General features: G+C 71.5%; 42 protein-coding genes (1 of these 42 cut by a window edge). 26 read left to right on the top strand and 16 right to left on the bottom strand.

Annotation, left to right across the window (positions count from 1 at the left end; genetic code table 11):
• Together ABZ272_RS11915 and nrfD are read left to right on the top strand one after the other, a co-directional pair.
• Positions 1-449, top strand: a 449-nt coding sequence (locus tag ABZ272_RS11915) for a 4Fe-4S dicluster domain-containing protein (protein WP_355049899.1), incomplete at its 5' end; no start/stop codon positions are given.
• Positions 446-1,423 carry an NrfD/PsrC family molybdoenzyme membrane anchor subunit gene (gene nrfD / locus ABZ272_RS11910; RefSeq protein ID WP_355049898.1) on the top strand — a complete coding sequence of 326 codons (978 nt, stop codon included), beginning with the start codon at positions 446-448 and terminating at the stop codon, positions 1,421-1,423. The genes ABZ272_RS11915 and nrfD, both read left to right, overlap by 4 nt.
• 12 nt (positions 1,424-1,435) lie before the next feature.
• On the opposite strand, the gene ABZ272_RS11905 is transcribed toward nrfD, so the two are convergent.
• Together ABZ272_RS11905 and ABZ272_RS11900 are read right to left on the bottom strand one after the other, a co-directional pair.
• Entirely contained in the window at positions 1,436-2,992 is a 1,557-nt protein-coding gene (locus ABZ272_RS11905; protein WP_355049897.1) for an OFA family MFS transporter, read from the bottom strand.
• Between the two features lie 177 nt (positions 2,993-3,169).
• A complete protein-coding gene (locus tag ABZ272_RS11900; RefSeq protein WP_355049896.1) occupies positions 3,170-3,748 on the bottom strand; it encodes a winged helix-turn-helix domain-containing protein in 579 nt (192 codons plus the stop codon).
• Between the two features lie 307 nt (positions 3,749-4,055).
• Here ABZ272_RS11900 and ABZ272_RS11895 point away from each other — a divergent pair, with 307 nt between their 5' ends.
• A complete protein-coding gene (locus ABZ272_RS11895) occupies positions 4,056-8,420 on the top strand; it encodes a S8 family serine peptidase (protein ID WP_355049895.1) in 4,365 nt (1,454 codons plus the stop codon).
• Between the two features lie 272 nt (positions 8,421-8,692).
• On the opposite strand, the gene ABZ272_RS11890 is transcribed toward ABZ272_RS11895, so the two are convergent.
• Complete coding sequence (locus ABZ272_RS11890) at positions 8,693-9,196, bottom strand: winged helix-turn-helix domain-containing protein (protein ID WP_355049894.1); 504 nt, start codon at positions 9,194-9,196, stop codon at positions 8,693-8,695.
• Between the two features lie 276 nt (positions 9,197-9,472).
• Between ABZ272_RS11890 and ABZ272_RS11885 the strand changes: the two genes are divergently transcribed.
• Genes ABZ272_RS11885 through ABZ272_RS11870 form a run of 4 tightly spaced genes read left to right on the top strand, consistent with a single transcriptional unit; the run spans position 9,473 to position 13,143 of the window.
• Positions 9,473-10,453 (top strand): phosphatase PAP2 family protein, encoded by a 981-nt coding sequence (locus tag ABZ272_RS11885; RefSeq protein WP_355049893.1) that lies wholly within the window; start codon positions 9,473-9,475, stop codon positions 10,451-10,453.
• Between the two features lie 16 nt (positions 10,454-10,469).
• Positions 10,470-11,165, top strand: a complete 696-nt coding sequence (locus tag ABZ272_RS11880; protein WP_355049892.1) for a response regulator transcription factor — start codon at positions 10,470-10,472, stop codon at positions 11,163-11,165.
• Positions 11,162-12,655: a HAMP domain-containing sensor histidine kinase gene (locus ABZ272_RS11875; RefSeq protein ID WP_355049891.1), complete on the top strand. Its 1,494-nt coding sequence runs from the start codon at positions 11,162-11,164 to the stop codon at positions 12,653-12,655. Before ABZ272_RS11880 ends, ABZ272_RS11875 begins: the two co-directional genes overlap by 4 nt.
• On the top strand, positions 12,652-13,143 hold the full coding sequence (locus ABZ272_RS11870) for a hypothetical protein (protein WP_355049890.1): 492 nt from the start codon (positions 12,652-12,654) through the stop codon (positions 13,141-13,143). Before ABZ272_RS11875 ends, ABZ272_RS11870 begins: the two co-directional genes overlap by 4 nt.
• Before the next feature lie 15 nt (positions 13,144-13,158).
• Here the strand turns inward: ABZ272_RS11870 and ABZ272_RS11865 are convergent, their stop codons facing one another.
• From ABZ272_RS11865 to ABZ272_RS11855, 3 genes are read right to left on the bottom strand one after another with little or no spacing between them, the layout of a single operon-like run.
• Positions 13,159-14,178: a D-alanine--D-alanine ligase family protein gene (locus ABZ272_RS11865; protein WP_355049889.1), complete on the bottom strand. Its 1,020-nt coding sequence runs from the start codon at positions 14,176-14,178 to the stop codon at positions 13,159-13,161.
• Positions 14,172-15,314, bottom strand: a complete 1,143-nt coding sequence (gene alr / locus ABZ272_RS11860) for an alanine racemase (RefSeq protein ID WP_355049888.1) — start codon at positions 15,312-15,314, stop codon at positions 14,172-14,174. The genes ABZ272_RS11865 and alr overlap by 7 nt, the downstream gene beginning before the upstream one ends.
• Complete coding sequence (locus tag ABZ272_RS11855) at positions 15,311-16,444, bottom strand: acyltransferase (protein ID WP_355049887.1); 1,134 nt, start codon at positions 16,442-16,444, stop codon at positions 15,311-15,313. Before ABZ272_RS11855 ends, alr begins: the two co-directional genes overlap by 4 nt.
• Before the next feature lie 160 nt (positions 16,445-16,604).
• Between ABZ272_RS11855 and ABZ272_RS11850 the strand changes: the two genes are divergently transcribed.
• Complete coding sequence (locus ABZ272_RS11850; protein WP_355049886.1) at positions 16,605-17,474, top strand: LLM class F420-dependent oxidoreductase; 870 nt, start codon at positions 16,605-16,607, stop codon at positions 17,472-17,474.
• A gap of 96 nt (positions 17,475-17,570) precedes the next feature.
• On the opposite strand, the gene ABZ272_RS11845 is transcribed toward ABZ272_RS11850, so the two are convergent.
• Positions 17,571-19,832, bottom strand: a complete 2,262-nt coding sequence (locus ABZ272_RS11845; protein WP_355049885.1) for a catalase — start codon at positions 19,830-19,832, stop codon at positions 17,571-17,573.
• 171 nt (positions 19,833-20,003) lie between these two features.
• Between ABZ272_RS11845 and ABZ272_RS11840 the strand changes: the two genes are divergently transcribed.
• The 9 genes from ABZ272_RS11840 (at position 20,004) to ABZ272_RS11800 (ending at position 30,236) form a co-directional block, all read left to right on the top strand.
• Positions 20,004-20,903 (top strand): alpha/beta hydrolase, encoded by a 900-nt coding sequence (locus ABZ272_RS11840; protein ID WP_355049884.1) that lies wholly within the window; start codon positions 20,004-20,006, stop codon positions 20,901-20,903.
• A 134-nt stretch (positions 20,904-21,037) separates the two neighbouring features.
• Complete coding sequence (locus ABZ272_RS11835; protein ID WP_355049883.1) at positions 21,038-21,823, top strand: ATP-binding cassette domain-containing protein; 786 nt, start codon at positions 21,038-21,040, stop codon at positions 21,821-21,823.
• A 71-nt stretch (positions 21,824-21,894) separates the two neighbouring features.
• Positions 21,895-22,602, top strand: coding sequence for an ABC transporter ATP-binding protein (locus tag ABZ272_RS11830; RefSeq protein WP_355049918.1), 708 nt, complete (start codon positions 21,895-21,897; stop codon positions 22,600-22,602).
• 31 nt (positions 22,603-22,633) lie between these two features.
• Positions 22,634-23,512 (top strand): branched-chain amino acid ABC transporter permease, encoded by an 879-nt coding sequence (locus ABZ272_RS11825; RefSeq protein WP_355049917.1) that lies wholly within the window; start codon positions 22,634-22,636, stop codon positions 23,510-23,512.
• Positions 23,509-24,621, top strand: coding sequence for a branched-chain amino acid ABC transporter permease (locus ABZ272_RS11820; RefSeq protein ID WP_355049882.1), 1,113 nt, complete (start codon positions 23,509-23,511; stop codon positions 24,619-24,621). The genes ABZ272_RS11825 and ABZ272_RS11820 overlap by 4 nt, the downstream gene beginning before the upstream one ends.
• A gap of 85 nt (positions 24,622-24,706) precedes the next feature.
• Complete coding sequence (locus ABZ272_RS11815) at positions 24,707-25,990, top strand: ABC transporter substrate-binding protein (protein ID WP_355049881.1); 1,284 nt, start codon at positions 24,707-24,709, stop codon at positions 25,988-25,990.
• Between the two features lie 250 nt (positions 25,991-26,240).
• Positions 26,241-26,852 carry a TetR/AcrR family transcriptional regulator gene (locus ABZ272_RS11810; RefSeq protein ID WP_355049880.1) on the top strand — a complete coding sequence of 204 codons (612 nt, stop codon included), beginning with the start codon at positions 26,241-26,243 and terminating at the stop codon, positions 26,850-26,852.
• 81 nt (positions 26,853-26,933) lie between these two features.
• Positions 26,934-29,690 carry an AAA family ATPase gene (locus tag ABZ272_RS11805; protein WP_355049879.1) on the top strand — a complete coding sequence of 919 codons (2,757 nt, stop codon included), beginning with the start codon at positions 26,934-26,936 and terminating at the stop codon, positions 29,688-29,690.
• Positions 29,691-29,771: 81 nt separating this feature from the next.
• Complete coding sequence (locus tag ABZ272_RS11800; protein ID WP_355049878.1) at positions 29,772-30,236, top strand: MaoC family dehydratase; 465 nt, start codon at positions 29,772-29,774, stop codon at positions 30,234-30,236.
• 383 nt (positions 30,237-30,619) lie between these two features.
• Here the strand turns inward: ABZ272_RS11800 and ABZ272_RS11795 are convergent, their stop codons facing one another.
• The 4 genes from ABZ272_RS11795 to ABZ272_RS11780 form a co-directional block, all read right to left on the bottom strand.
• The gene (locus tag ABZ272_RS11795) at positions 30,620-32,686 is read right to left on the bottom strand and encodes a hypothetical protein (RefSeq protein WP_355049877.1); all 2,067 of its coding nucleotides are present in this window, start codon (positions 32,684-32,686) and stop codon (positions 30,620-30,622) included.
• Positions 32,687-33,011: 325 nt separating this feature from the next.
• Positions 33,012-34,094 carry a cellulose binding domain-containing protein gene (locus tag ABZ272_RS11790; protein WP_355049916.1) on the bottom strand — a complete coding sequence of 361 codons (1,083 nt, stop codon included), beginning with the start codon at positions 34,092-34,094 and terminating at the stop codon, positions 33,012-33,014.
• Positions 34,095-34,339: 245 nt separating this feature from the next.
• Positions 34,340-35,329, bottom strand: a complete 990-nt coding sequence (locus ABZ272_RS11785; protein WP_355049876.1) for an acetylxylan esterase — start codon at positions 35,327-35,329, stop codon at positions 34,340-34,342.
• A 14-nt stretch (positions 35,330-35,343) separates the two neighbouring features.
• Positions 35,344-36,384 (bottom strand): LacI family DNA-binding transcriptional regulator, encoded by a 1,041-nt coding sequence (locus ABZ272_RS11780; protein ID WP_355049875.1) that lies wholly within the window; start codon positions 36,382-36,384, stop codon positions 35,344-35,346.
• Between the two features lie 248 nt (positions 36,385-36,632).
• On the opposite strand from ABZ272_RS11780, the gene ABZ272_RS11775 reads away from it, so the two are divergent.
• The 6 genes from ABZ272_RS11775 (at position 36,633) to ABZ272_RS11750 (ending at position 45,581) form a co-directional block, all read left to right on the top strand.
• Positions 36,633-39,014 (top strand): glycoside hydrolase family 3 N-terminal domain-containing protein, encoded by a 2,382-nt coding sequence (locus ABZ272_RS11775; protein WP_355049874.1) that lies wholly within the window; start codon positions 36,633-36,635, stop codon positions 39,012-39,014.
• A 9-nt stretch (positions 39,015-39,023) separates the two neighbouring features.
• Positions 39,024-40,016 (top strand): ABC transporter permease subunit, encoded by a 993-nt coding sequence (locus tag ABZ272_RS11770; protein ID WP_355049873.1) that lies wholly within the window; start codon positions 39,024-39,026, stop codon positions 40,014-40,016.
• On the top strand, positions 40,013-40,948 hold the full coding sequence (locus ABZ272_RS11765; RefSeq protein WP_355049872.1) for a carbohydrate ABC transporter permease: 936 nt from the start codon (positions 40,013-40,015) through the stop codon (positions 40,946-40,948). Before ABZ272_RS11770 ends, ABZ272_RS11765 begins: the two co-directional genes overlap by 4 nt.
• A 44-nt stretch (positions 40,949-40,992) precedes the next feature.
• Positions 40,993-42,630, top strand: a complete 1,638-nt coding sequence (locus ABZ272_RS11760) for an extracellular solute-binding protein (protein WP_355049871.1) — start codon at positions 40,993-40,995, stop codon at positions 42,628-42,630.
• 97 nt (positions 42,631-42,727) lie between these two features.
• Positions 42,728-43,417, top strand: coding sequence for a hypothetical protein (locus ABZ272_RS11755; RefSeq protein ID WP_355049870.1), 690 nt, complete (start codon positions 42,728-42,730; stop codon positions 43,415-43,417).
• A 43-nt stretch (positions 43,418-43,460) separates the two neighbouring features.
• Positions 43,461-45,581: an alpha-glucuronidase gene (locus ABZ272_RS11750; protein WP_355049869.1), complete on the top strand. Its 2,121-nt coding sequence runs from the start codon at positions 43,461-43,463 to the stop codon at positions 45,579-45,581.
• 46 nt (positions 45,582-45,627) lie between these two features.
• Here ABZ272_RS11750 and manD read toward each other — a convergent pair whose 3' ends face one another.
• Positions 45,628-46,836, bottom strand: coding sequence for a D-mannonate dehydratase ManD (gene manD, locus ABZ272_RS11745; RefSeq protein ID WP_355049868.1), 1,209 nt, complete (start codon positions 46,834-46,836; stop codon positions 45,628-45,630).
• 309 nt (positions 46,837-47,145) lie between these two features.
• On the opposite strand from manD, the gene ABZ272_RS11740 reads away from it, so the two are divergent.
• Both ABZ272_RS11740 and ABZ272_RS11735 read left to right on the top strand, forming a co-directional pair.
• A complete protein-coding gene (locus ABZ272_RS11740; RefSeq protein ID WP_355049867.1) occupies positions 47,146-48,519 on the top strand; it encodes a PHB depolymerase family esterase in 1,374 nt (457 codons plus the stop codon).
• Positions 48,520-48,547: 28 nt separating this feature from the next.
• Positions 48,548-49,957, top strand: a complete 1,410-nt coding sequence (locus tag ABZ272_RS11735; RefSeq protein WP_355049866.1) for an endo-1,4-beta-xylanase — start codon at positions 48,548-48,550, stop codon at positions 49,955-49,957.
• A 153-nt stretch (positions 49,958-50,110) separates the two neighbouring features.
• Here the strand turns inward: ABZ272_RS11735 and sthA are convergent, their stop codons facing one another.
• The 4 genes from sthA to ABZ272_RS11715 form a co-directional block, all read right to left on the bottom strand.
• A complete protein-coding gene (gene sthA / locus ABZ272_RS11730) occupies positions 50,111-51,514 on the bottom strand; it encodes a Si-specific NAD(P)(+) transhydrogenase (RefSeq protein WP_355049865.1) in 1,404 nt (467 codons plus the stop codon).
• Positions 51,515-51,567: 53 nt separating this feature from the next.
• Positions 51,568-52,452: a cellulose binding domain-containing protein gene (locus ABZ272_RS11725; RefSeq protein WP_355049915.1), complete on the bottom strand. Its 885-nt coding sequence runs from the start codon at positions 52,450-52,452 to the stop codon at positions 51,568-51,570.
• A 115-nt stretch (positions 52,453-52,567) separates the two neighbouring features.
• Positions 52,568-53,206: a response regulator transcription factor gene (locus ABZ272_RS11720; RefSeq protein WP_355049864.1), complete on the bottom strand. Its 639-nt coding sequence runs from the start codon at positions 53,204-53,206 to the stop codon at positions 52,568-52,570.
• Entirely contained in the window at positions 53,203-54,405 is a 1,203-nt protein-coding gene (locus ABZ272_RS11715; protein WP_355049863.1) for a histidine kinase, read from the bottom strand. The genes ABZ272_RS11720 and ABZ272_RS11715 overlap by 4 nt, the downstream gene beginning before the upstream one ends.
• A gap of 148 nt (positions 54,406-54,553) precedes the next feature.
• On the opposite strand from ABZ272_RS11715, the gene ABZ272_RS11710 reads away from it, so the two are divergent.
• Positions 54,554-54,735 carry the 5' end (the start) of an ABC transporter ATP-binding protein gene (locus tag ABZ272_RS11710; RefSeq protein WP_355049862.1) on the top strand. It continues 577 nt past the right edge of the window, so only the first 182 of its 759 coding nucleotides appear in the window; the start codon lies at positions 54,554-54,556; its stop codon lies off the right edge, out of view.

Raw genomic sequence — 54,735 nt, 5'->3', positions numbered from 1 at the left:
AGGACATCTGTAATGGGTGTGGGTACTGCATTTCGGCGTGTCCGTACGGGGTGATCGATCAGCGTAGGGGTGATGGTCGGGCGTGGAAGTGCACGTTGTGTTACGACCGTCTCGGGGCGGGGATGACGCCGGCGTGTGCGCAGGCGTGTCCGACGGAGTCGATTCAGTACGGGCCGCTGGAGGAGTTGCGGGAGCGGGCCGCCGCGCGGGTGGCCACGTTGCACGGGCGGGGGGTTCCCGAGGCCCGCCTGTACGGGCACGATCCGGACGATGGGGTGGGTGGTGACGGCGCGTTCTTCCTGCTGCTCGACGAGCCGGAGGTGTACGGGTTGCCACCGGACCCGGTGGTGACCACCCGAGACCTACCGACCATGTGGAAACACGCGGGCATCGCCGCCCTGACGATGGCCGCCGTCACGGTGGGCGCGTTCCTCGGCAGGCGGCCATGACCCGCGAGCAGCTGACCGTGCCACCGGCCGACTTCAGCTCCTACTACGGCCGGCCGATCCTCAAGGCGCCGGTGTGGAAGCGCGACATCGCCGGATACCTGTTCACCGGGGGCCTCGCCGCCGGCGGCGCCCTGATCGGCGCGGGCGCCCAACTGACCGGCCGTCCCGAGCTGCGCCAGGTGGGCCGCTGGACGGCCTTCGGTGGCATCCTCGCCAGCGCCTACCTGTTGGTGCACGACCTCGGTCGGCCGGCACGGTTCCACCACATGCTGCGGGTCGCCAAACCGACCTCGCCCATGTCGATGGGCACCTGGATCCTCACCGCGTTCGGCCCGGCCGCCGGGGTGGCCGCGGTCGCCGAACTCGCGCCCCGGCTGCCGCGGCACGGTGTGCTGGGCCTCGCCCGTCGGCTGGCGCCCGCCGTCGGCGACATCGCCGGTCTCGCCGCGGCGGCCACCGCGCCGGCGCTGGCCACGTACACCGGGGTCCTGCTCGCCGACACCGCCGTACCGGCCTGGCACGACGCGTACCCCGATCTGCCGTTCGTCTTCGGCGGCAGCGCGCTCGTCGCGGCCGCCGGGGTCGGCCTCATCGTGGCGCCCCCCGCCGAGACCGCACCGCTGCGACGGCTCGCCGTCGCCGGCGCGGCCCTCAAGCTGGTCGGCGGTCACCGGATGGAACGGCTGCCGGTCACGGGCGAGCCCTACCGCAGCGGTCACAGTGGCGGCCTGGTCCGGGCGGGCAACGTGTTGATCAGCGTCGGCGCGGTCGCCGCGCTGCTCTCCCGACGCAGCCGGCTCCTGTCGGTGCTCTCCGGGGCGGCCCTGGTGGCCTCGTCGGTGGCCACCCGGTTCGGGATCTTCGAGGCCGGCTCGGTGTCCGCGCGCGATCCGAGGTACACGGTCGTACCCCAGCGGAACCGCCTCGCCGACGGCGGCCCGGCGCCGGCCGGCGCTGACCGCCCCGCGCGGTGAACGCCGGTCGCCTCAGCCCGTGAACAGCTTCGCGGCCGTCCTGACGGTCTCGACGATGCCGTAGCCGAGCAGCACCGCGACGAGCAGCCAGGACAGCCAGAGCCGCCCGGTCTGAGCGCCGACGTGTTCGGGCACCGGCGGGGTGCTCCGCGGCCCGAGGGCGACCGGCTCGGTGACGCTGGCGCGCGCCACCGGCGAGGTCGACCCCCGGTCCGGCTCGTGGAACCGGTCGGGCACCGGGCGGACCAGCAGGTTGGCGACGAAGCCGATGGCGAGCACGCCGACCATGGTGAACAGCGCGGGCCGGTACGCCGAGGCGGTGAGCGTTCCGGGCTTGCCCTGGGCGTCGAGGATCCGGTTGACGATCAGCGGACCGGCGACGCCCGCCGCCGACCAGGCGGTGAGCAGTCGTCCGTGGATGGCGCCGACCTGGAAGGTGCCGAAGAGGTCCCGCAGGTAGGCGGGCATGGTGGCGAACCCGCCGCCGTAGAAGGAGATGATCAGGGCGGCGATCAGCACGACGAGCGCCGTCGCGGCGTGACCGGCCACGGCGAGCAGGGCGTAGAGCACCATGCCGACGCCGAGGTAGATCAGGTAGATCGGTTTGCGGCCGATCAGGTCCGACGTCGTCGACCAGACGAATCGGCCGGCCATGTTGAACAGCGACAGCACACCCACGAAGCCGGCCGCCGCCGACACCGACACCGAGGTGGACCCGTTGTCCCGGAAGAAGTCCTGGATCAACGGACTGGCCTGTTCCAGGATACCGATGCCCGCCGTGACGTTGCAGAACAGCACGATCCACAGCAGCCAGAACGAGCGGGTGCGTACGGCGTTGGACGCGGAGACGCTCGCCCTCGTCACCAGCGGTCGGGCCGCGACCCGATCGGGGTCGAACCCGGCGGGCCGCCAGTCGGGCGGCGGCACCCGCACGTTGAACGGAGCGAACATCATGATCACGAAGTAGCCGATGCCGAACGTGACGAACAGTCCCACGAGGGCGGACCCGGACGCCACCGCCGCCGGGTTGGCCGGGTTGTAGTCGGCGTCGTAGAGCGACAGCAGTTGGCGCGCGAGCGGTCCGGCGACCAGAGCGCCACCGCCGAACCCCATGATCGCCAGGCCGGTGGCGAGCCCCGGCCGGTCCGGGAACCACTTGATCAGCGTGGAGACGGGCGAGATGTAGCCGATGCCCAGTCCGATGCCGCCGATGACGCCGTAGCCGAGGTAGAGCAGCCAGAGTTGCTGGGTCGCGATGCCGAGCGCGCCGACCAGGAAGCCGGTTGCCCAGAAGCAGGCGGAGACGAACATCGCCCGGCGCGGGCCGTTGCGCTCCACCCACCGGCCGCCCACCGCCGCCGACGATCCCAGCATGACGATGGCGATGCTGAAGATCGCCCCGATCGCCGTCTGGCTCGCGTCGAAGTGCGCGATGAGCGAGTTCTTGTAGACGCTCGTCGCGTAGACCTGACCGATGCACACGTGCACGGCCAGCGCCGCGGTCGGGATGAGCCAACGGCTGTATCCCGGGGGAGCGACGGTGTGCCGGGGATCGAATACCGACAGCATGGGCTCTCACCTCCTGCGGCTGAGCGGGCAGGCGGCGGGCGCGTCCGGCGTTCGCCGTTGATCGGCTGTAGCTCACGTTACGTGCCCGTACGGCGCTCCTTGCGGATATGGGAAAACGCGCTGACCCGGGCCGTGGCGGTCGGCCCGTGCTGACGAACTGCCTGAATCAGGCAGCAGTCAGGCACGCCCGATCCGCGGATCCTGCCGGTCCGTGAGCCGCAGCCCGACGCCACGCACCACTTCGATCGTGGCGCCGGTGCCGAGGACCACCAGCTTGCGTCGCAGCCGCTTCACCAGCGACTGGACGTCCGCCCGGTGCGCGCGCGCCTCGTCGTGCCACACCGACCGGTGCAGCTCGGCGTAGCTCCACACCCGGACCGGCTCGGTGGTGAGGCAGATCAGCAGATCGTGTTCCAACCGGGTCAGGCCGACCTCGCGCGCTCCGTACCGGGCGGTGGAGCGGGCCGAGTCGACGACCAGGGCGGGGTGGGGCTCGGCCGTGGGCGTACGACCCGGCGACGGCTCGTCCGGCGGCCCGGGCCGCCGCTGCGGCGCCCCGATCAGCCGGCGCAGCTCGTCGAGGTCGGCCACCAGCAGCAGCGGCGCGACCCCGTCGAGCCGCTCCGCGAGTCGGATGCGCTCGCGGGGTGACGGCGTCACCGCGATCAGCAGCGGAAACTCCTCGTCGGCCGGGTCGCCCCCGTCCAACGCCGCGTCGTCGGTCTCCGCCACCGCACCGCCTGAATCGATGGGCATCCCTGCCCACCCATCGTCATGGTCCTGACAAAGTTTGGCAAGCGCGTCACCAGCAGGGCAACCGGTAGCGACAAGATGCTCACAGCAAGTTCTTGATCGTCCTTTCCTCTCGATCATAGTGTCCACTCGGGCAACCGGCGTGACCCGCGCGGTGCATGGGGGAGGCATGAAGGGGTCCGTTCGCTCGGTTCCGTCGAGTGGATCTCGTGCACTTCCCACCATGGCCCACGTACACCCCTGGGTCGTTCTGAGGAAGGCGGCACCGATGTTCAGACGTCCACCATGGAGACGAACGGCCAGATCGGCGGTGAGCGCCGGCGTGGCGCTGGTCCTCGCCGCCACCTGCCTGGCCAGCTTCAGCTCCGGGGCGCAGGCCGCGCCCGGCTCGACGGGCACCGCCGTCGGGGACAAGATCCGGCCGGAACTCGCCAAGCAGTTCGAGGCCAAGAGCGCAGGGGACTTCTGGATTCGGTTCAAGGACCGCGCGGACCTGAGCAAGGCCAGCGCCATCAAGGACTGGACCAAGCGGGGCGCGGCCGTGGCCCAGGCGCTGCGGGACAGCGCCGCCGGGAGCCAGAGCAAGGTCCGCGCCGAACTCGACAGCTCGGGTACGAAGTACCAGAGCTTCTGGGCCACCAACGCCATCAAGGTGAACAGCGGCTCCCTGGCGATGGCCCAGCAGTTCGCCGCCCGCAGTGAGGTCGAGGGCCTCTACGCCCCGGTCGCCTACGAGCTGCCGAAACTGACCAAGGGGACCGACGAGAAGACCGTCAACGCCGTCGAGTGGGGCGTCGCCAACATCAACGCCGACGACGTCTGGTCCCAGTACGGCGTGACCGGCGAGGGCGTCACCATCGCGAGCATCGACAGCGGTGTGCAGTACGACCACCCGGCCCTGGTGAACTCCTACCGTGGCAACAACGGCGACGGCACGTTCGACCACGACTACAACTGGTTCGACGCCGCCGGGACGTGCGACGGCGCGCCCTGCGACGACGACGGCCACGGTACGCACACCATGGGCACCATGGCCGGCTCCGCCGGCGCGAACCAGATCGGTGTCGCGCCCGGCGTCAAGTGGATCGCGGCGAACGGCTGCTGCCCCACCGACGAGGCGCTGATCGAATCCGGTCAGTGGATGCTCGAGCCGACCGACTCGAACGGCCAGAACCCGGACGCGAGCAAGCGCCCCAACATTATCAACAACTCGTGGGGCACCCGACTGCCGTCCAACGAGCCGTTCATGGAGGACGTGACCCTGGCCTGGGCCGCCTCGGGCATCTTCGGGGTGTTCTCCAACGGCAACAGCGGACCGGCGTGCCAGACCAGCGGTTCGCCGGGAAGCCTGGCCAGCAACTACTCGGCGGGCGCGTACGACGTCAACAACAACATCGCCAGCTTCTCGGCGCGCGGCGTCGGGCAGAACGGCGAGATCAAGCCCAACATCTCCGCGCCCGGCGTGAACGTGCGGTCGAGCGTTCCCGGCAACGGGTACGGCACCGCCAGCGGCACGTCGATGGCCGCACCGCACCTGGTGGGCGCGATCGCCCTGCTGTACTCGGCGGCACCCACGCTGGTCGGTGACGTCGACGCGACGCGCGCGCTGCTCAACGGCACCGCGATCGACAAGGCCGACGACCAGTGCGGTGGCACCGCCGCGGACAACAACGTCTGGGGTGAGGGCCGGCTGGACGCCCTCGCGCTGCTCAACGCCGCCCCCACCGGCGACGTCGGCACCCTGGCCGGCACGGTCACCGACGCGGCCACCGGCGCCCCGATCGCCGGCGCGACCCTGACGCTCACCGGCCCGACCGCGCGCGAGATCACCACGGGCGCCGACGGCACGTACTCGACCCTCCTCCCGACCGGTGACTACCAGGTCGTCGTGTCCGCGTTCGGATACGGCAGCGCCACGAAGACGGCGACGGTCACCAACCGCACGACCACGACGCTCGACGTCGCCCTGACGGCGGTGCCGCGCGTCAACGTCACCGGCTCGGTCACCGACGGCTCCGGCCACGGCTGGCCGCTGTACGCCAAGGTGACGGTGAGCGGCCCGGCCGGCGTGTACGACTACACCACCCCGTCGAACGGCCGCTACAGCATCACGTTGCCGGCCGGGCAGACGTACACCCTGACGTACGAGGTGCAGTACCCGGGCTACCAGAAGGTCACCAAGGAGGTCGTGGTCGGCACCCGCAACGTGACGGCCAACGTCGCGGTGCCGGTGGACACCACCAGGTGCACGACGGCCCCCGGCTACACGTTCGGCTCCGACGGCGAGTACGAGACCTTCGACGCGACGACCACCCCGGCCGGTTGGACGGTGGTGGACAACGTCGGCGGCGGGCAGGTGTGGAAGTTCACCGACGACGGTGGCCGGGGCAACCTGACCGGTGGCACCGGCAACTTCGCGATGATCGACAGTGACGACTACGGCGCGGGCAAGACCCAGGACAGCTCCCTGGTCAGCCCGGTCGTCGACCTGACCGCCGTCAGCGCCCCGGTCATCCGGTTCAACCAGGACTTCAACCAGCTCAACGACGACACCGCCGATGTCGACCTGAGCATCGACGGGGGAGCCACCTGGACGAACGTCCTGCGGCAGGAGACCGACGTCCGGGGACCGAAGCTCACCGAGATCCCGATCCCGCAGGCGGCCGGCAAGTCGCAGGTCCAGGTGCGGTTCCACTACTACGACGCCAAGTACGACTGGTGGTGGGAGGTCGACAACGTCCTGATCGGCAGCCAGGTCACCTGCGTGCCGGTCGACGGCGGTCTGGTCGTGGGCAACGTCCGCGACAAGAACGACGACAGCTACCTCAACGGCGCCACCGTCACCAGCAACGACCGGCCCGCCGAGAAGGCGGTGACCGTGGCGACCCCGGACGACCCGGGGCTGCCGGACGGTTTCTACTGGATCTACTCGACGCTCACCGGTACCCACAAGTTCACCGCGACGGCCGGCAGCTACGTCAGCCAGACCAAGCAGGTCGACGTCGAGCCGGACTGGGCGACGACCGCGAACTTCGTCCTCGCGGCCGGCCGCCTGTCGGTGACACCCGCCGCGCTGAGCGCGACGCTCCAGATGCCCAGCGGCAAGGCGACCAGGACGTTCACCGTGACCAACACCGGCGGCGCCCCCGTCGAGGTCGCCTTCGGTGAGCGGGACGACGGCTTCGAGCTGCTGCGGGCCGACGGCTCGCGGGTGACCCGGCAGCAGGCGCTCGGTGCGGCCGGCGCGGCCGAGCAACGGCTGACGGCACCGACGTCGGTCGCGGCCAGGTCGTCCGGCAAGGCGGCGACGGCGACGGCCGCGGCGGCCGGTCCGCAGGCCGCGCCGTGGACCGACATCGCCGACTACCCGGGCAACATCATGGACAATCGGGTGGTCACCCTGGACGGCAAGGTGTACTCGATCGGTGGTGGTGACGGAACCGCCTCCACCGCGAAGACCTACGCCTACGACCCGGTCGCGCAGGCCTGGACGGCTGCCGCCGATCTTCCCGGCGCCCGCAACGCGCTGACCGTCGGCGTGGTCGCCGGAAAGATCATCGCAACGGGCGGCTGGGGCGACTCCGGTCCGGACGCCGCCACCTGGTCGTACGACCCGGCGGCCAACACCTGGACCGAGCTGGCCGACAACCCCGCGCCACGGGCCGCGGCCGGGCAGGCGGTCGTCGACGGCAAGCTCTACGCGGTGGGCGGCTGCACGACCGCGGCCTGCGTGCCGATGTCGAACACCGTGGTCCGCTACACCCCCGGCACCGACACCTGGGAGACGGTGGCCAACTACCCGAAGTCGGTGGCCTTCGCCTCCTGCGGCGGGATCGACGGCGTCCTCTACTGCACCGGTGGCAACGACGGCACCGCGGCGCAGAAGGCCAGCTACGCCTACGACCCGGGCGCCAACACCTGGACCGCGATCGCGGACGCGCCGACCGACAACTGGGCCAGCTCGTACGCGGTGGCCAGCGGCAAGCTGCTGGTCGTGGGCGGTTCGCAGGGCGGCGCCATCACCAACGCCGGTTTCGCCTTCGACCCGGCCACCAGTTCGTGGTCGAACCTGCCGAACGCCAACACCGCCCGGTACCGGGGTGGCGCGGCGTGTGGCTTCTACAAGATCGGTGGCTCGTCCGGCAGCTTCAACGCGGCACCGGACAGCGAGGCGCTGCCGGGCTTCGAGGGGTGCGCCGAGGCGGCGGCCGACGTCAGCTGGATGACGATCGACAAGACCACAGCCACCCTCGCGCCGGGGGAGAAGGTCACGGTCACCGTCGGGTTGACCGCGAACGTGGACCAGCCGGGCACCTACTCGGCTGCGGTCACGATCCGGGAGAACACGCCGTACTCGGTGCCGCCGGTGGCGGTGACCATGATCGTGACGCCCCCGAAGACCTGGGGCAAGCTGATGGGTACGGTGACCGGGACGAGCTGCGCGGGCGCGACCGCGCCGATCGCCGGTGCGGTGGTCCAGGTCGACTCGTGGGCGATGTCGTTCACCTTCGCGACCGACGCCGCCGGTAACTACGCCTACTGGATGGACCGCCGGAACAACCCGCTCACGTTGATCGTCGCCAAGGACGGCTGGAAGCCCCAGACCCGTCAGACGAAGATCAGCACCACCACTCCCACGGTGGAGAACTTCGGGTTGGCACCGATCCGGTGCTGACAGCAGAGCGCTGACGCAGTGATCCGGCCCGCCTGGTCCTCGACCAGGCGGGCCGGCCCGTTCTCAGGAAGCAGGCCTCAGGCCGTGTCTTCAAAGGCTCCTGACACCACCCTGATGAGCGTGATGCCGGTGAGTCATCTAGATGACTCACCGGCATCACGCTCATCAGCATCACCGCCGCCGCTCAGCACCTGGTCCTCGACCGCGCTGGTCGCGGCCACCATCACCATCGGCGCGCTACCCCAATGGTGGTGAACCTTTGAGGACACTGCCTAGATCGGTACGAGCCGGAAGCCGACCCCACGAACCGCGTGGATCGTCGCGGCGGCGTCGAGCCGGGCGAGCTTGCGGCGTACCCGACGCACGACCGAGTGCATGTCGGACCCGCGGCCCAGGTGCCGGTTGCCCCAGACCTCGAGGTGCAGCCGCTCGTACGTCCAGACCTGCCCGGGAGCGTCGACGAGGCAGAGCAGCACGTCGTGTTCCAGGCGGGTCAGGTCGATCTCCTGGTCGCGCCAGCGCAGCACCCGGCGGTCGGAGTCGACGCTCAGGTCGGGCGGCGGCTGCGGGCGCCGCGCCACCTCCGCCCGTGCGGGCGGGGTCGGGGGAGGTACGACGGGGGGCAGGTCGCCCACCCCGAGGAACTCCCGAGCCTGCTCGACGTTGGAGACGATCAGGAAGGCGTCGCTGCCGCCGAGCAGGCGTGCCAACTGCCGGCGCTCGGCCGGTGACGACGCGATGCCGATGACGAGTGGAGCGACCGAAACCCCGTGCATTGCCCAACCCCTTCCGGTTCCCCACGAACACTCCGGATGGTTTTCGCACCGCCGAGAATCATCGATCGGCGTCTTGATCTTAGTGACGGCTCGTCTCGGCCAGGTAAAACATAGTTGCATGTAAGCATGTGAATGAAGGTTCACGTCTGGGCGGCGCGGGCGGCAGGACGTTCGCGGGGGAGGATCGCCCGGTTTTCTCCGGTACGAGCGTTGGTTGTGACAGAACCAAGACAATTCACGGACAGCCCCCGGATCTGGCGGGCCGAGCATGGTCGCATGTCCCACGGATCGTCGTACCCCATCGGTCGCTCGTCGGTGCCGCCACCGGCGCGGTCGCCCGGCCCGGCGCGCGCGCTGGCCCCCGGCCGGCCCGCCGCGCCACCGGCTCTCCGGCTGCTCGCGGCGGGCGTCTGCTGCCTGCTCGCGCTGTGTCTGGTCGGCGTGGTCTTCGTGTGGACCCAGCCCGGTCAGTGGGTCGACGGGCTGCTCCTGCCGCGCGCCGAGCGGGGTGGGGGTTACGAGCAGGCCGGCGGCCTGCTCGGTCCGGCCACGGTCGTGCTGCGGCACTTCGGTCAGCCCGCGCCGCTGGCCGTCCTGCTCACCGCCGTGCTGGTGGTGGGCCTGCTCGGCCGTCGGCTGCTGCCCGGCGTCGTGGGCGTCGGCATGGTGCTCACCGCCGTGCTGACGGCCGGCGTGGCGAAGTCGGCGCTGCCCCGCCCGGACCTCGCGGTTCCCAATTCGACCACCCACAACAGCTTTCCCAGTGGCCACGTCGCGGTGGCGACGGCCCTGGCGCTGGCGTTCCTGCTGGCGGCGCCGGGCCCGGCCAGACGGTGGCTGGTGGTACCCGGCGCGGCGGGTGTCTCGGTGATCGGCGCGGCCACCATGATCGCGGGATGGCACCGGTTCAGTGACGTGCTCGGGGGCGTCCTGCTGAGCATGGCGCTGTTCTGCCTGGCGGCGGCCGCGTTGGCGGCCCGGTCCGGCAGTGACGCGCTCCGTCCGCCCGCCGGGCCGACCTCCGGGCGGGTCCGGCGTGCTCTCGTCGAGGGCGCGGTGGGGCTGGTCGTACTGGTCTGGGCGGTTCGGGTGCTGGTTCCCGGTCTGGCCGCCGAACTGCGGTGGGGACCGTTCCTGGCCGTCCTGCTGGCGACCGCGTCGACGATGCTGGCGGTGGGCGTGGCGGCGTTCCTGATCCGGTCGGTGGAGTTCGTCGGACGGGCGCGAGGCATCGACAAATATGAACAAACTTCGTGATGGGATACTTGACGGCATGCCCCAGGTCCTGCTGATCGAAGATCACCAGACGGTCCGCGACGGACTGCAGTTGGCGCTCACCCGGCAGGGCCACACCGTGGTCGCCGTGGCGACCGGTGAACAGGGTCTGGAGCGGCTGCGGACGAGCGCCTCCGACGTGGTGGTCCTCGACATCATGCTGCCCGGCATGGACGGGTTCGAGGTCTGCCGTCGCATTCGCCAGGACGGTGACCTGCCCATCATCATGCTCACCGCGCGCAACGACGACATGGACGTGGTGGCGGGCCTGGAGGCGGGCGCCGACGACTACGTGGTCAAGCCGGTACAGGCCCGGGTGCTCGAGGCGCGGATCCGCGCCGTGCTGCGACGCACCGGCGGCGACTCACGACGCCCCGGCAGCGAGCGGCCCGGGCTGCACCGGCACGGCGCCCTGACCATCGACCGTGCCGCGCTGGTGGTCACCAAGGACGGCGTGCCGGTCGGCCTGGCCCCGACCGAGCTGCGTCTGCTGCTCGAACTCTCGCACACGCCGGGCCAGGTGCTCAGCCGCCAGCAACTGCTGGAGGCCGTCTGGGAGCACGGCTACCTAGGCGACTCGCGGTTGGTGGACGCCTGCGTCCAGCGGCTCCGCGCCAAGATCGAGGACGAGCCCTCGACGCCGGTCTACATCCAGACGGTACGCGGCTTCGGATACCGGTTCGGGCCGCTGTGACCCCCTGGCACCGGGCCCGCGCCATGGCGATGGGCCTGCGCACCCGGCTGCTCCTGGCGTTCGCCCTGCTGGGCGTGACCACCACGGCGGTGGTGGCCAGCGGCAGCTACTTCCAGGCGCGGACCGTCATCCTCCAGCAGGCGCAGGACGCGGCGGTGGCCGCACTGACCGACCAGCTCTCGAAGGTGTACCCGGTGCTGAGCCTGCCGCCCGGCCAGGAGGAGATGGACCTGTTGGCGGGGAGGCTCTCCGACCGGGACAGCTACGCCGTGGTGCACTACCGGGGGCGGTGGTCGTCGGGCGGCGGGGGCGCCGAACAGCTCACCCCGCAGCTGCGGCAGGAGGTGGCGGACGGTCAGATCGCCTGGCAACGCGTCGACCGTGGCGGACATCCCGTGCTGCTCATCGGCACACAGCTCCGGCTCGACGGGTCCGACGGCACGAGCGTGGCGTCCGGAGTGGAGGTCTACTCGGTGCGCAGCCTCGCCTCCGAGCAGCAGAGCATCGACCGGCTCGCCACCCTCGCGTGGGTGACCGGCGGGCTCTCCCTGATCCTCGCGGTCCTGCTGGCCCTGCTGGCCGCCCAGGGGGTGCTGCGGCCGGTACGCGAGCTGGGTCGCGCGGCCCGCCGGCTCGGCGAGGGAGACCTGTCCGCCCGGCTGACCGTCCGGGGCGTCGACGAGCTGGCCGACGTCACGCGCACCTTCAACGACACCGCTGCGACCATCGAGCGTCAGGTCGGTGAGCTGCGGCGGATGGAGGCCGACGCGCGGCGCTTCGTGGCCGACGTGTCCCACGAACTCCGTACACCGCTGGCCGCCATGACGGCGGTCACCGACGTGCTCGACGAGGAGGCGGACCGGCTGCCGGGAGACGCCGGCCGCGCCGCCCGGCTGGTCAGTCAGGAGACGCAGAGCCTCACCCAGCTCGTCAACGACCTCATCGAGGTCAGCCGGTTCGACTCCGGCACCGCCCGGCTCGCCCTCGACGACGTCGACGTCGCCGCGGCGGTCACCGCGACGCTGCGGCTGCGGGGGTGGGCCGACCGGGTACGGGCGGACCTGCCGTCCGGTGTCGTCGCCCGGCTCGATCCCCGGCGGCTCGACGTCATCGTCGCCAACCTGGTCGGCAACGCCTTCCGGCACGGCACGGAGCCGGTGTCCGTCCGTCTTGTTGCCGAACCCGACTGGTTCACGATCGAGGTCACCGACCAGGGACCGGGGTTGGACCCGGAGGTGCTGCCGCACGTGTTCGACCGCTTCTACAAGGCGGACACCGCCCGGACCCGCTCGGAGGGCAGCGGCCTCGGACTCGCCATCGCGTGGGAGAACGCGCGCCTGCACCGGCACGCCGGGCAGTCGGGGAGCCTGGTGGCGGGCAACCACCCACGGGGCGGAGCGGTGTTCACGCTCCGCCTGCCCCGGTTGGCGTCCGAGACCGTGCACACCGGAGGCGTACGGACAGCCGCGGACGCCGGAGGCGTACGGTGAGCCGCCGTCGCGGAACCCGGGCGCTGCTCGCGGTCGCGCTCCTGGTCGCGCTGCTCACAGCGGGCTGTGGAGTACGGCCCAGCGACGTCATCACGGGCCGCTCCGCGGTGAGCGGCCCGTTCGCCGGTAGGGGCCTCTACCTGATCGCGGACGGCGAACTGGCGCTTGTCGTCCGGCCGGTGAAGAACGTGCCCGGGCCACCGCTGGAGACACTCGTGCTGCTCGTGTCCGGTCCCACCGAGGCCGAGCGGAGCGCGGGGCTCACCAGCGAGGTGCCGGCCGAGGCCGGGCCGGTGAGCATGACACCGAGCACCGACGAGCCCGGCATCACGGTGCGGTTCAAGGGCGCCGTGCTGCCGCTGTCCACCCTCGCGGCCAACCAGATCATCTGCACCGTGGCGCTCGCCGGCCAGCAGCCCACTTCCGCCCCGGTCACCCTCGTCGGCTCGGACGGCACCCGGCCGCCCTGGTCCTGCCCCATCGAGTGACCGGGGCGACGCCGTTCACACCAGATCGACCGCCCGTTCCGGTCGGAGCAGCCCCGGGGAGAGGACCCGACTCCGGTCGGTGAGCGTGCCGGCCACCAGAATGTCGAGCAGGGCGGGGAACTCGATGCCCGCCCGCTGCCAGATCTGCGGGAACTGCGACTCGGCGGTGAAGCCGGGAAACGTGTTGACCTCGTTGACGATGGGCTCGGCGCCCTCGTGGGGGAGGAAGAAGTCGACCCGCAGCAGCCCCCGGCAGTCGAGGGCCTCGAAGGCGCGGACGGCCCGGTCCTGGAGCACCTCGGTGGTGGCCGGGTCGAGCTGGGCCGGGATCTGGAAGACCGCCCCGCCGTCGTACTTCGCGTCGTAGTCGAAGAAGCCCGCGCCGCTGACCCGGATCTCCAGCGGCGGACCGGCCTGCACCCGTCCGTCGGGGTGCTGCAGGACTGCGATGTCGATCTCCCGGCCCTGCGCGCCCTGTTCGACGAGCACCTTCGGATCGACCTCCCGGGCCTGCGCGAGCGCGGCGGGCAGCGCCGACCAATCCGTCACCCGGACCACGCCCAGGCTGGACCCCGCCCGCGCCGGCTTCACGAAGACCGGCAGGCCCAGCCGCTGCTGGTCGGCCGGCGACAGGGTCTCCCCGGGGCGCAGGGTCACACCCGGGCTGACCCGCAGGCCCTCCGCGGCGAGCAGCCGCTTGGTGACGCCCTTGTCCATGCCCGCCGCGCTGGCGAACACCCCGTTGCCGACGTACGGCACGCCGAGCCATTCCAGCAGCGACGCGACCGTGCCGTCCTCGCCGTACGGGCCGTGCAGGGCCGGGAACACCACGTCCTGGGCGCGCAGCACCCGTAACGCCTGCGGCAGGCCCATCGGACGACCGTCGACGTGCCAGCCGCCGTCGGTGTCGATGAGCACCTCGGTGACCTGGTACCGCTCCCGGTCCAGACCGGCGAGGATGGCGGCCCCCGAGCGCCGCGACACCTCGTGTTCGCCGCTCCGCCCGCCGTACAGCACTGCCAGTCGCGTCAACATGCGACGTCCGCCCTTTCGTGGAGATGGACGCGGCCCACCCGCGCCCCGATTCCGGTCAAGATCTCGTGCGGGTTGGTGCCGGCCCACCGCGCCCACTCGGTGACGGTCGGCGCGTCGTCGTCGCGTCCCGTGCCGATCACGACGACCGGGTCGCCGATCCGCACCGCCAGGTCACCCACATCGACCACGCACTGGTCCATGGCGATCCGCCCGACCACCGGGCAGCGCCGGCCGCCGAGCCAGACCTCGGCCCGGCCCTCGGTGGCGCGGGGCAGCCCGTCGGCGTAGCCGAGCGGCAACAGCGCCAGCGTCGTCGGGGCGGAGGTCACGTGCTCCGGCCCGTACGAGACGCCGGTGCCGGCCGGCACCCGCTTCACGTTCACCACGGTCGTGCGCAGCGTCAGGGCGGCATGCAGCCCGAACGCCCCGGGACCGACCGCGCCGAACGGGTCGACGCCGTAGAGGGCCAACCCGATCCGGCAGAGGTCGAAGCGGGTCCGGGGCGCGGACAGCGCCGCCGCCGAGTTGGCCAGGTGGACGAGGTCGGGGTCCAGGCCGGCGGTCCGGGCGACGCGCAGCGCCTCGGCGAACGTCCGCACCTGACCGGCCAGCGCGGGCGCGCCCGGTACGTCCGCGTCGGCGAGGTGGGACCACACGCCGCGTACCCGGACCGTGCCCTCGACCTCGTACTTGCGGGCCCAGGCCACCAGGTCGGGCCAGTCGTCGCGGCCGGCGCCGTTGCGGGTGAGGCCCGTGTCGGCCTTGAGCTGCGCCGTCGCGGACACGCCGACCCGCAGGGCCGCGTCGGCGAGCGCGTGCAGGTGGGTGATCGTCGAGACGCCCACGTCGACGCCCGCGAGGATCAACCCGGTGAAGTCGTCGTCCGGGCGGTGCAGCCAGCTCAACGTGGGGGCGGTGATGCCCGCGGCGCGCAGGGCCAGCGCCTCGGCCGCCGAGGTCACGCCCAGCCAGGTGGCGCCGCCGCGCAGCGCGGCCCGGGCGACCGGCGCCGCGCCGTGCCCGAACCCGTCGGCCTTCACCACCGCCATCAGCTCCGTGCCCGTGACGGCGGCGATCCTCCGTACGTTGTCGGCGATCGCTCCGAGGTCGATCACCGCCTCGGCCAACGCGCTCATCCGGCGACCGCCTCGCGACGCGTCCCGGGGAGCGCGAACAGCCACCGGGCGTGCACCGCCAGCAGCGCACGGTGCACGGCCAGGCTCAGCCCGGCGACGAGCGCGGTCAGCAGGATCGGGTAGCCCAGCACGATCAGGCCCTGAGCGCCCGCGTCCAGCTCGGAGACCGGGCCGGCCAGCAGGCGGTGCAGCAGGGCCAGCAGCGGCATGTGGATGACGTAGATGGGCAACGTGATACGCCCGAGCGCGGCCAGCCGGTCGCCGAGAGCGGGCCACCGGACCAGCCGGGCGGCGGCGGTGACGCCGAAGGCCACCGCGACGACGGAGACCGCCGGCCAGACGCCGAACCAGCGCTGCGCGCCGGCCGCCGCCATCACGGCGAGCGCGACGGCGTACGCCCCGCCGGTCAGCGCCAGTCGACGCCGGGTGGCGGTGGCGGCCCACCGCTGGATGTGCGCCCGTAGGTACAGGCCGGCCAGGAAGAAGATCAGGTTCTGGTAGAGGCCGCCCCGGTTGCCCGGCGTGGCCAGCAGGCCGGCGGCGGTGACGGCGGACAGCACGGCGGCGGGTACGACGACCAGCGACCGAGGCAGCCGGCGGGTCGCCTTGGCGAGCGTGAAGTAGAGCGCCAGGGCGTACAGGTACCAGAGGTTGGAGGGCGTGACGGTCAGCTGCGCCAGCAGACCGAGGGCGGACGTGGCCCGGTCGGTCGGGAAGTCCGGTGCCACGGCCAGGACCGCCGTGTGGATGAGCAGCCAGAGGGCGTACAGGTAGAGGAACCCGGCGATGCGGCCCCGGGCGACGGCGCGCCAGGGCCGCCGTACGGCGTTGGCCGCGAAGAGGCCGCTGATGGTGAAGAAGAGCGGCATACGCAGCGGCAGTAGCTGCTCACCCAGCGTGCCCCACAGGCCCGGCACGGGTACGCCCACGTGCCAGTCGATCCGCAGGTAGTCCTTGACGACGACGTGCCATCCGACGACGAGGACGATGCACCCGCCCTTCGCGGCGTCGGCCCACTGCACCCGTTGCGGTCCGCCGGTGTCGGCCTGCCGGCGGTGGCGGAACCGGACGCGCGCGTCGGGGTCGTACCCGCCCGGTCGTGGCTCGGTGAGAGACAGCTCTTGGATCACTCAGCAGAAGGTGCCAGCGGGATATCCGCGCCTGATCCTCGAATTGTCATGATCCGGTAATGGACTCCGTCAGCGCGTCGGACCGGGACCACCACCATCGTGCCGACGACGCGTTGGGAACCCGGGAACGCTACTAGGCTCGATCGCGGAGGTGCCGAACATGAAGCTCGGTCTGCACTACTGGAACTTCTCGACTCCGGCCGATCCGGCGGCCATCGCGCCGACCCTCAGCGAGGCGGCAACCATCGCCGAACAGGCCGGAGTGGCCTCGTTCACGGTCATGGACCACTTCTTCCAGATGGAGGCGCTGGCACCGGCCGAGGAGCCGATGCTGGAGGCTTACACCACGTTGGGTTACGTCGCGGCGCAGACCCGGCGGATGACGCTGGGTGTACTGGTCACCGGTGTGATGTACCGCTATCCGGGGCTGCTGGCCAAGACCGTGACGACCCTCGACGTGCTCTCCGGCGGCCGGGCCCGGCTCGGCATCGGGGCGTCCTGGTACGAGCGGGAGCAGCGGGGACTCGGCGTGCCCGTGGTGCCGGTCGCCGAGCGGTTCGAGCGACTGGAGGAGACGCTGCGGATCTGCAAGCAGATGTGGAGTGACGACGACGGGCCGTTCGACGGGCGGCACTACCAGCTCACGGAGACGATCAACTCGCCCCAGCCGTTGAGTCGCCCGCACCCGCCCATCATGATCGGCGGCAGCGGCGAGAAGAAGACACTGCTGCTGGTCGCCCGGTACGCCGACGCCTGCAACCTGTTCGGCACGGGCGCCGAGGGGATCGCGCACAAGCTGGACGTGCTGCGCGCGCACTGCGCCGCCGAGGGCCGTGACTACGACAGCATCACCAAGACCGTGTTGGCCTCCAAGCCGCCGCTGGAGGATCTCGACGCGTTCCTCGCCGAGGTGTCCGACTATGCCGCGCTGGGCGTCACCGAGGTGCAGGTCACGCCGGACCGGCACCCCGTGGAGTTCGCCCGGCGGCTCGGCGACGAGGTGCTGCCGCGGCTGGCCGACATCGGCTGACGTCGGCGCGGCCGACCACGCTGGACGCGGAAGGCCAATTCGACGACGAGGGCCGCCCACCCGCCGAAGCGGGGGACGGCCCTCGTCGATGTCGGATCAACCGACCGAGGCGGGGAACCTCTCCCAGACCCGGTGCGCGGCCAGCAACCGCTGCACCCCGGTCAGCGCCTCGGCGCCGGAGCCGGCGGCCACGATGCCGGGGGTGCCGGCCACCCCGGCCTGCTCCAGCACGGTGACACCGGCGCCCCACGCGCCGATCGCCTTGGCGTGCCGCCAGCACTCCTCGACCAGGAGCAGCACGCGCGGGTCGACGGTCGCGGCGTCCGGCTGACCGGCCTTGGCGTCGCGGGCGGGCAGCGCGTCGGGCGCGGGTACCGGCGCCCCGGCCAGCAGGAGCGCGTCGAACTCGACCGACCGGCCGGTGGCGAAGGTCCGCTGGACCGTCAGGTCGCCCACCAGGCCACCGTGGGGGGCGATCAGCAGCGGCACCATGCCGGCGTCGAAGACGGCCCGGCGGACCTCGTCGACGTCGTCCAGGTCACCGTCGGGGTCGACGACGATCCCGACAGTGCGGCCGTCGGCCGGCCACTCCCCGCCGACCTGCGACAGGGCCGGGCTCGGCGTGACGTCGACGGGCGTCACCGTGGGCTGCGGCGCGGGCAGCCCCAGGCCGGTGGCCACCTGCTCGCACAGCACCGCGTCGATGTTGGCGAGGCACCGAAGTTGGCGTTCCTTGATCGCCTGGTGGTAGCACTTGCCCAGCTCGAAGGTGTACGCCCGGATGATGTGCTCCCGCTCGACCGGCGACATGCTCAGCCAGAACAGCCGTACCTGGCTGTAGTGGTCGTCGAAGGACGCGGGGTTCGCGCGGACCTTGGGCGCCTGCGCCACCGTCACCGGCACGTCGACGAAGGCGTGCTCGGCGTCGCCGGCTTCGAAGGGGTTGCCGCCGTCGAGGGAGTTCGGCCGGTACGGTGCCACGCCGGCGTGCACGGCGTGCTGGTGGAAGCCGTCGCGCAGCATGTCGTTGACGGCCGCGTGCGGACGGTTGATCGGGATCTGCGTGAAGTTCGGCCCGCCGAGGCGGGTGAGCTGCGTGTCGACGTACGAGAAGAGCCGCCCCTGTAGCAGCGGATCGTTCGTGACGTCGATGCCGGGCGGCAGGTGGCCGAGGTGGAAGGCGACCTGCTCGGTCTCGGCGAAGAAGTTCGTCGGCGTCCGGTTGAGGACCAGCCGGCCGACCGGCTGCACCTCCGCCAGCTCCTCCGGGACCATCTTCGTGGCGTCCAGCAGGTCGATGCCGGCGAACGTCTCCTCGGGGGTGTCAGGGAAGACCTGGATGCCGAGTTCCCACTCGGGGAACGCGCCCGCCTCGATCGCGTCGTAGAGGTCCCGGCGGTGGAAGTCGGGGTCCATGCCGCCGAGCATCTGTGCCTCCTCCCAGGTCAGGGAGTGCACGCCGAGCTTCGGCTTCCAGTGGAACTTGGCCAGCACCGTCTCGCCGGCCTCGTTCACGAGGCGGAAGGTGTGGACGCCGAAGCCCTCCATGGTCCGGTACGAGCGCGGGATGCCCCGGTCGGACATGTTCCACATGGTGTGGTGCTGCGCCTCGGTGTGCAGCGAGACGAAGTCCCAGAAGGTGTCGTGCGCGCTCTGCGCCTGCGGGATCTCCCGGTCCGGGTGCGGCTTCGCCGCGTGGATGATGTCCGGGAACTTGATGGCGTCCTGGATGAAGAAGACCGGCATGTTGTTGCCGACCAGGTCGAAGGTGCCCTCGTCGGTGTAGAACTTGGTGGCGAAGCCCCGGGTGTCCCGGACGGTGTCGGCCGAGCCGCGCGATCCGAGGACGGTGGAGAACCGGACGAAGACCTCCGTCTCCCGACCCTTCTTGAGGAAGCCGGCCCTCGTGACCGCCTCGGCGGTGCCGTGGGCGGTAAAGACCCCGTGCGCGCCCGCGCCCCGCGCGTGCACCACGCGCTCCGGGATACGCTCGTGGTCGAAGTGCGTGATCTTTTCGCGCAGGTGGTGGTCCTGGAGCAGGACCGGTCCCCGGGGGCCGGCCTTGAGCGAGTGGTCGGTGTCGCGCAGCCGGGTCCCGTTCGCCGTCGTCAGGTACGCGCCCTGCTGGCCGTTCGCGCTCGTCGGCGCGCCGGTCTCGGCGCCGGTGGGCGTGCGCGTCTGCGGCGCGCCCTGTTCGGTCCTGGGTGGCAGCGGGTCGTGCGGCGCGGTCGGCTCCTCGACGGTGGGCGGTGCGCTGCCGGGTGCGCCCGGCACGTCCGGCGTGAGGGCGTCGGCGATCTTCTCGGAGGCGGTCTTCACGACGTTCTTGACCGTCTCGGCGGGCTTGCTGGAATCCACTGGGCGAACCTCTCGCTGGAGCGTTTGGGCAGGCCCCTGCACCCCTACCCCTGCCTTGAGGGTCGAAACGCACGATAAATCCGGGACTGGTGATTTCACCGATGTGCCGACCGGCCCCGGCGAACAACACTGACGAACGTCGATATTGCTCGACTCTAGGGAGTGCCCGACGTGTCGTCACCAACCACCACCCGTCCCCGTTCCCTGCCCGCCCGAGCCGCCCGGCTCGCGCTGGCCGCCACCCTGTTCGTCGCCGGTGTTCTCGTCGGACCGACGGGTGCCGCACAGGCGGCCGGCCCGTACGACCGGGGTCCCGACCCGACCACCGCGATCCTGGAGGCCAGCCGCGGCCCCTTCGCCACCGCGTCGCAGAGCGTGTCGTCGCTGAGCGTCACCGGCTTCGGCGGCGGGGTCATCTACTACCCGACCAGCACCAGCGAGGGCACCTTCGGCGCCGTCGCCATCTCGCCCGGCTACACCGCCGCCTGGTCCAGCATCAGCTGGCTCGGCCCACGGATCGCCTCGCACGGCTTCGTGGTGATCGGCATCGAGACCATCACGCGGCTGGACCAGCCGGACAGCCGGGGCCGGCAGTTGCTCGCCGCGCTGGACTACCTCACCCAGCGCAGCTCGGTGCGGAGCCGGATCGACAGCAGCCGGCTCGCGGTGGCCGGCCACTCGATGGGCGGCGGAGGCAGCCTGGAGGCGGCCTCGTCCCGACCGTCGTTGCAGGCCGCGGTGCCCCTCGCGCCCTGGAACACGGACAAGAGCTGGTCCGAGCTGCGCGTACCGACGCTGATCATCGGCGGCGAGAGCGACACCGTCGCGCCGGTCGCCACGCACTCGGTGCCGTTCTACAACAGCATCCCGTCGTCGGCCGAGAAGGCCTACCTGGAGTTGAACGGGGCGAGCCACTTCTTCCCGCAGACGGTCAACACGCCGACGGCGCGGCAGATGGTGGCCTGGCTCAAGCGGTTCGTCGACGACGACACCCGCTACGAGCAGTTCCTCTGCCCGGGCCCCAGCGGGTCGCAGATCGAGGAATACCGCAACACCTGCCCGAGCGCCTGAGCGCGCACCTCCGGGACGGTCGCCCCACGGCGGCCGTCCCGGCCGTTCGGGCGCATCGAGGGGTCTTGACGCGATCACCGAGAAACGTACACTGCGAGTGTAAATAACACCCGCCACGGCAGAGGGATGGGTGCATGGAGCGCGGCCTCGAACTGCACGACATCGGCGTCCGTTTCGGCGGCCTCACCGCCCTCGACCACGTCTCGCTCCGGGTGCCACCCTCGCGGGTGGTCGGCGTGATCGGGCCCAACGGCGCCGGCAAGACCACCCTGTTCAACGTGGTCTGCGGTTTCGTCACACCGCAGACGGGCTCGATCACCCTCGACGGTCGGCCGCTGCGCCCCCAGCCCCACCGGTTGACCCGGCTCGGAATCGCCCGGACCCTCCAGGGGACCGGGCTCTTCGCGGGGCTCAGCGTGGTGGAGAACGTGATGACCGGCGCGTCCCACACCGCCCGTGCGGGTTTCGCGGCGGCTCTGTTCGGGTTGCCCCGCAGCGACCGCGACGAGCGCCGGCTGCGCCGACACGCCCTGGACGTCCTCGACGATCTGGGCATCGTCGAGCACGCCGAGGCCGCGCCGGGCACGCTTCCGTTCGCCGTACGCCAGCGGGTCGCCCTGGCCCGCGCGCTCGCCGCGCGACCCCGGCTGCTGCTGCTCGACGAACCCGCCGGCGGCCTCGGCGCCGACGACATCGCCGAGCTGGCGGACCTGATCCGGCGGCTGCCCCGGCGGGACGTCGACCCGTGCGCGGTGCTGCTCGTCGAGCACCACATGGACCTGGTGATGGACGTCTGCGACGAGATCGTGGTCCTCGACTTCGGCCGGGTGATCGCCACCGGGCCGCCGGACGAGATCCGCGACGACACGGCCGTCACCGACGCCTACCTCGGGGCCCTCGTCGAGGAGCCCGCACCGTGAGCGCGAGGAGTGAGCCGGGTTTGCGAGCCCCGCAGTCGCGAACGAAAGAAGGCTCAGGTAGCGCGCCGGATCTGCTCGTGGTCCGGGGGCTGGTGGCCGGTTACGGGGCCGCGCCGGTGCTGCGGGCCGTCGACCTCACCGTGCCGGCCGGCACCATCGCCGCCGTCGTCGGCGCCAACGGCGCCGGCAAGACGACCCTGCTGCGGGCGCTCTCCGGCATGATCCGGCCGGCCGCCGGCCAGGTCGTCCTCGCCGGGGAAGACCTGCGGGGTACGCCGGTGGAACAGCTCGTACGGCGCGGGATGGCGCACGTCCCGGAGGGTCGGGGCGTGATCGGCGAGCTGACGGTCGACGAGAACCTGCGGCTCGGTGGGTTGTGGCGACGCGACCGCGCGGACGCCGGCCGCGCCCTCGACGAGGTCTACGAGCTGTTCGAGCCCCTCGCGCGGCGTCGACGTCACCTCGGCCACCAGCTCTCCGGCGGCGAACGGCAGATGCTCGCGCTCGGCCGGGCGCTGGTCGGACGGCCGCGCCTGCTGCTGCTGGACGAGCCTTCGCTGGGCCTGGCGCCCCGGGTGGTCGCCCGGATCATGGCCCTGCTGCGCCAGTTGCGCGACCAGACCGGCCTGACCGTGCTGCTGGTCGAGCAGAACGTGCGCAGCGCACTCGCCGTCGCCGACCAGGGCCTCGTGATGTCCCTCGGCCAGGTGGTGATCGCCGCCCCGGCGGCGACCCTGCGCGACGACGTCGACCTGCGCCACGCGTACCTCGGTTTCTGACCAGCACCGGATGTCCCTGGAGGGAGAACAGTTGGACCGCTTCGTCTTCCTCACCGTCGACGGTCTGTCCCGGGGCGCGGTGTACGCCGCGTTCGCGCTCGCGCTGGTGCTCATCTGGCGGGCCGCGCGGGTCGTGAACTTCGCCCAGGGCGCGATGGCCGTCGCCGCCGCGTACGTCGCGTACTCGGTGTCCGCCGCGACGGGCGTCTACTGGCTCGGCTTCGTCGTCGCGATCGTCGCCGGCCTGCTGCTCGGGGCGCTGGTGGACCGGTTCGTGATGCGGCACGTCGACCACGCGTCACCGCTCAACCCGGTCATCGTCGCGCTCGGTCTGGTGCTGCTGATCCAGGCGGTGCTGGGCATGGTGTACGGCAACGAGTTCCGCCCCGCCGAGGTCCCGTTCAGCCGGTCCGCCCTCACCGTCGGCGGGATCGCCGTGCTGTCGCCGTACGACCTGTTCGTCTTCGCCACGATCGCCGTGGTGGTGAGCGGGCTGGGCTGGATGTTCGCCCGTACCTCGATCGGGTTGCGGATGCGCGCGGCGGCGTTCGCGCCGGAGGTCTCCCGACTGCTCGGGGTGAACGTCGGCGGCATGTTGACGCTCGGCTGGGCGTTGGCCTCGGGCGTGGGCGCGCTCGCCGCGATGCTGGTCATCCCCACCGAACTGGGCCTGCACCCGCACGCCATGGACCTGGTGTTCGTCTCGGCGTTCACCGCGGCGGTGGTGGGTGGGCTGGACAGTCCACCGGGGGCGGTCGTCGGCGGCCTCGCGGTGGGGCTGCTGCTCTCCTACGTGAGCGGGTACGCCGGCAGCGACCTCACCCCGCTGGCGGTGCTCGTCCTGCTGCTGGCGGTGCTGCTGGTGCGGCCCGGCGGGCTGTTCGCCCCGGTCGCGGCGAGGCGGGTGTGAGCGCGACCCGGGCGGCCCTGCCGCCGAAACACCGGCCGGCCGACACCGGTGACCGCCCGCCCGAGCCGCGACGGGGCTCCACCCTGCTGCGGCACCTGGCCGTGGCGCTCGCCGTGGGGGCGCTGCTGGTGGCGGTCAGCTACGCCGTCGAGCCGTTCCGCAACTTCCAGCTCGCCACGATCGCGGCGTACCTCTGCGCCACCGCCGGGTTGACCGTCCTCACCGGGCTCAACGGGCAGCTCTCGCTGGGGCACGGGGCGTTGATGGCGACCGGGGCGTACGCGGTGGCGCTGTGCCAGAACGCGTTCCTGGACCGGGGGTGGACCGGCGGCTGGTTGTTGGCGCTGTCACTGCTCACGGCGGTGCTGGGCACGGTCGTGGTCGGCGCGGTGGTCGGTGTGGCGGCGGCCCGGCTACGCGGCCCCTACCTGGCCGGGGTGACGCTCGCGGTGGCCGTCGTCGTGCCGGCGCTGGCCGTCACCTTCGACGGCGTCCTGGGCGGCGAGCAGGGGCTCTCGGTGCCGGTGGAGCCGCCGCCGCTGGCGCTGGGCCCCTACTTCCCGTACGAGCGGTGGCAGCTCTGGGTCTCCGGCGCCGCCACGCTGCTGGCGCTGCTGCTGCTGGCGAACCTGGTCCGCAGCCGGTACGGGCGGACCTTCCGGGCCGTCCGCGACGACGAGGTGGCGGCCCGACTCGCGGGCATCCACGTGGCCCGTACCCAGGTTCTCGCGTTCGTGGTCAGCGCCGCGACCGCCGGGCTCGGCGGTGGCCTGCTCGCCGTGCTGGCGCAGAGCGTGTCGCCCGGGGCGTTCTCGCTGACGCTGTCGCTGTTCCTGCTGATGGCCGTGGTGATCGGCGGTCTCGGTCGCCTCGCCGGCGCGCTCTGGGGGGCCGTGCTGCTGGTCGCCCTGCCCGATCTCACCCATTCCGTGACCGAGCTGCTCACCCTCTCGCCGGCGGTGGCGCAGCGACTGGAGGGCAACCTTCCGCTGGCGATCTTCGGCATCACTTTGATCGTCGTGATGATCGCCGCGCCCGGCGGCGTGCAGGGTCTGCTGGCCCGCCTCGGTCGGGCGCTGCTTGCCCGGTGGCCGGCGCGACGTTCCTGAGCTGTTTTCCGGCCCGGCCTTCGCCGGGCGCTCCACCCACCACACCGCTCCCACCCAACCGGACCGAGAAAGGTCGGTGTCTCCCATGCACCCTATGGCGCGACGCGGTCTCGCGATCGCCAGCTCCATCGTTCTGCTCATCGCCGCCGCTGGCTGTGGCGACGACGGTCCCGCCTCCGGCGGGAGGTCGGTGCCGGGGGTCACCGACACCGAGATCGTCGTCGGCACCCACATGCCGCTCACCGGGCCGGCCTCGGCCGGCTACTCCAAGATCGCGCCGGCGACGAAGGCGTACTTCGACTACGTCAACGCCAACGGCGGCGTGCACGGCCGGAAGATCACCTACAAGGTCATGGACGACGGCTACAACCCGGCGAACACCCAACAGGTGGTACGCCAGCTCGTGTTGCAGGACAAGGTCTTCGCCATCCTCAACGGCCTCGGCACGCCGACCCACAGCGGTGTGCTCGACTTCCTCAAGAGCAACCGGGTGCCGGACCTCTTCGTCGCCTCCGGCAGCCGGAGCTGGGACCAGCCCGACACCTATCCCGGCACGTTCGGCTTCAACCCGGACTACACCGTCGAGGGCAAGATCCTCGCCGACTACGCGAAGCGGAACCTGGCCGGCCAGAAGGTCTGCTTCCTCGGTCAGGACGACGACTTCGGCCGCGACAGCCTGGCCGGCGTGGAGAAGGTCCTCGGCGCTCAGGCGGTGGCGGTCAAGCAGACGTACGTCACCAGCAACACCAACGTCGCGCCGCAGATCGGCGCGTTCAAGGCCGGCGGTTGTCAGGTCGTCGTGCTGGCGACCGTGCCCGGCTTCACCGCGCTGTCCATCGGCACCGCCGCGCGGCTGGGCTTCAAGCCGCAGTGGCTGGTGTCCAACGTCGGCGCCGACCAGCCGACCCTGGCCAAGCAGCTCGGTGCGGCCGCGCCGCTGTTGGAGGGCATGGTCGGCACCAACTACCTGCCGATGCAGAACGACACGGCGAACCCGTGGATCCAGCTCTTCATGAAGATCAACAAATCGCACAACGGGGACGCGCCGTTCGACGGCAACACCGTCTACGGCATGTCTGTCGGCTACCTGTTCGTGCAGGTGCTGCTCGCCGCCGGCAAGGACGTCACCCGCGAGAAGGTCGTCGACGCGGTCGAGAAGGGTGGCTTCCAGGGGCCCGGCCTCGCGCCGTTGCGCTTCGCCGCCGACGACCACTCCGGGTACGGCGGGCAGCGGTTGAGCCGGGTGAGCGGGGGAGTCCAGAGCTACTTCGGGCCCACCTACGAGACCGACGAGCGGGACGGGCCGGTCAAGGAGTACACGGCCGCGCCGGTCGCGCCGCCCGCGAACGGGGTGCCGACCGCCTCCTGACCCGCGCGATGTGGTCGTACGGCCCGGGGGTGACCACGTCCGGGCCGTACGACCACGCGTGGGGGTGCGCGGCGGTCGGCGTTGGCGGACGTTGACCGATACCGAACAGCTCTCATACTATTTGCACCGTGAATGCAATCCGGCCGGCCCGGATGACGCCGCCCACGCGTACGCGCAGTGTCCCGATCACCGCCTGTCTAGACTCGTCGCAGAGCCGGACGACACCGTGGCGGTGAGGGGGCGGGGGCGGATGAACAGGGTCGAGACGCCGGCGCGGGTCGACGGACGGACGGCCCGCGCCGAACGCACCCGGGCGGCCATCGTCGAGGCGCACCTGGCGCTCATCACCGAGGGCGACCTGCGGCCCACCGGCGAGCGCATCGCCGAACGGGCCGGCATCTCGCTGCGGACGCTCTGGACCAACTTCAAGGACATGGAGACGCTCTTCGAGGCCAGTGGCGCGGAGGTGCTGCGGCAGCAGGATGCCGCCTACCGACCGATCGTGACCACGTTGCCGCTGGCCAAGCGGGTCGACGCGTACTGCCGGCAGCGGGCGCGTCTGCTCCAGCTCATCGCGCCGTCGGCGCGGGCCGCGCAGATGCGCGAGCCGGTCTCCGAGCAGTTACGCCGTAACCGCGTCAAGCACGTGGACCGGGTCCGCGACGAGGTCGAGCAGCTGTTCGCCGCCGAGTTGGCGCGCGCCGGCCGCGAGCGCGGTCAGCTGCTCAACGCGGTGGTGGCGGCGAGCATGTGGCCGGCCTGGTCGATGCTGCGCTACGGCCTCGGTCTGGGGGTGGACGCGGCGCGCGCGGTGATGACCCGGACGGTGGGCGCGCTGCTGGCCGAGGTCGCGGCCGACTGATCCCGGCCTGTCCTCTTTCCATCCGCTTATGGATGAGTGACACTGGGTCGCATGGTTACTGCATCACGAGTGCAAATAACTGTGCTACGCGGCCGAGACGACCAGTGCAGGGCCGTCCGGACCCTGCTGGACGGCGTCACCGACAGTGGCGGCGCTCTGCTGCTGCACGGCGAGCCGGGGTCGGGTCGGACCACGCTGATCTCCTACGCCCACCGGTACGCGAAGGACTGCGCCGTCCTGGCCGCGACCGGGCTGCCCGAGGAGGCGATGCTCCCGTACGCCGGCCTGCAACGCCTGCTCGACCCGGTGCGCGACCGCGCGACCGCCCTGCCGGAGGAGCGTCGCCGCCTGCTGTACCGGGTCATGGACGGGGAGGGCTGCCCGCCCGAGCGCCGACTGGCCCTGTCGGTGGCCGTCCTCGGGCTGCTCGCCGCGACCGCCCGGGAGCGTCCGCTGCTCGCCACCATGGACGACGTGGACCGGGGTGACCCGCAGACCACGCAGGTGCTCGCGGTCGTTGCCCGCCGGCTGCGGCGGCTGCCGGTCGCCGTCCTGCTCACCGCGGACGCCACCGCCACCGTCGACGGACTCGTGACCCACCGGCTGGCCCCGCTCGACGAGCGGGACAGCATCGCCGTCCTCAGCGACCGACTGTCCGAGCGGCCCGCCGCTCCGGTCGCCGTCACGCTCGCCGAGGTCGGCGGCGGCAACCCGCAGGCGCTCGTGGACCTCGCCGACGTACTCACCCCGGCGCAGTGGCGTGGGGAGGAAGCGCTTCCGGCCGCGCCGCCGGCCGACGGCGCGCTGGGGCGCTCCTACCGGGCCCGTCTCGACCGGCTGCCGCCGGACACGTGCCGGATGCTGCTGCTCGCCGCGCTCGACGAGTCGGACGACGCGGCGACCCTGCTCCGCGCGGCCGACGCCGCCGGCATGGCCATCGAGGCGCTCGCCCCGGCCGAGGCCGCCGGGCTGGTCCGCGTCGAGTCGGGAGGCGTCACCTTCGCGCAGCCCCTGGCCCGCGCGATGGTGGCGGCCGCCGCCCCGCTCGCGCAGCGGCGGGCCGCGCACCGACTGCTCGCGGGCGTACTCGATCCGGTCGGCCAGCGACTACGCCGGGCGATGCACCTCGCCGACGCCACCGCGGGCGCCGATCCGGCCCTCGCCGTCGAGTTGGAGCGGGCGGCGGCCGGTGGGCGCAGCGGCTGGGCCGTGGCGTCGGCGGCGCTGTGCCGGGCCGCCGCGCTCAGCGACCACCCCGCTGACGCCGCCGCCCGCCTGCTCGCCGCCGCCCGCTACGCCTGGGCCGGCGGACAACCCGGCCAGGCCCGCCTCCTGCTCGACCGCCTCCGCGCGACCTGCGCGGACCCGGTCGTCGAGGGCGAGGCCGGGCTGTTGCGCGGCGAGATCGACCTGCGCTGCGAGGACGCCACCGGCGCGGCGGCCACCCTGCTGTCCGCCGCGCGGACGGTGGCCGCCGTCGACCGCGCCCGAGCCATGCAAGGGTTGGCACGGGCCGGTGAGGCCGTCTGCTTCGCCGGCGACCAGTACCGGTACGCGGAGGTCGGCCGGCGTGCCGACGCGCTCCGCCAGCGTGACGACCCGCCGGCCGTGGAGTTGACCGGATGCCTCGTCACCGGGGTGGCGGCCACGCTGCGCGGCGACCACGAGCGGGCCGGTCCCGCGCTGCGGCGGGCCGTCGTGCTGGGTGGCCGCCTCGCCGGGCCGGAGCTGACCCCGACCGCGCTCGCCTGTGCGGCGGCGGCCGGGCTGGTGGTGGCCGTGGACGGCGCCGCGCACCGCCTCGCCGAGCGCGCCGTCGGGTTGGCGCGCGAGCACGGCGAGCTGTCCATGCTGTCCCGCGCGTTGGAGCTGCGGGCGGTCGCCGAGTACTGGCTGGGCCGGCACGAGACGGCGGCCGAGACCTCCCGCGAAGGGCTGCGGGTGGCGCGTGCCACCGGGCAGCTCAACTGCGCCGACGTCCACCTGGGGATGCTTGCCGTGCTGGCCGCCGTGCGCGCCGACCGCGAGAGCAGCCTGCGGCGGATCCGGGAGATCGGTACGACGTCGACACCGGGCAGCCGACCGCACGCGCTCGCCGGATGGGCGCTGGCCGTGCTGGACCTCGTCGACGGTCGGCACGCCGAGGCGGCGACCCGACTGGCGTCCCTGGCCCGGCTCGGTACCGGACGGGGTCAGGTGCTCGTCCAGGTGATGGCCACCCCGTACCTGGTGGAGGCCGCCGCGCACCTGCCGCACCGCCCGGCGGCGACCGCCGCGCTGGCGGCCTTCGACAGGTGGGCGAGCAGCACCGCGAGCCCGCTGCGCCGGGCGCTGTCGGCCCGGTGCCACGCGCTGTTGGCGACCCGGGGCGGCGTCGAGTCCGAGCGCGAGTTCCGGACGGCGCTGCGGTTGCACCCGACCGAGGCCGGCGGGTTCGAACGGGCCCGGACCGAGTTGCTCTTCGGCCAGGAGCTGCGGCGCAGCCGGCGACCACGGGACGCCCGGGAGCACCTGCACCGCGCCCGGGAGGCGTTCACCCTGCTCGGGGTCGACCGCTGGGCCGAGCTGGCCACGGCCGAGCTGCGCGCCGCCGGGGAGTCCGTCGGGCCGCCGGACCTGCCGGCGGCACGACTGCTGACCGGTCAACAGCTCCGAATCGCCCGACTGGTCGCCGAGGGCGCCACCAACCGGGAGATCGCCGCCCGGATGTTCCTGTCCACCCGGACGGTCGACCACCACCTGCGCAACGTCTTTCACCGGCTGGGGATCCGCTCCCGGACCGAGCTGGCCCGCGCGTTCGCCACCGAACAGCACGTCGGCCTCGCCTCCGAACGCTGAGCGCCGCCGGCCGCTCTGGACGGCGTTAACTATCACCGCTAGTTTGTGCGTCAGGCACCCTTCAGCACTAAGGACACCCGCATGCGCGTCTTCACCTCCGTCGACGAGCTGACCGCCGCGGTCGGCGAGACCCTCGGCCCCGGCCCCTGGCAGCGGATCGACCAGGACCGCGTGAACCTGTTCGCCGACGCGACCGACGACCACCAGTGGATCCACATCGACCCGGAACGCGCGGCGGCCGGTCCCTTCGGCGCCACGATCGCGCATGGCTTCCTCACCCTGTCGCTGGTGCCGGCCCTGGCCGGCCAGCTATACCGCGTCGAGGGCGTCGCGATGGGCGTCAACTACGGACTGAACCGGGTGCGCTTTCCCGCGCCACTGCGGGTCGGCGCCGCCGTACGCGCCAGCGCGGTCATCGCCGAGGTGTCGCCCGTCAGCGGTGGGGTGCAGGTGGTCACGGCGGTGACGGTGCACAGCGACGGTGGCGACAAGCCCGTCTGCGTCGCCGAGACGGTGAGTCGCCTCTACCGCGCGGCAACCCGCTGAGCGGTGATAGACCGCAGGCCCCATCCGGGACGAGGAAGAACGGGGGCCTCGCTACGTCGGCGACAACCAGGCGTCCGTCAAGGACGGCCGGACCACCCGGGCGTCGACCCGGCCTTGACGGGCGCTCCTCGATGAGTGAGTCCTGACTCCAGACGAGGCTGGGGCTACGGCGAAGGGCGCTGGTCGTTCGCTTCGGCTGCGCGCCGTGCCGATGTGCTGTTGAGCGGTATACCTCAGAGGTATGAATATGACTCTGAGGCATATCGCTATCCACCGCATCGTCCCTCACGAAAGTGCCTGAGGGTGAGTGTCTCGTGGGTCGTCTCCCGTCGCGGCCCGAGCGGGAGCGTTTTCGATCATCAGACCAGATGGTGGGGGTGCGGTCAGCGGCGCTGCGCTAGGTGGTCGAGCAGGTGGGCGTGGCGGAATTGGTAGACCGCCCCCGCCTGGCGCAGGACGCCGCGACGGTGAGCGTCCTGCCAGAACGCGAGTATCCGGGCCGGCTGGCGGCGGCCGAGCAGTAGCGGCAGCCGGGCGTAGATAAGCCATCGTCCCCAGGCCCGGCCGAACAGGGCGTAGGTCAGGCCGTACCCGACGCCGACGAGGAATCCGCGCACGAAAGTGGGGCCAATCGGTGGATCGCCGGGTGCAATGTCCGCCAGGCCCGTGGCGAGGGCGCCGATCAACACTCCGGTCATGGCGGTCACAACGAGCGCGTCGGCCACGGTGACCCGGCGGTCGGCGGCGAGGAGCCGGGCGGCGCCGGTCCGGCTGCCCCGTCCGCTGAGAGGCCGCCGGAGCCGGTCCTGGACCGCGTCGAGTCCGAAGACCCATCCGCCCATGAGTACCGCCAGCAGCGGGTACAGGGCGAGTAGCCGCTGTTGGGGCTCCGTGAGCGGCATCGGCTTCCCGATGGTGGTCACTATCGCGATGCCGAGCCCGATACCGAGGAGCAGGTACAGACCAATGCCCCAGCTGCGGGCGGTTCCGCCCAGGTCGCGCAGTCGATGTCCGGGCGGCGTGCCGTACGGCTCGCCCGATCGCAGATTCATGGTCTGGAGTCCGGCCCCGGCACCGAGCAAGCCGCCGACGCACAGCACGAGGAGGGAGCCGACGGTACCGAGCAGATCGCCGAGCAGCAGGACGGGGAGCACCCCTGCCGTCGCGGCGAACGCGGCCACCGCGGTACACGCTCGAACGCTCGCCGGGGTGACTGTCTCCAGCCGCCACCACGCGACGTCCGTCGTCCCGGTCCGGTGTAGAAGCCGCGCGAGGTAACCGAGCGATGAGTTCGCCTTCGCCGCCGTGTACCGGCCGTGCAGCCATTCCGGCCGCGGGCCGTCGTCGCGGTAGGCGGCAGCGAGGTAGAAGCGCAGCAGATGTTCCTCGATCGCGCGACGTCCGTCGAGTCGCAGCAGGTCGCCCGGGTCGCCGCCGGGGACGTCGTAGACCTTACGCGCGAGGTACACCATCAAAGGTGTCTGCAGCAGCGGCGCGACGCCCTTCCAGCGGGTCGCGTCGGTGAAGCGGCCGGCCGCGAGGTACGGGCCGGCGAGGGCTCCCGTGACCGCGCCCAGCGTCACGACAGCCGCCCGTGGTATGGGTGCCCCGGCCGCCGCCACCACCTCGGCGTAGACATCCCTAGCGCTCGTCAGTACGAACGGCCGATCCCAGACGTCCTGCCCGAGCGCCTCGACGGCCTTGATCCGATTCTCGCTGGGCATCTCGTCGAGGCCGTCCAGCAGCGGTACGACATGCCCGCGCTCGACGAGAAGCCGCGCGGCCTGCGGCTGGACCAGGTCGGGATACTGGCCCGCGAGGTCCTCCGCCAGCCACTCGTCGAGCGTCTGGCCGAACGGATCCCACCGGGTGAGCGAGAACGGCACCAGGGAACGGCCGCCCTCATCCTGACGTGACGCGAGCATCGTGAGGGCGGCGCTCTTGCCGGCCTCGGGCTCGCCGAGGACGATCATCCGGCCGGAGGGCAGCGCGCGGTACAACTCCCCGATGTGCGTCACGTCGCGGGGTCTCGGCAGCGAAGCCTTCGACCGGCCTTTGATCTGCGACGACGGTGCAACGAGCTGTCCAGTCTCGTAGACCAGCGGTAGCCGGATCGCGTCCGGTGTGGCCAGCCCCAGGCGGTTCGCCTCCCGCTGCCACTGCTGGCGCACCTTCGCGTTGAGCTCGGCCGCGGCGGCCAGCAGATCCGCTGCGGTGACCGGTCCGGCCGGCTGGCGGCGGCCGAGCAGCGCGACGACGATCGTCGAGGCAAGGGCGACGCTCGCGGCGATCACGTTGACCTTGCCGTCGTCGACAGCCAGGTTGGTGGTGACCCCGCCCAGTACGGTAATCCCGCTGATGACATGCAGAAGCGCAAGTCCGCCACCCCAGCGCCGCATGCGCCCATTCTCCACGGCGAGGAGGGTGCCTGTTGACCCCCCGGTGCGCATTCACGTTGACAGACCCGGACACCGCGGCGGAGACGCTGTCGCAGGGTCCTCGCCGCGGTTGCGGCGGCAGCATGGCGTCACTGCGGCGTTGGAGGAGGTCTCAACGGCGTACCGCCTGCTGCGGCCGCCGCTCGCGATCTGTATCCGCTCGACGAAGCGGCCTACGAGGTCGCTTCTGGGCCACGGCCGATGTGGAAGCTCACCAGGGACTAGCGGATCCAGAGCGTCCGGGTCGACAGTCGCCGGCTCGTCCTGAGCCGGCCGCACCTGCGGGGGCGGCGAGAAGCACTTCTCGCCGCCCCCGCCTCCGGTGTTCAGGGCTGTGTCAGGCGACCGTGCAGGTGGTGCCGTTGAGCGTGAAGGCGGTCGGCTTGCCGGCGTTGCCGGTGTGGGTGGCCTGGAAGCCGATGTCGACCGAGGTGTTCGGGGCGATGGTGCCGTTGTAGGAGACGTTGCGAGCCGTCACCGCGCCGCTGGTCGGGGAGTAGCTGGCGTTCCAGCCGCCGGTGATGGTCTGGCCACTCGGCAGCGTGAACCCGAGGGCCCAGCCGCTTATCGCGCTGCTGCTCGTGTTGGTGACCGAGACGGCCGCGGTGAGCCCGTTGTTCCAGGCGTTGACCGTGTACGTCACCCGGCAGCCCGCCGCTGGCGGCGGCGTGGTGGGCGGGGGAGTGGTCGGCGGTGGGGTCGTCGGCGGCGGAGTGGTCGGGGGCGGGGTGGTCGGTGGGGGAGTCGTGGGCGGCGGGGTGGTCGGCGTGTCCCCGCCGATGCTGCCGGGAACCGCGCGCAGGGCGTCGTACCAGGCGACGGCCATCTTGCGGTAGCCGGTGGCGTTGGGGTGCACGCCGTCGGCCAGGTCGCTGAGCGTCAGCGCTTTGTACATGTCGACCAGGTGGACGCGTTTGCCGGCCGAGGCGCGGGTCTGCACGATCCCCGGGATCGCCGCGTTGTAGCCCCGGACCACGTTGTCCGCGCCGGACTTCGGGATGATCGTCGCCACGAACACGTCCGCGTTCGGTGCGGTGTTGGTGATGCGGTCGACCAGGGTGGCCAGTCGGCCGGGCGCTCCGGAGGTGTCGCCGTACATGTCGTTCGTGCCGATGTGCAGCAGGACGGTGCGCGGGTTGGTGGCGCGCAGCCAGTTCACGATGTTGGCGTCGATCTGCGCGATGGTCCATCCGGAGTGGCCCTCGTGGTCGTGGTCACCAAGGCTGGACGGGCCGTTGAACATCGAGCCGACGAAGTCGATCCGGTAGCCGCCGGACGCGAACCGTTGCCAGAGTTCGATCCGGTAGCCACCCGCGACGTTGAAGCCGTCGGTGATCGAGTCGCCGAGGGGCATGACGCGTACCCCGCCGTTGGACTCGGCGCTCGCGGGCGCGGTCGCCACCGGCACGGCGGCGGTCATGGCCGCGACGGCGGCCAGCGCCGCCCACCACAGCCGGGCCCGGCGGGGCCTCGGGGTCGTCGCGGGCCTGGCAGGTGTCGGGGGTACGGGTTTACCAAGGGTCACAGGGCTCATGGGGCTTCCTCGGGTGGTGGTTCGACAACCAGGAACCCGGACGTCGGGATGTGCCCTTCACCCCGCCCGGACGCACCATAGCTTGTTATCGCTAACACCGGCAATGCATCGATCGCCGGCCATGGGTACGGTCAGCCCGCGAGCGTCGCGGCGAGCCAACGCAGTTGCCGTCGGACGTGCAGCGCCTCGCCGCTCTCGTGACCGTTGAACGGGTACACGTGCATCTCCCGCCGTGGCGCGTCGGGTCGGCCGGTCGCGGCGCCGTACTGGTTGTAGGCCGCGAAGCCGGTGCTCGGCGGGCACACGGTGTCGCGCAGGCCGATGCCGAAGTGCGCCGGCGCGGTGGCCCGCCGGGCGAAGGTAACCCCGTCGACGTAGGACAGTGTGCGTCGGACCGCGGCCTCGGCCTCCCGGTGCACCGCCAGGTACCGGGCGATCTCACCGTACGGCGAGGCGTCGCTGAGCTCGATGGCGTGCTGGACGTCGCAGAGGAACGGCGCGGTGATCAGCGCCGCCGCGAGATCGTCGACCAGGCCGGCGACGGCCAGCGCCACGCCCCCGCCCTGGCTGTTGCCGAGCAGGGCGACCTGGCCCGCGTCCACTCCGGGCAGGGCGCGCACCGCCTCGACGGCCCGGACGGCGTCCGTGATCAGACGACGGTAGTGGTAGTCGTGCGGGTCGAGGATGCCCCAGGTCGCCGGCCAGGGCCCGCCGGCCGCGCCGTGCCGGTCGGCGGTGTCCCCGGCGGCGTACAGCCCGGACTGGCCCCGGTTGTCCATCAGGAGGTGCGCGTATCCGGCCACCGGCCAGACCAGCCGCTCGTGCGGTAGACCACGGCCGCGTCCGTAGCCGGCGTACTCCACCACGGCGGGCAACGGTTCGGATACGCCCGCCGGGCGGGTGAACCAGGCCCGTACCTCGTCGCCGTCGAAGCCGGCGAACGTGACGTCCCAAGTGTCGAGCACGCGCAGGTCGGTGGGCTCGGGACGGACGTCGACGAGTACCGGCCGGGCGGCGGCCGCGGCGAGGGTGTCACCCCAGAACCGGTCGAAGTCCTCCGGCTCGGTGACGGTGGGGGAGTATCGCTCGAGCTCGTCGAGGCGCACAGCTGCGTCGGGCACGGGTCCTCGCAGGGTCAGCGGGGTGGGGCGGGGGGCGCGGTGCTCTCCCGGACGACCAGCTCGGTCACCAGGTCGATCCGGCTGGTCGCCGGCTCGGTGCCGGCGGCCAGGTCGAGCAGCATCTGGGTGGCGATACCGGCCATGTCGCGCAGCGGCTGGTTGATCGTCGTGAGGGGTGGGTCCGTCCAGGTGGCGAGCGGCAGGTTGTCGTACCCGATCACGGAAAGGTCCTCGGGGACGCGCAGGCCGCACCGGCGTGCGGCCCGGAGCACCCCCATCGCCTGGATGTCCGAACCGGCGAAGATCGCCGTGGGTCGGTCCGGTCGTTGCAGCAGTTGGAGGCCGTGGGTGTGCCCGGTGCCGGCGGAGAAGCTGCCGAAGTGGACCAGCTCGCGGTCGAGGGTCAACCCCGCCTCGTCGTGCGCGGACTGGAACCCGGCGGCCCGGGCCCGGCTGCAGAGCATGTCGGGTGGTCCGGAGATGACCGCGATCCGCTGGTGCCCCAGCTCGATCAGGTGTCGGGCGGCGAGCAGGCCGCCGTTGAAGTTGTTCGAGCCGACCGTGGGCACGGACGCCGAGGTCGCGCTGTCGGTGTCGATCACGACGAACGGTACGCCCTGACGCCGCAGGAGCTGCTGTTGCGCGTCGGTGAGGTGACAGAGGACGAACAGCACGCCCAGCGGACGCTGACCCAGCAGGGTGTCGAGCCATCGCGACGCCGGGCGGTGCGCGCCGCCGAGCTGGGATACGGCGAGACTGATGCCGGCGACGCTCGTCACCGCCTCGACCCCGCGCATCACCTCCATCGCCCAACCGGTGTCGAACTCGTGGAAGACGAGGTCGATCCGACGTGTGGCGGACGACGAGCGCCGACTGCGGCGCTGGTACTGGTGGCGGTCGAGACTCGCCTCGACCCGGGCTCTGGTGCCAGGGGAGACGTCCTCGCGGCCATTGAGGACCTTGGAGACCGTTGCGATCGACACGCCGACGTCGTGGGCGATCGTCGCGATGGTGGTGGTGGAGCCGGGTGGGCCGAGCGGGTGGTGCTCTGTCATCGCAGCCTCATACCGCATCCGAAAGTTTCGGCCGACACTAACACGATCAGCCGATGAACCTCATCGATGCAGCTACGCGGCAGGGCGGGCATCCCATGACGCATCGAAACTCTTGACAGGCCCAGGCGACGGACTTAGGTTGCCGAAAAGGTTGCTCTGGTTTCCGGAAAGTTTCGGATTGTGGAACCGCGCACCACCAACCGGTCCCACGACGGCGCAGTTCGTGGCCGGAGCTAAGGGGTCTCGGCATGAGAAGTCAGCAGCCCGTCGATGGCGAATCGGCGTCGCGCGACGGCGCACCGTGGCGCGACACCCGGCTGTCGCCGGCCGACCGGGCCGAGGCGCTGCTCGCGGTGATGTCCGTCGAGGAGAAGGTCGCCCAGCTCTTCGGGGTCTGGGTCGGCGCCGACGCGTCCGGTGAGGGCGTCGCGCCGCACCAGTCCGACATGGTCGCCAACACCCCGTCGTGGGACACGATCATCCGGTACGGGCTGGGTCAGCTCACCCGCCCGTTCGGCACCGCGCCGGTCGACCCGGTGCTCGGCGCCCGCTCGTTGGCCGCCTCCCAGGAGCAGATCGTGGCCGCCAGTCGGTTCGGCATTCCCGCCCAGGTGCACGAGGAGTGCCTGACCGGGTTCGCGGCCTGGAAGGCCACCGTCTACCCGACCCCGCTGGGCTGGGGCGCCTCGTTCCACCCCGAGCTGGTCGAGGAGATGGCCGGGCGGATCGGCGCGTCGATGCGGGCCGCCGGCGTACACCAGGGGCTCGCGCCCGTCCTCGACGTCACCCGCGACTACCGCTGGGGACGCACCGAGGAGACGATCGGCGAGGACCCGTACCTGGTCGGAACGACCGGCGCGGCGTACGTGCGGGGCCTGGAGAACGCCGGCATCGTCGCCACCCTGAAGCACTTCGCCGGCTACTCCGCCTCCCGGGGCGGACGAAACCTCGCCCCGGTGTCGATGGGCCGCCGTGAACTGGCCGACCACATCCTGCCGCCGTTCGAGATGGCCCTGCGGCTCGGCGGCGCCCGCTCGGTGATGAACTCCTACGCCGAGATCGACGGCATGCCCGCCGCCGCCGACGAACACCTGTTGACCGGGCTGCTGCGCGACGAGTGGGGCTTCACCGGCATCGTGGTCGCCGACTACTTCGCCGTACGGTTCCTGGAGACCCTGCACGGCGTCGCCGCTGACGCCGTCGACGCCGCCCGTCTCGCCCTGCGCGCCGGCATCGACGTGGAACTGCCCACCGTGGACGCCTTCGGCGACGCCCTGGTCCAGGCGGTGCACGCCGGCGAGGTCGACGCGTCGCTGATCGACCGGGCGGTGCGCCGGGTGCTCATTCAGAAGATCGACATCGGCCTGCTCGACGAGGACTGGCGGGCCCAGCCGGACGACGTCGCGGCCCTGCGCCTCGACGACGAGGCCAGCCGGGACGTCGCCGTACGCCTGGCCCGGGAGTCCGTCGTGCTGGTGCGCAACACCGGCGTGCTGCCGCTGCCCGTCGCGACCCGGGTGGCCCTGGTGGGTCCGCTCGCCGACGACCCGATGGCGATGCTCGGCTGCTACACCTTCCCGAACCACGTCGGCGTCAACCACCCCGACCACGGCCTCGGGGTGGAGATCCCCACGCTGCGCGGCGAGCTGGCCCGCCGCGTCCCGCTGCTGGTCCACGAACCGGGCTGCGCCGTCACCGGCGAGGACGCGTCCGGCATCCCGGCGGCGGTCACCGCGGCGACCAACGCGGACGTGTGCGTGCTCGCCGTCGGGGACCGGGCGGGGATGTTCGGCCGGGGCACCTCCGGCGAGGGCTGCGACGCCGCCGACCTGCGGCTGCCCGGCGTGCAGGCGGACCTGGTCCGGGCCGTTCTCACCACCGGCACCCCGGTGGTGCTGGTGCTGCTGACCGGTCGCCCGTACGCGCTCGGCCCGGACTTCGACACGGCGGCGGCCGTGGTGCAGGCGTTCTTCCCCGGCCAACTCGGCGGGCAGGCGCTCGCGGAGGTGCTCACCGGCGCGGTCAATCCGTCCGGGCGGCTGCCGGTCAGCTTGCCCCGCCACGCCGGCGGGCTGCCGGGCACGTACCTGTCGCCGCCGCTCGGGCGACGTAACAAGGTGTCCTCGATCGACCCGACCCCGGCGTACCCGTTCGGCCACGGCCTGAGCTACACCACCTTCGAGTGGTCCGACGCCATGGTCGTGGGCGGGGTAAACGACGACCCGACCCCCTGGCCGGTGGACGGCGAGGTCCAGGTGCGGATCACCGTCGGGAACACCGGTGACCGGGCCGGCGTCGAGGTGGTGCAGCTCTACCTGCACGACCCGGTGGCCCAGACCACCCGCCCGGTGCACCGGCTGGTCGGCTTCGCCCGGGTGCCGCTGGAGCCCGGAGCGCGGGCGCACGTCACCTTCGGCGTACCGGCCGACGTCACGTCGTTCACCGGCCGGTCCGGCCGGCGGGTGGTCGAGCCCGGCGCGGTCGAGCTGCGGTTCGGACGCTCCAGCGCGGAGATCGAGGACGCCCTGACGCTGCGACTCTCCGGCGCCGAGCGCGAGGTCGGGCACCAGCGGGACCTACTCACGTCGGTGCGGATCGAGCCGCTCGTGGCCGTTCCGCACTCCGCCTAGGAGGCGAGGATGACATCCGAGACGTTACGGCCCCCGCCGCCGGCGCCACCCGGCGACGTGGTGGAGGCCACCGTCCCCGCCCCACACGCACCCCGTCGGCGTCGCACCTGGCGACAGGCGCTGCGCCGGGACTGGCAGCTCTACTCGCTGGCCGTCCTGCCGTTGCTCTTCTTCCTGGTCTTCCGGTACCTCCCGATGATCGGGAACGTCATCGCGTTCCGCCGGTTCAAGCCGGGCGGAAGCATCTTCGGTGAGTACTGGGTCGGGCTGCGCTACTTCCGGATGTTCCTGGTCGATCCGACGTTCTGGGACGTCTTCACCAACACGCTGGTGCTCGGGGCGCTGACGCTGCTGTTCTGCTTCCCGTTGCCGATCGTCCTCGCGCTGCTGCTCAACGAGGTGCGCGCGCGGCGGCTGCGGCGGTTCGTGCAGTCCGTGTCCTACCTGCCGCACTTCCTGTCGATCGTGATCGTCGCGGCGATGGTCATGCAGCTGACCTCGGTCGACGGGACCGTGAACCAGATCGTGCAGGCCACCGGCGGCGACGCGGTGCCGTTCCTGCAACGCGCCGAGTGGTTCCGGACGATCTACGTGTCGTCCGAGGTCTGGCAGACGGTCGGCTGGGGCACCATCCTCTACCTCGCCGCGCTCACCACCGTCGACGACGACCTGTACGAGGCCGCCCGGATCGACGGGGCCAACCGTTGGCGGCAGACCTGGCACGTCACGCTCCCGGGCATCCGACCCACCATGGTCACGTTGCTGATCCTCAACATCGGCACGTTCATGGCGGTCGGGTTCGAGAAGATCCTGCTGCTCTACAACCCGCTGACCTACCCGACCGCCGACGTGCTCTCGACGTACCTGTTCCGGATGGGCTTCGGGTCCAGCAACTTCAGCTACGCCGCCGCGATCGGGCTGTTCGAGGCGGTCATCGGGCTCACGCTGGTCCTGACGGCGAACCTCATCGCCCGGCGCACGGTGGGGACGAGCCTGTGGTGACCGTCGACGCCACCGACACGGCCCGCGCAAGCGACCTGCCCGCCCGCGGGCCCCGGGGTATCCGGCCCACCCGGGGCTACCGCGTGTTCCAGGCGTGCAACGCGGTGGTGCTCACCATCGTGGTGGTGGTGACCCTGTTTCCGTTCGTCAACGTCCTGGCCCGCTCGCTCAGCGACGAGGGGTACATCATCGCCGGCCAGGTCAACCTCGTGCCGCGCGGGTTCAACCTGGACACCTACCGGCTCGTGCTGCACGACTCGCTGTTCTGGACGAACTACCGCAACACCGTCTTCTACACGGTCGTGGCCACGACCATCTCGATCGTGCTGACCACCTGCTACGCCTACGTGCTGTCCAAGAAACACCTCCGGGGACGTACGGCGCTGATCGGCATCGCGGTCTTCACCATGTTCTTCACCGGCGGCCTGATCCCCAACTACGTGCTCGTCACCAGCCTGGGCATGAAGAACACCGTGTGGGCCATCGCGGTGCCCAACGCGATCAACGTGTTCAACCTGCTGGTGATGAAGGCGTTCTTCGAGTCGCTCCCCACCGACCTGGAGGAGGCCGCCGCCGTCGACGGGCTCAACACGTACGGCATTCTGCTGCGCATCGTGCTGCCCCTGTCGAAGGCGATCATCGCCACGATGGTGCTGTTCTACGCCGTGGCCTTCTGGAACTCCTGGTTCGCCGCCTTCCTTTACCTGGACCAGCAGGAGTTGTGGCCGGTGACCGTCTATCTGCGCAACCTGATCGCCGGGGCCACCGGCGCGGAGAACGTCGGCGCGATCGCCGAGGCCGACGAGGTGCAGGCCGAGGCGACGCTCAAGTCCGTGACGATCGTGCTCACGACCCTGCCCATCCTCCTGGTCTACCCCTTCGTCCAGCGGTACTTCGTTCGCGGCGTGATGCTCGGCGCCGTGAAGGGCTAGCCAGCACGTCCACCCTTTCCTCCACCGAACCCGAAAGGACCGCCATGCTCCACCGATCGTGGCGCCGCGTCGCGACAGCGGTAGCCGTGCTGCTCACGGCGACCAGCATCGCCGCCTGCAGTGATGACCCGTCCGACGCCAAGGACCTGTCGGAGAACAAAGCCGGTGCGATGGCCGACTACGGCATCGGCAAGCAGTTCAAGGCGAGTGAGCCGGTCTCCTTCTCGATCCTGTACAACAACCACCCGAACTACCCGCTGCGCGAGGACTGGCTCTTCTGGTCGGAGCTGAAGTCCCGGGCCAACGTCACCCTCACCCCGGTCGCCGTTCCGCTGAGCGACTACGAGCAGAAGCGCAGCCTGCTGATCGGCGCCGGTGACGCCCCGATGATCATCCCGAAGACGTACCCGGGGCAGGAGGACGCCTACGTGTCCTCGGGCGCGGTCCTGCCGGTCAGCGACTACCTGGACCTGATGCCGAACCTGCAGGACAAGATCTCGAAGTGGAACCTCAAGCCCGAGATCGACACGCGGCGTCAGGAGGACGGCAAGTTCTACCTGCTGCCCGGCCTGCACGAGAAGCCCTGGCACGACTACTCGCTGGCCATCCGCACCGACATCCTCGACGAGCTGAAGCTCAGCCTCCCGAAGACCTGGGACGAGCTGTACACGGTGCTCAAGGCCATGAAGGCCAAGTACCCGGACGTCTACCCGTTCTCGGACCGGTGGAGCAAGCCCAACCCGGCCGGCAATCTGCTCAACCTCCTGGCCGTGTCGTACGGACTCCAGGGCGCGGGCTGGAACTTCCAGCACACGAGCTGGGACGCCGACACCAAGAAGTTCGTCTACACCGGTGCGAGCGACAAGTACAAGCAGATGCTCCAGTACCTCAACAAGCTGGTGAAGGAGAAGCTCCTCGACCCGGAGAGCTTCACCCAGACCGACGACCAGGCCCGGCAGAAGCTCGCCAACAGCAAGTCCTTCGTGATCAGCGCCAACGCGCAGGCCGTGGTGAACGACTACCGCCCGGACCTGGCGAAGACCAACCCGAAAGCCAAGATCACCAAGATCCCGCTGCCGATCGGGCCGGCCGGTGAGATCAACCCGGCCAGCCGGCTGGAGAACGGTGTGATGATCTCCTCGAAGGCCCGCGAGAGCAAGAACTTCGTGGCGATGATGCAGTTCATCGACTGGCTCTGGTACTCGGACGCCGGCCAGGAGTTCGCCAAATGGGGCGTGGAGGGGACGACCTTCGTCCGGGACGGCGGCACACCCAAGCTCGCGCCCGACGTCAACGTGATCGGCCTCAACCCCAAGGCCCCCAAGCACCTACAGAAGGACTTCGGCTTCTACAACGGCGTCTTCGCGTACGGCGGCAAGCCGGAGCTGGTGCAGGGCTTCTTCGCCCCGGAGGAGCAGGAGTTCCAGAAGGTCATGAACGCCCGGACGCCGGTCGCGGTGCCCCCGCCGCACCCGTTGAACGACGAGGAGCGGGAGCAGGCGTCCCTGTGGGAGACGCCGCTGAAGGACGCCGTCTACCAGGCGACTCTGCAGTTCGCGCTGGGCCAGCGGGACCTCGCCCAGTGGGACGCCTACCTGGCCGAGCTGAAGGGCAAGAACATGGATGCCTACCTGGACATGGTCAACAAGGCGTACGACCGCTACCAGAAGGACCATCGCTGAGGTGTCGGCCGGTCCGGTGACGCGCACCGGACCGGCCGAGGGCGGCGGCTCGCGCGACCGGCGCGGGCCGCCGGCCCGATCCGGGAGGAGGACGACGGTGAACGACGCGGCGCAGGCCGGGCGGCAGATCGGCGACGGACCCCTGTCCCGGATCGCGTCCCGCGTCTACATCCTGCTCGTGGTCGAGGCGCTGCTCCTTCTCACCACGGTGCCCGCCCTGCTCCCGCTGCTGCTGCTCGACCGCGACCCCAGCAACCTGCCGCTGGTCGCCCTGCTGCTGACGCCGGTCGGACCAGCGGCCTCCGCCGCCCTGTACGCCCTGCGCCACCAGCGACCCGACCTGACCGACCTGCGACCCGCCGCGCTGTTCTGGCGGGGCTACCGCGGCAACGTCGGGGGCGCGCTGCGGGTCTGGACGCCGACGCTGCTGTGGTTGACGGTGCTCGCGCTGAACCTCGCCTACCGCGACGCGATCGGCCTACCGAGCTGGTGGGTCGTCCCGCTGATCGCGGTCGCCGTCGGGGTCACCCTCTGCGCGCTCAACGCGCTGGTGATCACCTCGCTGTTCGAGTTCCGCACCCGTGACGTCCTGCGCCTGGCCGTGCACTTCCTCGTCCGTACCCCCGGTGTCACCGCCGGCAACGCCCTGCTGCTGGCGGCGGCGGCCGGGATCACCGCGGTCTTCTCCGAGGCGGTGCCGGTGCTGCTCGCATCGGTCCTGGCCCTCGGCGTTCTCCGTGTCGCCGACCCGATGGTCCACCTGATCCGGAAGGAGTTCACCGCATGAGCCGCTCCACGACCGCCGAGGTGATCGTCACGCGGGGGGTCGCGTGAACGCCGACCTGGAGGATCCGGTGTTCGTGGCGGAGCCGCACGACGTCGAGGATCCCCGCGTACACCCCGCCTGGCTGCCACCGGAGGCGTTCCGGGCCCTCGGCGCGCGGCGCGTCCTCGTGCACGGCGACGGGCTGCTCGTCGACACCGTTCTCGACGAGGTGACGCGCGCCTGCACGCGCTACGGCGGACGGGTCTGGCACTCCCCGTCCTGGGACGTCGACGTCGACCTGGTGCTCACCCTGCGCGGGGCGCCCGAGCTGCCCAGCTCGGCGGTGCGGGCGGCCCGCGCGGCGGGGGAGGCGGCGCTCGCCGACCTCGGCGAGACGCTCGGCGACGAGGGTTTCCTGCTGGCCCGCAGCGGTGAGACGACGGTGGTGCTGGCCGACGCGCCCGCCGGCCTCCTCTACGGGCTGTTCCACGTCGTGCGGCTCTGCGCGGCGGCCTTCGACCCGGCCCGCCCACCCGAGCTGCACCGGCCCGCGTTGCGCCGCCGCATGCTCAACCACTGGGACAACGTGGCCGTGCACCCGGTGATGGGCCAGGTCGAACGGGGGTACGCGGGCGGCTCGATCTTCTGGGCCGGTGGCCGTCCGCGCGGGGACCTGGCCCGGATCCGGGAGTACGGGCGGCTGCTGGCCGCCAGCGGGATCAACGCCATCTCGGTGAACAACGTCAACGTGGGTCGTGCCGAGGCGCTGCTGCTCACCGATCGGCTCGGTGACGTGGCCCAGATCGCGGACGCGCTGCGCCCGTACGGCATCCGGGTGCACCTGTCGGTCACCTTCGCCGCGCCGCTGCTCCTCGGCGGACTGCCCACCGCCGACCCGTTCGACGAGGAGGTACGCGCCTGGTGGGCGGCCACCACCCGGCGCGTGTACGAGCGCATCGACGACTTCGGCGGCTACCTGGTGAAGGCCGACTCCGAGGGGCAGCCCGGCCCGTTCAGCTACGGGCGGGACCACGCCGACGGGGCGAACCTGCTCGCCGAGGCCCTCGCCCCGTACGGGGGAGTGGTGCACTGGCGGGCGTTCGTCTACAACCACCACCAGGACTGGCGGGACCGGTCCACCGACCGCGCGCGGGCCGCGTACGACCACTTCGCCCCACTCGACGGACGGTTCCGTACCAACGTGGTCCTCCAGGTGAAGTTCGGTCCGGTGGACTTCCAGACGCGCGAGCCGGTTTCGCCGGTGCTCGCCGCCATGCCGGCCACCCGGGTCGCGGTGGAGGTGCAGGTCACCCAGGAGTACACGGGTCAGCAGCGACACGTCTGCCACCTCGGCCCGTGCTGGGGCGAGGTGCTGAGCTTCGCGCCGTGGGGCCCCGGTGGGCGCACCATCGCCGACGTGGTCACCGGCGAGGCCGGCAAGGGCGGCGGTCTGGTCGCCGTCGCCAACACCGGTGACGACGCCTTCTGGACCGGGCATCCGCTGGCACAGGCCAACCTCTACACGGTCGGCCGGCTCGCCTGGGACCCGCGGCTCGACCCGACGGCGGTCCTCGACGAGTGGATGACGCTGACGTTCCCACCGTCGGCGACCGCCGACCCGGAGCTGGTCCGGCGGACGCTGCACGAGATCATGGACGACTCGTGGCGTACCTACGAGCGGTACACCGCCCCGCTGGGGGTCGGCTTCATGGTCCATCCCGGCGACCACTACGGCCCCGACGTCGACGGGTACGAGTACTCGCGGTGGGGCACCTACCACTTCGCCGACCGCGACGGCGTGGGCGTGGACCGCAGTCGCGCCTCGGGCACCGGCTTCGCCGGCCAGTACCCGCCGTACTGGGCGGACGTGTACGAGTCGCCGCAGACCTGCCCGGACGAGCTGCTGCTCTTCTTCCACCACGTGCCGTACGACCACGTCCTGCACAGCGGGTCGACGGTCATCCAGCACATCTACGACACCCACTTCGCGGGCGTCGAGGAGGTGGCGGTGATGCGACGCCGGTGGCAGACCCTGCACGGGATGATCGACCCGGCCGTGTACGAGCGGGTGGCCGAGCGCCTCGACGAGCAGGTGCGCAGCGCCACCGAGTGGCGGGATCAGATCAACACGTACTTCTTCCGCAAGTCCGGCGTGCCCGACGCGCGGGGGCGGCGCATCCACTGACCCGGCCGGCTCGATCGGGCCGGCCGGAGCACCGGCGCCGGCGCGCTCACCAGGGGTGTACGGTCCCGTCCTCCAGCCGGTTGACCGGCAGGTACGCGGGCGCGTACGGGTAGCGGGCCGCCGCCTCCTCGTCGATGTCGACGCCCAACCCGGGCGTCTCGGCGGGGTGCAGGTAGCCGTCGGCGAAGTGGTACCCGTGCGGGAACACCTCGTCGGTCTGCGCGGTGTGCCGCATGTACTCCTGAAGGCCAAAGTTGGGGATCGAGATGTCGAGCTGCAGCGCGGCGGCCATGCAGACCGGCGACAGGTCGGTGGCGCCGTGCGAGCCGCTGCGGACGTGGTGCAGCGCCGCGAGGTCGAAGATGCGCCGCAGGTGGGTGATCCCTCCGGCGTGCACCACCGTGGCCCGGATGTAGTCGATGAGCTGCTCGCGGATGAGCTGCGCCGCGTCGAAGACGCTGTTGAACACCTCACCCACGGCGATCGGGGTGGTGGTGTGCTGCCGGATCAGCCGGAAGCCCTCCTGGAGATCGGCCGGGACCGGATCCTCCATCCAGGTCAGCGCGTACGGCTCCAGGCTGCGGCCGAGCCGGGCCGCCTCGATCGGGGTGAGCCGGTGGTGCACGTCGTGCAGCAGCCGCAGGTCGGGGCCGAACTCGTCGCGGACCCGCGCGAACACGCCCGGCACGTGTGACAGGTAGCGCTGTGTCGACCAGGTCGCCTCGCTGGGCAGGGCCGCGTCGGCCGGTTCGTAGAAGAGCTTGTCGGCGCTGACCCCGTACGTCTTGGGCAGGCCCGGCACTCCGCACTGCACCCGTACCGCCCGGTAGCCAAGGTCGACGTAGCGGGCGACCTCGACCAGCACCTCCTCGACGGTCTCGCCGTTGGCGTGGCCGTACACGGTGACGCCCTCGCGGGACCGGCCGCCGAGCAGCTGGTAGACGGGCAGGCCCGCCACCTTGCCCTTGATGTCCCACAGGGCGGTGTCCACCGCGGCGATCGCGCTCATGGTGACCGGGCCGCGCCGCCAGTACGCGCCCTGGTACAGGTACTGCCAGGTGTCCTCGATCCGGGCCGGGTCCCGGCCGATCAGCAGCGGCGCCACGTGGTCGCGTAGGTACGACGCGACGGCCAGCTCCCGACCGTTGAGGGTGGCGTCACCGACTCCGGTGACGCCCTCGTCAGTGACGATCTTGAGGGTGACGAAGTTGCGGCCCGGACAGGTCACGATGACCCGGGCGTCGACGATCTTCACTCGATCTCCTTCGTGCCCGCGGGAGTCGGGTGAGGACGCTCGCAGGGGGGTGCACGCGAGGACGGTCTGGTTATCGGGAACCTGCCGATAATAGCCCGCCATGGGCAGGTGACGAACGGCCCCGCGACCCCTGGCACGTGCCCAGGTGACCGCGCAATCCCTTGCGCCGAAAGGTTTCCGGAATCCTTGACAATCGAGCGACCTCGATCGAAGCTGACATCGGTCACGCGAGCCGCGGTCACGGTCGGGCGAAGGGCAGTCCTCGACTAACCCCCTTCCATGCGCCATTCTCCCGAGGAATCGCGAACCATGACACTGAAGACAAGGCTGCTCGGCGTCCTCACCGCGGTCGCGACGGTCGCCGCCGCCGCGCTGGCGTTCGCCACGCCCGCGTCGGCCGCGACACTCACGCAGGTGACCGGCTTCGGCAACAACCCCACAAACCTCCAGATGCACCTGTACGTCCCGGACCGGGTGGCATCCCGGCCTCCGATCCTGCTCGCCCTGCACTACTGCACCGGCACCGGCCCCGCCTTCTACTCCGGCACGCAGTACGCCTCCCTCGCCGACCGGTACGGCTTCATCGTCATCTACCCGTCGGCGACCCGCAGCAGCAAGTGCTGGGACGTGGCCTCGCCGCAGGCGTTGCGCCGAGGCGGGGGCAGCGATCCGGTCGGACTCGTCTCGATGATCGACTACGTCAAGCAGCGGTACTCCGCCGACCCGGACCGCGTCTTCGCCACCGGCACCTCGTCGGGCGCGATGATGACCAACGTCATGCTCGGTGACTACCCGGACGTGTTCGCGGCCGGTGCGTCCTTCGCCGGGGTGCCGTTCGCCTGTTTCGCCACCGGGGGCAGCTCGGAGTGGAACAGCGAGTGCGCGAACGGGCAGTCCATCAAGACCGCCCAGCAGTGGGGGGACCTGGTCCGCGGCGCGTACCCCGGCTACACCGGCAAGCGTCCGCGGATGCAGATCTGGCACGGCACGAGCGACGACACCCTGCGCTACCCGAACTTCGGTGAGCAGGTCAAGCAGTGGACCAACGTGCACGGTCTGAGCCAGACCCCGACGTACACCGACTCCCCGCAGTCGGGTTACACCCGCACCCGGTACGGCAGCAGCGGCCCGATGGCCCCGGTCGAGGCGATCAGCATGCAGGGCGTCACGCACAACATCCCCGTCGACGCCGCGCAGGTGATCCGCTTCTTCGGCCTGGACGGCACGGCGCCGCCGACGACCCCGCCGCCGACGACTCCGCCGCCCACCACGCCGCCCCCGACGACTCCGCCGCCGACCACGCCCCCGCCGACCACGCCGCCGCCCACCACGCCGCCCCCCACCACGACGCCGCCGCCCAGCGCGGGCGCCTGCCGGGTCAGCTACACGGTCAACGCGTGGAACAACGGGCTCACCGCGAGCGTGGGCATCACCAACACCGGCACCACGGCGGTGAACGGGTGGGCGCTGACCTTCACGCTGCCCGGCGGCCAGACCATCACCGGTGGCTGGAACGCCGCCTACTCGCCGACCAGCGGCGCGGTGACGGCTCGCAACGTCTCCTACAACGGCACCATCGCCCCGAACACGTCGGTCGAGATCGGCTTCCAGGCCACCCACACCGGTGACGCCGGCAAGCCCACGGCCTTCGCCCTCAACGGCGCCGCCTGCTCGGTCGCCTGACTCCCTTTCAGTAGAAGGAGCTGCACGAATGGGAAACACGAGATGGAGGGCGGCATCGAGAGCCGCCCTCGCGCTGACCGGTGCGGGCGTGCTCGCCGCCGGCATCGCGTTGGTCCTGGAGACGCCCGCCTCCGCCGGCACCACGCTGGGCGCGTCCGCCGCCGAGAAGGGCCGCTACTTCGGCACGGCGGTGGCCGCGAACAAGCTTTCGGACAGTGCGTACACCACGATCCTGAATCGTGAGTTCAACATGGTGACGGCCGAGAACGAGATGAAGATCGACGCGACCGAGCCGCAGCAGGGTCAGTTCCGCTACACCCAGGCGGACCCGATCGTCAACCACGCGCGCAGCCACGGCATGCAGGTACGCGGCCACACCCTGGCCTGGCACGGTCAGCAGCCGGGGTGGATGCAGGGCATGGAGGGCACCGCGCTGCGCAACGCGATGCTCAACCACGTGACGCAGGTAGTGACCCACTACCGGGGACAGATCTATTCCTGGGACGTGGTGAACGAGGCGTTCGCCGACGGCAACTCCGGCGGCCGTCGGGACTCGAACCTCCAGCGCACCGGCAACGACTGGATCGAGGCCGCGTTCCGGGCCGCCCGCGCCGCCGACCCGGGCGCGAAGCTCTGCTACAACGACTACAACACCGACAACTGGACCTGGGCCAAGACGCAGGGCGTCTACAACATGGTGCGGGACTTCAAGTCCCGTGGTGTGCCCATCGACTGCGTGGGCTTCCAGTCGCACTTCAACAACGACTCGCCGTACGCCAGCAACTACCGCACCACGCTGTCGAGCTTCGCGGCGCTGGGCGTGGACGTGCAGATCACCGAGCTGGACATCCAGGGCGCCCCGGCGAACACCTACCGCAGCGTGGTCGAGGACTGCCTGGCCGTGGCCCGCTGCAACGGCATCACGGTGTGGGGAATCCGCGACAGCGACTCGTGGCGGGCGTCGCAGACCCCGCTGCTGTTCAACAGCAACGGCTCGAAGAAGCCGGCGTACGACGCGGTCCTGACCGCGCTCAACAACGGCACCACGCCGACCACTCCGCCGCCGACCACTCCTCCGCCCACGACCCCGCCGCCGACCACTCCTCCGCCCACCACTCCGCCGCCGACCACTCCTCCTCCGGGCACCGGTGCCTGCACGGCGACGGTGACCGTCAACCAGTGGAACGGCGGCTTCGTGGCGAACGTACGGGTGACGGCCGGCTCGTCTGCCCTCAACGGGTGGACCGTGACGATCGCGTTGCCGTCCGGCGCGACCGTCACCAACGCCTGGAGCGCCACCAACAGCGGTAGCACCGGCACGACGACCTGGCGAAACGTTTCCTACAACGGTCAGGTCGGCGCGGGCCAGTCCACCGAGTTCGGCTTCCAGGGCACCGGCACCGCCGGCACCCTCAGCCCCACCTGCGCCCCCGCCTAAACCCCACCTCCGGGTTCCACCCCACCCCCACCCCCCGGTCCCACCCCCGCTCTACCCTCGTGATCAAGAGGTTTGCGTCACCCGCCCCGGCGTGTCGTGACGCAAACCTCTTGATCACCGGGGTCGTGGGGTGGGGGCCTGGTGGGGGTGGGGTTAGCCGTCGATTCGGGTTATGTTGCGGATCTTGTTGGAGGCGTCCAGCGCGGCGACCTTGTAGGCCTCGGCCAGGGTCGGGTAGTTGAACACCGCGTCGATCAGGTAGTCGATCGTCCCGCCGCAGCCCATCACCGCCTGACCGATGTGGACGATCTCGGTGGCCGCGGTGCCGAAGACGTGCACCCCGAGCAGCCGGCCGTCCTCGGGGGAGACGAGCAGCTTCAACATCCCGTACGAGTCGCCGACGATCTGGCCCCGGGCCAGCTCCCGGTAGCGGGCGACGCCCACCTCGAACGGCGTCGACGCGTCGGTCAGCTCGGCTTCGGTCTGGCCGACGAAACTGATCTCCGGGATGGTGTAGATGCCGATGGGTTGCAGGCCGTGCATCTCCCGGATCGGTTCGCCGCAGGCGTGCTGGGCGGCCAGCCGACCCTGCTCCATGGAGGTGGAGGCCAGCGCCGGGAAGCCGATCACGTCACCCACCGCGTAGATGTGGTCGACCGACGTGCGGTAGTTGGCGTCGACGGCGATCCGGCCGCGTCGGTCCGCCGTCAGCCCGGCCGCCTCCAACGCCAGGTCGTCGGTCTGGCCCTGCCGACCCGCCGAGTACATGACGGTGTCCGCGACGATCTTCTTGCCGCTCTTGAGGATGCACAGCGCCGCCGTCTGGTGCTTCTCCACGGCGGCGACCTCCTCGCCGAAGCGGAACGCCACCGACAGGTCCCGCAGGTGGTACTTGAGCGACTCGACGATCTCCTCGTCGCAGAAGTCGAGCATCTGCTCGCGGCGTTCGACGACCGTCACCTTGGTGCCGAGGGCGGCGAACATCGACGCGTACTCCATGCCGATCACGCCGGCGCCGACCACGACCATGCTGCGCGGTACGGCCTGGAGGTTGATGACGCCGTCGGAGTCCACGATGGTCCGCTCGTCGAAGTCGACGCTGTCCGGCCGGGCCGGGCGGGTGCCGGCCGCGATGACGGCCTTGTCGAAGGTCACCTTCGACTCGCGCCCGGAGCCCGCGTCGACCCAGATGGAGTGGGCGTCCGCGAAGCGGCCGGTACCGGTGATCATTGCGACCCGGTTGCGGGCGAGTTGGTTGCGGATGACGTCGGTCTGCCGGGTGATGACGTGCTGGGTGCGGGCGGCCAGGTCGCTGACCGTGATCTCCTCCTTGACCCGGTAGCTGCTGCCGTACAGGTCGCGCTGGCTCAGGCCGGTCAGGTGGAGCACGGCCTCGCGCAGCGTCTTGGACGGGACGGTGCCGGTGTTGATGCACACCCCACCGAGCATGTCGCGGCGGTCCACGATGGCAACCCGCCGGCCGAGCTTGGCGGCGGCGATCGCGGCCTTCTGACCGCTGGGTCCGGAGCCCAGCACCAACAGGTCGTAGTCATACACGAGCGTTAGCGTCGCAAGATGTCGCCGTCGACACCAGACCCCGGACGCGAGCGTTACTCGTCTGCCACCACACAGACGCCACCGTTGAGCGTGACCTCCTCCGGCAGTTGGGTGCCGGTGGCGACGATGCCCAGCGACACCGTGCCGCCGGGCCTGATCAGCGCGTTGTGGCTGGTGTTGCGGACCCGCAGATAGCTGTTGTTCGGCCGGTCGACGACCTGCGCGCCCCAGAGGGCCCGCACCTGCTGGCTGGCCCAGAACCGCCACGTCATCGTCCAGCCGTTCACCGCCGCCGTGCCGGTGTTCTCGACGGCGAGGTACGCCACGAAGCCGTCCGGCCACTGCCGGACGACCGTGCGGACCGCGCAGCTCGGCGGGGGCGGCAGGGTCGTCACGGTGACCGGCGGCGACAGCGCCGACCAGTTGCCCGCCTCGTCGCGGGCGCGCACCACGAAGGTGTACGTCGTGTTCGGCGTCAACCCGCTGACCTGGGTCATGGTGGGACTCGGCGGGAACTGGTACAGCTCCCTGACCAAGGTCAGCTGACCACCGGCGTCGACCCGGTACACCTCGTACCGGTCGAGCACGACGTTGTCGGTCGACGGGGTCCACCGCAGCCACACCAGGGTCGCCGCGACGTCGTACGCGACCGGCTGGCCCGGCGCGCTCGGCGGCTGGGTGTCACCCGGCGGCATGGTCAACCGCAGCGTCGGGTTGGACACCGACCGGTTGCCCGCCGCGTCCAGCCCCGCGACGCTGAGCGTGTACGTCCGGGACGGGCGCAGGTCGGTGATGCGGATGCTGGTGGTGTCGGTCGAGTACGCCCGGCCGGTGTCCTCGAACAACGCCGAGACCGCGTAGCCGACCACGCCCACGTTGACGGTCGACGCGGCCCAGGTCAGCTCCACCCAGGTGGTGTCGACGGCGGTGACCGTGATCGGGGCCGTGTTCGGATTGGGTGCACGATGAATCCCTCGCCTCCGGTTGTCCGCAGCGGGCCGGCGATTCGCTGCCGTCGATTTTAGGGCAGTGGGCGGCGCGAGGATGCCCCGTCTAGCTGACCAGGCGGCGTTCCCAGGCCCAGGCGGCGATCTCGACGCGGTTGCGGGCCGGGAGCTTCGCCTGCACGCTGGCCAGGTGTGTCTTGACCGTGCCGACGGCGATGAAGAGCTGGCCGGCGATCTCGGCGTTGGTCAGGCCCCGGGCGACGAGCTTCACGACGTCGAGTTCCCGTGGGGACAGGCCCGCGTCGTCGCGCGGCGCGGTGGGCGAGCTGAGGTGCTCCAGCAACCGTACGGTGATGGACGGGCTGATCAGCGCGTCACCGGAGACGGCGGCGCGGACCGCCTCGACGAGCAGCGTCGGTCCGGAGTCCTTGAGCAGGAAGCCGCACGCGCCGTGGGACAGCGCGGTGTGCACGTACTCGTCGAGGTCGAAGGTCGTCACCACGACGACCCGCACCGGGTCGGCGACGCCCGGCCCGGCGAGCAGCCGGAGCGCCTCCAGGCCGTCGAGGCGGGGCATCCGGATGTCCAGCAGCACCACGTCGGGGCGGAGCCGACGGGTCATCTCGACGGCCGCGATCCCGTCGGCGGCCTCACCGACCACCGCCATGTCCGGCTGCGCCCCGATGATCATGCCGAAACCGGTGCGGACCATCGCCTGGTCGTCGGCGATCAGCACCCGGATCATCGGGTCACCGCCGCGCGCAGGGGAAACGCCGCGTCGAGCACCCAGCCGCCGGACACGCCCGGTCCGGCGGTGACCGTGCCGTCCAGGGCGCGTACCCGCTCGGTGAGGCCGACCAGGCCGAAGCCGTGCCCCCGGGCGGGCGTCGTGCGCGGGCCCGCGCCGTCGTCGGCGACCCGGACCAGCAGCCAGTCCGGCGTACGGCGCACGGACACCGCCACCGACCGGGCGTCCGACGCGTGTTGGCGAGCGTTGGTCAGCCCCTCCATCACCACCCGGTACGCCGAGGTGGAGACCTCCACCGGCAGTCCGTCGAGCGGACCGTCGACGTACAGCCGGGCTGGCGCGTTGGTCGTGCCGTTGTGGCCCTCCAGCAACGGCGCGAGATCGGCCACACCGGCCAGCGGGGCCAGCGGCGCGTCCGGCCTGGCGTCCGGATTGCGCAGCACGCCGACCATCCGCCGCATCGAGGCCATCGTCTCGGCCCCGGCCCGTTCGATCTGCTCCAGGGCGACGATCACCCGTTGCGGGTCCTGTTCCGCGACGAACCGGGCGCCCTGCGCCTGCACCACGATGCCGGTGACGTGATGGGCGATGAAGTCGTGCAGGTCGCGGGCGAACTCGGCGCGCTGCTCGGCGCGTACCAGCGCGATGGCCCGCTCCCGGCCGCTGGCGACGACGCGCAGGTAGATCCCGGCGGCGGCGGCGCCGACCGCGCCGAGCGCCTGGAGCAGCCCGAAGATCACGTAGACCAGGTCGGCGCCGGCGCGCAGCGGAAGCGCGGCGGCGGCGAGCGCGGCGACCACCGCCGCCCCGGGGGCGAACCGGGCCGCGCCAAAGCGGGTCACCACGAACACCACCGCGATCATCCCGGCGGACTCGGCCAGCCCCCAGGTGCCACCCAGCAGATAGGCCCCGCTCGTGCCGAGCAGTAGAAAGCCCGCGGTGACGGTGAGTGAGACGGCACCGAGCGCGAGCGCCGCGATCGGTAGCGCCCGGGATTCCGGTCGGTGCACGGGCAGCCAGACCACCGCCGTCGCCGCCGCCAACCCCACCTGGAGCAGGGCCCGCAGCGCGTCGACCACCCCCATCCCGCTGGCGAGGCCGTACCGCAGGTCGAAGGCACAGAGCAGGGCCAGCGCCGTCAGACCGGCGAGCTGACCCAGGCGTACCCACCAGGTCGAGGAGATCGGCGCGTTCATCGTGACCCAGCGTAGCCACGCGCAGGGCCGGCCCAGATCGGCCGAAAGACAGACCCCTCGGCCGCGTTCCCCGACCGGGGACCGATGCGGCCGCCGCCCGGCGGGGGCGAGGCTTCCGGCGGTCACATCGCAACCACTGGAGGAACCCATGACAACCCACGCCCCACCGCAGACCGGGCAGGCGGCCGTCGCGGCCGTCGACCTTGTCAAGGTGTACGGCAGCGGCGACACCGCCGTCCGCGCCCTGGACAACGTCTCGGTCGCCTTCGGCCGGGCCGGGTTCACCGCGATCATGGGCTCGTCCGGGTCCGGCAAGTCGACGCTGATGCA

This window comes from Micromonospora sp. NPDC005979 (assembly GCF_040614415.1).
GTDB lineage: Bacteria > Actinomycetota > Actinomycetes > Mycobacteriales > Micromonosporaceae > Micromonospora.
The sequence above is the reverse complement of the archived record's forward strand: the minus strand, read 5'-3'. Positions and strand labels throughout refer to the sequence as shown.

What these genes read in the sequence shown, in the direction of transcription:
- nrfD (WP_355049898.1), top strand. Translation starts at nt 446, where the DNA reads ATGACCCGCGAGCAGCTGACCGTGCCACCGGCCGACTTCAGCTCCTAC.
- ABZ272_RS11905 (WP_355049897.1), bottom strand. Translation starts at nt 2,992, where the DNA reads ATGCTGTCGGTATTCGATCCCCGGCACACCGTCGCTCCCCCGGGATAC.
- ABZ272_RS11900 (WP_355049896.1), bottom strand. Translation starts at nt 3,748, where the DNA reads ATGCCCATCGATTCAGGCGGTGCGGTGGCGGAGACCGACGACGCGGCG.
- ABZ272_RS11890 (WP_355049894.1), bottom strand. Translation starts at nt 9,196, where the DNA reads ATGCACGGGGTTTCGGTCGCTCCACTCGTCATCGGCATCGCGTCGTCA.
- ABZ272_RS11885 (WP_355049893.1), top strand. Translation starts at nt 9,473, where the DNA reads ATGTCCCACGGATCGTCGTACCCCATCGGTCGCTCGTCGGTGCCGCCA.
- ABZ272_RS11880 (WP_355049892.1), top strand. Translation starts at nt 10,470, where the DNA reads ATGCCCCAGGTCCTGCTGATCGAAGATCACCAGACGGTCCGCGACGGA.
- ABZ272_RS11865 (WP_355049889.1), bottom strand. Translation starts at nt 14,178, where the DNA reads ATGTTGACGCGACTGGCAGTGCTGTACGGCGGGCGGAGCGGCGAACAC.
- alr (WP_355049888.1), bottom strand. Translation starts at nt 15,314, where the DNA reads ATGAGCGCGTTGGCCGAGGCGGTGATCGACCTCGGAGCGATCGCCGAC.
- ABZ272_RS11850 (WP_355049886.1), top strand. Translation starts at nt 16,605, where the DNA reads ATGAAGCTCGGTCTGCACTACTGGAACTTCTCGACTCCGGCCGATCCG.
- ABZ272_RS11835 (WP_355049883.1), top strand. Translation starts at nt 21,038, where the DNA reads ATGGAGCGCGGCCTCGAACTGCACGACATCGGCGTCCGTTTCGGCGGC.
- ABZ272_RS11815 (WP_355049881.1), top strand. Translation starts at nt 24,707, where the DNA reads ATGCACCCTATGGCGCGACGCGGTCTCGCGATCGCCAGCTCCATCGTT.
- ABZ272_RS11810 (WP_355049880.1), top strand. Translation starts at nt 26,241, where the DNA reads ATGAACAGGGTCGAGACGCCGGCGCGGGTCGACGGACGGACGGCCCGC.
- ABZ272_RS11800 (WP_355049878.1), top strand. Translation starts at nt 29,772, where the DNA reads ATGCGCGTCTTCACCTCCGTCGACGAGCTGACCGCCGCGGTCGGCGAG.
- ABZ272_RS11795 (WP_355049877.1), bottom strand. Translation starts at nt 32,686, where the DNA reads ATGCGCACCGGGGGGTCAACAGGCACCCTCCTCGCCGTGGAGAATGGG.
- ABZ272_RS11790 (WP_355049916.1), bottom strand. Translation starts at nt 34,094, where the DNA reads ATGACCGCCGCCGTGCCGGTGGCGACCGCGCCCGCGAGCGCCGAGTCC.
- ABZ272_RS11780 (WP_355049875.1), bottom strand. Translation starts at nt 36,384, where the DNA reads ATGACAGAGCACCACCCGCTCGGCCCACCCGGCTCCACCACCACCATC.
- ABZ272_RS11775 (WP_355049874.1), top strand. Translation starts at nt 36,633, where the DNA reads ATGAGAAGTCAGCAGCCCGTCGATGGCGAATCGGCGTCGCGCGACGGC.
- ABZ272_RS11770 (WP_355049873.1), top strand. Translation starts at nt 39,024, where the DNA reads ATGACATCCGAGACGTTACGGCCCCCGCCGCCGGCGCCACCCGGCGAC.
- ABZ272_RS11760 (WP_355049871.1), top strand. Translation starts at nt 40,993, where the DNA reads ATGCTCCACCGATCGTGGCGCCGCGTCGCGACAGCGGTAGCCGTGCTG.
- ABZ272_RS11740 (WP_355049867.1), top strand. Translation starts at nt 47,146, where the DNA reads ATGACACTGAAGACAAGGCTGCTCGGCGTCCTCACCGCGGTCGCGACG.
- ABZ272_RS11735 (WP_355049866.1), top strand. Translation starts at nt 48,548, where the DNA reads ATGGGAAACACGAGATGGAGGGCGGCATCGAGAGCCGCCCTCGCGCTG.
- ABZ272_RS11720 (WP_355049864.1), bottom strand. Translation starts at nt 53,206, where the DNA reads ATGATCCGGGTGCTGATCGCCGACGACCAGGCGATGGTCCGCACCGGT.
- ABZ272_RS11715 (WP_355049863.1), bottom strand. Translation starts at nt 54,405, where the DNA reads ATGAACGCGCCGATCTCCTCGACCTGGTGGGTACGCCTGGGTCAGCTC.